At 44.2% G+C, this 57,671-nt stretch carries 53 protein-coding genes and 1 pseudogene (1 of these 54 cut by a window edge); 33 read left to right on the top strand and 21 right to left on the bottom strand.

Features of this window, described 5'->3' with window-relative positions:
* Positions 1–65: 65 nt before the first annotated feature.
* Positions 66–1,850 (bottom strand): ABC transporter ATP-binding protein, encoded by a 1,785-nt coding sequence (locus R2X38_RS05855; RefSeq protein WP_317521238.1) that lies wholly within the window; start codon positions 1,848–1,850, stop codon positions 66–68.
* Positions 1,844–3,607, bottom strand: a complete 1,764-nt coding sequence (locus tag R2X38_RS05860; protein WP_317521239.1) for an ABC transporter ATP-binding protein — start codon at positions 3,605–3,607, stop codon at positions 1,844–1,846. Before R2X38_RS05860 ends, R2X38_RS05855 begins: the two co-directional genes overlap by 7 nt.
* Before the next feature lie 442 nt (positions 3,608–4,049).
* Between R2X38_RS05860 and R2X38_RS05865 the strand changes: the two genes are divergently transcribed.
* From R2X38_RS05865 to R2X38_RS05880, 4 genes are read left to right on the top strand one after another with little or no spacing between them, the layout of a single operon-like run.
* A complete protein-coding gene (locus R2X38_RS05865; RefSeq protein ID WP_317521240.1) occupies positions 4,050–5,138 on the top strand; it encodes an ABC transporter permease in 1,089 nt (362 codons plus the stop codon).
* Positions 5,139–5,148: 10 nt separating this feature from the next.
* Positions 5,149–5,943, top strand: coding sequence for an ABC transporter ATP-binding protein (locus R2X38_RS05870; protein WP_317521241.1), 795 nt, complete (start codon positions 5,149–5,151; stop codon positions 5,941–5,943).
* Complete coding sequence (locus R2X38_RS05875; protein WP_317521242.1) at positions 5,936–6,991, top strand: MlaD family protein; 1,056 nt, start codon at positions 5,936–5,938, stop codon at positions 6,989–6,991. The genes R2X38_RS05870 and R2X38_RS05875 overlap by 8 nt, the downstream gene beginning before the upstream one ends.
* A 1-nt stretch (position 6,992) precedes the next feature.
* A complete protein-coding gene (locus R2X38_RS05880) occupies positions 6,993–7,634 on the top strand; it encodes a hypothetical protein (RefSeq protein WP_317521243.1) in 642 nt (213 codons plus the stop codon).
* A 95-nt stretch (positions 7,635–7,729) separates the two neighbouring features.
* On the opposite strand, the gene R2X38_RS05885 is transcribed toward R2X38_RS05880, so the two are convergent.
* Entirely contained in the window at positions 7,730–9,337 is a 1,608-nt protein-coding gene (locus tag R2X38_RS05885) for a bifunctional aspartate transaminase/aspartate 4-decarboxylase (RefSeq protein WP_317521244.1), read from the bottom strand.
* A 90-nt stretch (positions 9,338–9,427) separates the two neighbouring features.
* Positions 9,428–11,140: an aspartate-alanine antiporter gene (gene aspT / locus R2X38_RS05890; protein ID WP_317521245.1), complete on the bottom strand. Its 1,713-nt coding sequence runs from the start codon at positions 11,138–11,140 to the stop codon at positions 9,428–9,430.
* A gap of 390 nt (positions 11,141–11,530) precedes the next feature.
* On the opposite strand from aspT (R2X38_RS05890), the gene R2X38_RS05895 reads away from it, so the two are divergent.
* Complete coding sequence (locus tag R2X38_RS05895) at positions 11,531–11,728, top strand: hypothetical protein (protein WP_317521246.1); 198 nt, start codon at positions 11,531–11,533, stop codon at positions 11,726–11,728.
* 21 nt (positions 11,729–11,749) lie between these two features.
* Positions 11,750–11,953 (top strand): hypothetical protein, encoded by a 204-nt coding sequence (locus R2X38_RS05900; RefSeq protein ID WP_317521247.1) that lies wholly within the window; start codon positions 11,750–11,752, stop codon positions 11,951–11,953.
* Between the two features lie 78 nt (positions 11,954–12,031).
* Here the strand turns inward: R2X38_RS05900 and R2X38_RS05905 are convergent.
* From R2X38_RS05905 to aspT (R2X38_RS05915), 4 genes and pseudogenes are all read right to left on the bottom strand, one after another.
* Positions 12,032–12,274, bottom strand: a pseudogene (locus R2X38_RS05905) (DUF4437 domain-containing protein); the annotation flags it as partial.
* A gap of 2 nt (positions 12,275–12,276) precedes the next feature.
* The gene (locus R2X38_RS26775) at positions 12,277–12,375 is read right to left on the bottom strand and encodes a hypothetical protein (protein ID WP_411184826.1); all 99 of its coding nucleotides are present in this window, start codon (positions 12,373–12,375) and stop codon (positions 12,277–12,279) included.
* Positions 12,376–12,623: 248 nt separating this feature from the next.
* On the bottom strand, positions 12,624–14,231 hold the full coding sequence (locus tag R2X38_RS05910; protein ID WP_317521249.1) for a bifunctional aspartate transaminase/aspartate 4-decarboxylase: 1,608 nt from the start codon (positions 14,229–14,231) through the stop codon (positions 12,624–12,626).
* An 89-nt stretch (positions 14,232–14,320) separates the two neighbouring features.
* On the bottom strand, positions 14,321–16,033 hold the full coding sequence (gene aspT, locus R2X38_RS05915; protein ID WP_317521245.1) for an aspartate-alanine antiporter: 1,713 nt from the start codon (positions 16,031–16,033) through the stop codon (positions 14,321–14,323).
* Between the two features lie 306 nt (positions 16,034–16,339).
* Between aspT (R2X38_RS05915) and pdxY the strand changes: the two genes are divergently transcribed.
* Positions 16,340–17,197 carry a pyridoxal kinase PdxY gene (pdxY, locus tag R2X38_RS05920; RefSeq protein WP_317521250.1) on the top strand — a complete coding sequence of 286 codons (858 nt, stop codon included), beginning with the start codon at positions 16,340–16,342 and terminating at the stop codon, positions 17,195–17,197.
* A 116-nt stretch (positions 17,198–17,313) separates the two neighbouring features.
* Here the strand turns inward: pdxY and R2X38_RS05925 are convergent, their stop codons facing one another.
* Entirely contained in the window at positions 17,314–17,484 is a 171-nt protein-coding gene (locus R2X38_RS05925; RefSeq protein ID WP_317521703.1) for a hypothetical protein, read from the bottom strand.
* On the opposite strand from R2X38_RS05925, the gene R2X38_RS05930 reads away from it, so the two are divergent.
* The 15 genes from R2X38_RS05930 to R2X38_RS06000 all read left to right on the top strand — a co-directional run bounded on the left by R2X38_RS05930 (position 17,420) and on the right by R2X38_RS06000 (position 31,971).
* Positions 17,420–18,565, top strand: coding sequence for a BamA/TamA family outer membrane protein (locus tag R2X38_RS05930; RefSeq protein ID WP_317521252.1), 1,146 nt, complete (start codon positions 17,420–17,422; stop codon positions 18,563–18,565). The two genes, R2X38_RS05925 and R2X38_RS05930, sit on opposite strands and share 65 nt — an antisense overlap.
* Positions 18,566–18,728: 163 nt before the next feature.
* Complete coding sequence (locus R2X38_RS05935) at positions 18,729–20,747, top strand: carboxylesterase family protein (protein WP_317521253.1); 2,019 nt, start codon at positions 18,729–18,731, stop codon at positions 20,745–20,747.
* Between the two features lie 141 nt (positions 20,748–20,888).
* The gene (gltS, locus tag R2X38_RS05940; RefSeq protein WP_317521254.1) at positions 20,889–22,106 is read left to right on the top strand and encodes a sodium/glutamate symporter; all 1,218 of its coding nucleotides are present in this window, start codon (positions 20,889–20,891) and stop codon (positions 22,104–22,106) included.
* 260 nt (positions 22,107–22,366) lie between these two features.
* Positions 22,367–23,344 carry a porin gene (locus R2X38_RS05945; RefSeq protein ID WP_317521255.1) on the top strand — a complete coding sequence of 326 codons (978 nt, stop codon included), beginning with the start codon at positions 22,367–22,369 and terminating at the stop codon, positions 23,342–23,344.
* A gap of 461 nt (positions 23,345–23,805) precedes the next feature.
* Complete coding sequence (locus R2X38_RS05950; RefSeq protein WP_317521257.1) at positions 23,806–24,180, top strand: hypothetical protein; 375 nt, start codon at positions 23,806–23,808, stop codon at positions 24,178–24,180.
* 21 nt (positions 24,181–24,201) lie between these two features.
* Complete coding sequence (gene atpB, locus R2X38_RS05955) at positions 24,202–24,969, top strand: F0F1 ATP synthase subunit A (RefSeq protein WP_317521258.1); 768 nt, start codon at positions 24,202–24,204, stop codon at positions 24,967–24,969.
* A 40-nt stretch (positions 24,970–25,009) separates the two neighbouring features.
* Entirely contained in the window at positions 25,010–25,249 is a 240-nt protein-coding gene (atpE, locus tag R2X38_RS05960; RefSeq protein WP_237156928.1) for a F0F1 ATP synthase subunit C, read from the top strand.
* 35 nt (positions 25,250–25,284) lie between these two features.
* Positions 25,285–25,755 carry a F0F1 ATP synthase subunit B gene (locus R2X38_RS05965; RefSeq protein WP_317521259.1) on the top strand — a complete coding sequence of 157 codons (471 nt, stop codon included), beginning with the start codon at positions 25,285–25,287 and terminating at the stop codon, positions 25,753–25,755.
* 12 nt (positions 25,756–25,767) lie between these two features.
* Positions 25,768–26,301, top strand: a complete 534-nt coding sequence (locus R2X38_RS05970; protein ID WP_317521261.1) for a F0F1 ATP synthase subunit delta — start codon at positions 25,768–25,770, stop codon at positions 26,299–26,301.
* A 14-nt stretch (positions 26,302–26,315) separates the two neighbouring features.
* Complete coding sequence (gene atpA / locus R2X38_RS05975) at positions 26,316–27,857, top strand: F0F1 ATP synthase subunit alpha (protein WP_317521263.1); 1,542 nt, start codon at positions 26,316–26,318, stop codon at positions 27,855–27,857.
* A 15-nt stretch (positions 27,858–27,872) separates the two neighbouring features.
* Positions 27,873–28,745 carry a F0F1 ATP synthase subunit gamma gene (gene atpG / locus R2X38_RS05980; protein WP_317521264.1) on the top strand — a complete coding sequence of 291 codons (873 nt, stop codon included), beginning with the start codon at positions 27,873–27,875 and terminating at the stop codon, positions 28,743–28,745.
* Positions 28,746–28,765: 20 nt separating this feature from the next.
* The gene (atpD, locus tag R2X38_RS05985) at positions 28,766–30,151 is read left to right on the top strand and encodes a F0F1 ATP synthase subunit beta (protein ID WP_317521265.1); all 1,386 of its coding nucleotides are present in this window, start codon (positions 28,766–28,768) and stop codon (positions 30,149–30,151) included.
* 17 nt (positions 30,152–30,168) lie between these two features.
* A complete protein-coding gene (locus R2X38_RS05990) occupies positions 30,169–30,612 on the top strand; it encodes a F0F1 ATP synthase subunit epsilon (RefSeq protein WP_317521266.1) in 444 nt (147 codons plus the stop codon).
* 122 nt (positions 30,613–30,734) lie between these two features.
* Positions 30,735–31,187, top strand: coding sequence for a glycine zipper family protein (locus tag R2X38_RS05995; RefSeq protein WP_317521267.1), 453 nt, complete (start codon positions 30,735–30,737; stop codon positions 31,185–31,187).
* A 19-nt stretch (positions 31,188–31,206) separates the two neighbouring features.
* Positions 31,207–31,971 (top strand): hypothetical protein, encoded by a 765-nt coding sequence (locus R2X38_RS06000; protein ID WP_317521268.1) that lies wholly within the window; start codon positions 31,207–31,209, stop codon positions 31,969–31,971.
* 89 nt (positions 31,972–32,060) lie between these two features.
* Here the strand turns inward: R2X38_RS06000 and R2X38_RS06005 are convergent, their stop codons facing one another.
* Positions 32,061–32,492, bottom strand: coding sequence for a hypothetical protein (locus R2X38_RS06005; protein WP_317521270.1), 432 nt, complete (start codon positions 32,490–32,492; stop codon positions 32,061–32,063).
* A 268-nt stretch (positions 32,493–32,760) separates the two neighbouring features.
* On the opposite strand from R2X38_RS06005, the gene R2X38_RS06010 reads away from it, so the two are divergent.
* Positions 32,761–33,666 (top strand): LysR family transcriptional regulator, encoded by a 906-nt coding sequence (locus R2X38_RS06010; protein WP_317521271.1) that lies wholly within the window; start codon positions 32,761–32,763, stop codon positions 33,664–33,666.
* 48 nt (positions 33,667–33,714) lie between these two features.
* Here the strand turns inward: R2X38_RS06010 and R2X38_RS06015 are convergent, their stop codons facing one another.
* Positions 33,715–34,980: a sodium:proton antiporter gene (locus tag R2X38_RS06015; RefSeq protein WP_317521272.1), complete on the bottom strand. Its 1,266-nt coding sequence runs from the start codon at positions 34,978–34,980 to the stop codon at positions 33,715–33,717.
* A gap of 596 nt (positions 34,981–35,576) precedes the next feature.
* Here R2X38_RS06015 and R2X38_RS06020 point away from each other — a divergent pair.
* Entirely contained in the window at positions 35,577–36,107 is a 531-nt protein-coding gene (locus tag R2X38_RS06020; RefSeq protein ID WP_317521273.1) for an outer membrane beta-barrel protein, read from the top strand.
* 53 nt (positions 36,108–36,160) lie between these two features.
* On the opposite strand, the gene R2X38_RS06025 is transcribed toward R2X38_RS06020, so the two are convergent.
* Positions 36,161–36,469, bottom strand: coding sequence for a hypothetical protein (locus tag R2X38_RS06025; protein WP_317521274.1), 309 nt, complete (start codon positions 36,467–36,469; stop codon positions 36,161–36,163).
* Positions 36,470–36,744: 275 nt separating this feature from the next.
* Between R2X38_RS06025 and R2X38_RS06030 the strand changes: the two genes are divergently transcribed.
* Entirely contained in the window at positions 36,745–38,982 is a 2,238-nt protein-coding gene (locus R2X38_RS06030; protein ID WP_317521275.1) for a patatin-like phospholipase family protein, read from the top strand.
* Positions 38,983–39,070: 88 nt separating this feature from the next.
* Here R2X38_RS06030 and R2X38_RS06035 read toward each other — a convergent pair whose 3' ends face one another.
* Positions 39,071–39,958, bottom strand: a complete 888-nt coding sequence (locus R2X38_RS06035) for a LysR family transcriptional regulator (RefSeq protein ID WP_317521276.1) — start codon at positions 39,956–39,958, stop codon at positions 39,071–39,073.
* 473 nt (positions 39,959–40,431) lie between these two features.
* On the opposite strand from R2X38_RS06035, the gene R2X38_RS06040 reads away from it, so the two are divergent.
* A complete protein-coding gene (locus R2X38_RS06040) occupies positions 40,432–42,087 on the top strand; it encodes a hypothetical protein (RefSeq protein ID WP_317521277.1) in 1,656 nt (551 codons plus the stop codon).
* A gap of 500 nt (positions 42,088–42,587) precedes the next feature.
* On the opposite strand, the gene R2X38_RS26780 is transcribed toward R2X38_RS06040, so the two are convergent.
* Genes R2X38_RS26780 through R2X38_RS06055 form a run of 4 tightly spaced genes read right to left on the bottom strand, consistent with a single transcriptional unit; the run spans position 42,588 to position 45,283 of the window.
* Positions 42,588–42,782 carry a sodium/glutamate symporter gene (locus tag R2X38_RS26780; protein WP_411184705.1) on the bottom strand — a complete coding sequence of 65 codons (195 nt, stop codon included), beginning with the start codon at positions 42,780–42,782 and terminating at the stop codon, positions 42,588–42,590.
* Positions 42,766–44,172: an FUSC family protein gene (locus R2X38_RS06045; RefSeq protein ID WP_317521278.1), complete on the bottom strand. Its 1,407-nt coding sequence runs from the start codon at positions 44,170–44,172 to the stop codon at positions 42,766–42,768. The genes R2X38_RS26780 and R2X38_RS06045 overlap by 17 nt, the downstream gene beginning before the upstream one ends.
* Positions 44,173–44,174: 2 nt before the next feature.
* Positions 44,175–45,047 carry an HlyD family secretion protein gene (locus tag R2X38_RS06050; protein ID WP_317521279.1) on the bottom strand — a complete coding sequence of 291 codons (873 nt, stop codon included), beginning with the start codon at positions 45,045–45,047 and terminating at the stop codon, positions 44,175–44,177.
* A 14-nt stretch (positions 45,048–45,061) separates the two neighbouring features.
* Positions 45,062–45,283: a DUF1656 domain-containing protein gene (locus R2X38_RS06055; RefSeq protein ID WP_317521280.1), complete on the bottom strand. Its 222-nt coding sequence runs from the start codon at positions 45,281–45,283 to the stop codon at positions 45,062–45,064.
* A gap of 177 nt (positions 45,284–45,460) precedes the next feature.
* Between R2X38_RS06055 and R2X38_RS06060 the strand changes: the two genes are divergently transcribed.
* The 4 genes from R2X38_RS06060 (at position 45,461) to R2X38_RS06075 (ending at position 50,505) form a co-directional block, all read left to right on the top strand.
* Positions 45,461–46,954 carry a phospholipase D family protein gene (locus R2X38_RS06060; protein WP_317521281.1) on the top strand — a complete coding sequence of 498 codons (1,494 nt, stop codon included), beginning with the start codon at positions 45,461–45,463 and terminating at the stop codon, positions 46,952–46,954.
* A gap of 169 nt (positions 46,955–47,123) precedes the next feature.
* The gene (locus R2X38_RS06065; RefSeq protein WP_317521282.1) at positions 47,124–47,306 is read left to right on the top strand and encodes a hypothetical protein; all 183 of its coding nucleotides are present in this window, start codon (positions 47,124–47,126) and stop codon (positions 47,304–47,306) included.
* Between the two features lie 258 nt (positions 47,307–47,564).
* Positions 47,565–48,635, top strand: a complete 1,071-nt coding sequence (locus tag R2X38_RS06070; RefSeq protein WP_317521283.1) for an FUSC family protein — start codon at positions 47,565–47,567, stop codon at positions 48,633–48,635.
* Positions 48,636–49,176: 541 nt separating this feature from the next.
* Positions 49,177–50,505 (top strand): amidohydrolase family protein, encoded by a 1,329-nt coding sequence (locus R2X38_RS06075; RefSeq protein ID WP_317521284.1) that lies wholly within the window; start codon positions 49,177–49,179, stop codon positions 50,503–50,505.
* Between the two features lie 154 nt (positions 50,506–50,659).
* Here the strand turns inward: R2X38_RS06075 and R2X38_RS06080 are convergent, their stop codons facing one another.
* Positions 50,660–51,376 (bottom strand): SGNH/GDSL hydrolase family protein, encoded by a 717-nt coding sequence (locus tag R2X38_RS06080; RefSeq protein ID WP_317521285.1) that lies wholly within the window; start codon positions 51,374–51,376, stop codon positions 50,660–50,662.
* A gap of 149 nt (positions 51,377–51,525) precedes the next feature.
* Positions 51,526–52,458, bottom strand: a complete 933-nt coding sequence (locus R2X38_RS06085; protein ID WP_317521286.1) for a LysR family transcriptional regulator — start codon at positions 52,456–52,458, stop codon at positions 51,526–51,528.
* Positions 52,459–52,571: 113 nt separating this feature from the next.
* On the opposite strand from R2X38_RS06085, the gene R2X38_RS06090 reads away from it, so the two are divergent.
* Complete coding sequence (locus R2X38_RS06090) at positions 52,572–52,817, top strand: hypothetical protein (RefSeq protein WP_317521287.1); 246 nt, start codon at positions 52,572–52,574, stop codon at positions 52,815–52,817.
* A gap of 3 nt (positions 52,818–52,820) precedes the next feature.
* Positions 52,821–53,747, top strand: a complete 927-nt coding sequence (locus R2X38_RS06095) for a sodium-dependent bicarbonate transport family permease (RefSeq protein WP_317521288.1) — start codon at positions 52,821–52,823, stop codon at positions 53,745–53,747.
* Positions 53,748–53,869: 122 nt separating this feature from the next.
* Here the strand turns inward: R2X38_RS06095 and R2X38_RS06100 are convergent, their stop codons facing one another.
* Positions 53,870–54,685, bottom strand: a complete 816-nt coding sequence (locus tag R2X38_RS06100; RefSeq protein WP_317521289.1) for a RecX family transcriptional regulator — start codon at positions 54,683–54,685, stop codon at positions 53,870–53,872.
* A 217-nt stretch (positions 54,686–54,902) separates the two neighbouring features.
* On the opposite strand from R2X38_RS06100, the gene R2X38_RS06105 reads away from it, so the two are divergent.
* A complete protein-coding gene (locus R2X38_RS06105; protein WP_317521290.1) occupies positions 54,903–55,526 on the top strand; it encodes a YoaK family protein in 624 nt (207 codons plus the stop codon).
* Positions 55,527–55,693: 167 nt separating this feature from the next.
* On the opposite strand, the gene R2X38_RS06110 is transcribed toward R2X38_RS06105, so the two are convergent.
* On the bottom strand, positions 55,694–57,671 hold the 3' portion of the coding sequence (locus tag R2X38_RS06110) for an Ig-like domain-containing protein (RefSeq protein ID WP_317521291.1). It continues 572 nt past the right edge of the window; 1,978 of the gene's 2,550 nt are visible here — the last part of the coding sequence; the start codon falls outside the window, past its right edge — the gene reads right to left on this strand; the stop codon is at positions 55,694–55,696.

A 57,671-nucleotide genomic window follows, 5' to 3' on the forward strand; every position in this document is an offset into this window, starting at 1 on the left:
CGGATATCATAGATAGCTCACTTGAAGAGATATCTTAAGCAAAAGACATGGCCCTTATTCATTGATCAAGACTCCGCAAGTTCTTGGTGGGTATCCTCTAAAGCCGAGTCATTGAGCAATCCTGCGTAGATACCGTTTAGGTCGACAAGCTGCTGGTGGTCACCCCGTTCAACAATCTCACCTTTTTCCAGAACCAGTATCATATCCGAATGGCGCACTGTGCTAAGTCGGTGGGCAATGGCGATCACGGTCTTTTCCTTGAATAAGCGCTGCATGGCTTTTTGGATCAGATCTTCAGTGATAGAGTCGACCGAGCTGGTGGCCTCATCGAGCATCATTACTTGACCGCCTTGCGCCACTGCACGGGCAAAGGAGATTAACTGGGTCTGGCCAACGGAAAGGTTAGAGCCGTTTTTATCTAACCGGAAGTCATAGCCTTGTGGCAGTTGCTCGATAAAGCTATTGGCATACACATAGCGTGAAGCCTGCTCAACTTGTTCGCGAGAGATATCTTCTTTACCCAAGGCGATATTGAAATGGATCGTCTCTTCAAACAGGTGGACATCCTGCATCATCAACGAGAACAAATGGGCCGAGTCATCGATGGAGATTTCAGAGAGCTCGATGCCATTTAAAAGGATGCTGCCTTCGTAATCCTGGTAGGTTTTCGAGATTAAACGCATGATCGTTGACTTACCTGAACCGGTTGAGCCTACCAATGCGATTTGATGGCCTTTTTCCAAAACAAAGGACACGTTTTTTAGCACGTATGGGGCGTCATCTTTGTAACGGAAGCTGACATTTCGGAACTCAAGGCTGACAAACTCTTTAAGCTGTTTTTCCACTTTGTGTGCCGGCTGTAAATCACGGCCTTCTTCTTCGATAGGCTCGACGAATAGTTCTTCAATATGATCGAACGCGGCAAATGAGCTTTGGATCGAGGCGATTTGCGAGGTGAAATCGCGGATCGGCACAAACACTTTCTCCAGCGTGTTGATAAAGGCAATCAGCACACCCAGTGTCAGTGATGCCTCCAAGACTTGCCCAGAGCCATACCAAATCATCAGTGCTACTGTGATAGAGGTAATACCCGAAATGAATGAAAACAATACGGCATCGTATTTATTCACCTTCTTCTGCGCTTTTAAAAACTCATCGGTATAGCCTTTGTATTTTTGCTCGACGGCTTCTTCGGCACGGTATAGCTGAACGGTTTTGACGCCCAAAATCACTTCTTGCAAGTAGCCGATACCACGGGCCAATGAAGAACGGGTGGTCAAGTGCAGTGCTCGCAGGCGGTTGCGGACATATACCGTCAGGTACATCACCGGAGGCATGATAACCAATACAATTAGGGTTAGCTGCCAATCGATAAATAGCATCATGATCAATAGGGCGATGGTATTGAGGCTATCCCGAACCAGCCCAACCACGGACTGGATGAATGTCTCACCGATGGTTTCAAGATCACTGGTGAGGCGAGACAGCGTCACACCGTTGGGTGTGTTATCAAAATAGCTGCGAGGCAGTCTCAATACGCGGTCAACGAGCACTGAACGCATATCCGTAATGGTGTACTGGCCCGTTTTGCGCAGGTTGTAGGAGTAGGTGGTGTCAACAATGTAGTCGACGATCAGTACCACAAGCAGGGCGGCAATATACAGCCACATACCGTTGGTACTTTCCTGTGCGAGATGCCTATCAATCACCTGGATAATCAGCCAAGGGAACAACAAACTGGTCGCGACGGTAAGCGGCAACATGGAAACACCAAGGATGGCAGAGCCTTTATATTTCTTGGCAAACTTGAAAAAGTGCTTTAAGTATTTAACGTCAATGCCCTTTAGCATGCTGTTGCCTCCGTTTCGTTCTGTTGCAGTTTCCAGGTCTCAAAATAGTAAGGGCAAGTTTGCAGCAGGGTGACGTGATCACCTTTGGCGATGATTTTGCCTTCACTCAGCACAATGATTTCGTCCATATATTCCAGGGCATTAACGCGGTGGGAGACAACCAGCACGGATTGGTTCTGCAAGCGTTCAAATAGACCTTCCAAAATTTTACGCTCTGTATCGTAATCAACCGCTGACAAAACATTATCCAAGATGATCAAATCAGACGGCTCGAGAAGGGCCCGGGCAATGCTCAATCGTTGTTTCTGACCGCCGGAGAGCATGATCCCTTTTTCGCCGACCAGCGTTTGGTCACCATTTTCAAAACGCTCAACATCACTGGCTAGCTGGCTGAGTGACAACACTTCATCGACTTGTGATTTCGCAATGTCCGGGGCGAAGCTGCCGAAACGAATGTTGTCCTCTACTGTTGCCGAGAACAGATATGGGTCTTGGGTTACCGTTTTGATATACCGGCGCAAGTCAGAGCGGGAAAAAGTCGTGATATCTTTATCGCCGAGGAAAACGCTGCCTGCAGGAACATCCAAATGATGGTTGAGGCAATTGACCAAGGTGGTTTTACCGGCTCCTATGCTACCTAGTACACCGACTTTTTTTCCTGGGGGGATATCGAAGCTCACGTTATCTAAAACCAGGGTTTCATCATCAGGGTAGCTGAAGCTCAGGTTACGGACTGAAAATGTTCGTGCCTGTAAGGCATCAAGATCAATTTGCGCCAGAGGTGTTTGATCTTGCTCTGGGACTTCAGCATTAAGGATGGTTTGCACGCTTTCTATGCCCACCATGCCCCGCTGATAGATGGTGGCGATTCGGCCTAGTTGCATCAGCGGCATCGCCAGCAACACCGAATAGCTAAGAAAAGCGGTTATTTCACCAAGGGTAAGCTGCTGGTTCATTAACATGTAGCCGCCAAGCCCGAGGATCAAAATCTTCATGAGGTTGTTGGCGTAATCCAGTACCGGCATGAAAAACACCTGAATACGGGTGATTTTCATGCGGCATTGCAGCAGTTGCTGGTTCAATTTTTCAACTTCATCTTTTACCCAAGGAGACATCTGCTCGCTCTTGATGAGATCAATACCGGACAAGTAACTCATCAACTGGGCTGAAAGGTTTTGCAGCCTACGCATGTGTTCCATATGCAGTGACTTCATACGTTTGAAACCGATACGGAAAATCACGAAGGCGATAACGATAGGCACAACCGAATAGAGTGTCAGTTCGGGCGAAATGCGCCACATCCACAAAGGCGTAAGCGAAAGTGCAAGTAATACGTTGAAAAACTGTAGAAAGCCGAGACCAAACAGGAGGCGGATGCCATTCAAATCATTGTTAATGATTGAGATGAGTTTGCCTGAAGCAAACTGGCTATGAAAGCTATGTGGTAAGCGGTTCAACTTCTGCAGCAGAATATTTTTGAGGGCAGCCTCGGTAATTCGGCCTGGGTTAAGCGCATGCATGCGTGACCAAATACGAACCACAACCATGGCGATCGCCATGAATACCACCGTGCCCACATAGGTTGTCAGTTGCTGGTGACTGTTGGGTGAGTGGCTATCAATCAGGTCAATCGCCAACTGAATATAGCGCGGGATTTCGACTTGGAGCCAGTTAACAAGGAATATGAAAATAATCGCCAGTATATATGACTTGCGATTCATACGCAGAAAGTGAGAAAAAAATTGTGTTTTAGTCATGAAGCTTTTTCTTTCATGGAGTTATCGAGGATGCCTTGGAAAGTGCAAACAACAATGCAGTGCTGGCTTTATAGAGATCGTAAAAAGTCCCCAAAATGTTACAGCTATTCTATTACGGCCTGTGCTACGAGAGTAGTACGAGGTGTTTTTTGCTGTTCTTAGTGCTCTATACAGAATGATATTTCAACCTGGGTTTGTTGTCGCTGAAGGATTGCTAAGTGTACACGCATTACGTTGAAATAGCATCAGATCTGAAGTGATCAAATAATTAGAATAAAGAAAATAGGTCTATTCGCTTTGGATTTATATCTATTTTGAATATTAATTAAGTAAAGCTTATTACTGATTCGTGTATATGAGACAGGGATTTATATCGTTAAAATTTATAGTTGCTATAATTGGTTAACTATTTATTTTTTATCGGTTTGGAGTGTCAATATCCATGCGATCGGCTAAACCTCCCATCATTGAAGTCGATTTGGACGAAAGGATAACATCTAGCTCTGTTGCAGAGTTATGGCACTCTACAAATAAAATTATAAATGAGAATCCGGCATCAAAAATAAAAATAAATGCAAGTAAGTTAACTTTTATAGACAATACGGGGATTGCTTTCTTATATGATCTCCGTCATCGCCAACGCGATGAAAATGCAGCTATCACGATAGAGAACCTGAGTGCTAGCCTTCAATTACTGATACCTAACAAGGATATACAACCAAAAGAAAAGCCAGCATCTCGTTCCACATTGTCTTCATTTATAGAAGGAATTGGTAAGGCAACAAATGAACAGCTTGTCTATACAAGTATTATGTTTCACTTTCTTGCTAGATGTATTAAATCTCTTTCAAGAGCGGTTGTTGGCAAGGAGAAAATCAGATGGATAGAGTTGCTATCTATTGCCACGCAAGCGGGTGCCAATGCTATCCCAATTGTATTGCTTATCGGCTTCTTGATGGGGGTGATAATTGCTTTTGAGATTGGCCTTGTCGCACAGCAGTTCGGTGCCGTCCTATTTGTAGTGGATGGAATAGGCATATCCATGTTCAGGGAACTGGGACCTTTGATGACCGCTATCATATTTGCTGGGCGTACTGGTGCTGCTTTCGCGGCTGAGATAGGCACTAAGAAAATTAATGAAGAGATAAATGCCCTTTATACGTTTGGTATTGATCCTATAAGCTTTTTGGTCCTGCCCCGGTTACTCGCTTCCTTGATGGTTTTACCACTACTAACAGTAATGGCTGACATCATCGGGGTCATCGGTGGGGCTATCGTGCTGTTGAAATTCAATATTGGTTTTGTCCAGTTTTACCAACAGTTAATTAATTCATTGGCCGCATGGGATTTTAGCCTTGGATTAATTAAAGCGTTTACTTTTGCTTTTATCGTCGCCGCAATTGGCTGCGAGCGGGGGCTTACTACTGGAGTGGGGGCTTCCGCTGTCGGTTTGTCTGCCACCAGTGCTGTTGTGAGTAGCATAATATGGATCGTGATTGTTGATGGCTTTTTTGCTGTATTGACGAGTTGAAGGGGCTGGGATGATCGTGGGTAAATCAAATAGAAACTATGCCATCAGCGTACAAAACCTCACTATGGGATATGGAACAAAAATCTTATTGGAAAATACCAGCTTTAACGTGGAACAGGGCGAGATATTGGTTATATTGGGTGGTTCTGGTTGCGGTAAATCGAGCTTGATGAAACACCTGATTGGATTATATCCTCCTAAATCTGGTGATATTTTGATAAACAACCGTAGTATTGTCCATGCGAAAAACAACGAAAAGTCAAACATTCAGAGACAGCTGGGTGTAATGTATCAAAGTGGTGCGTTGTTTGGATCATTAAACGTGATTGAAAATGTACGTTTTCCTCTGGATGAGTTTACCGATATTGGGCTTGATGAAAAAAATTTAATTGCCAGGATATTGCTTGATTTACTGGAGATGGGACATGCAGAAGCTTTGATGCCGAATGAATTGTCTGGAGGGATGATAAAAAGGGTTGGGATTGCACGTGCTATGGCTTTGGGAGCAAACATCCTAATGCTAGATGAACCCTCAGCAGGGTTGGATCCTATTACATCTGCAAACCTTGACCAGGCTATTCTTCAATTACGAAAGAACCTTGGATGCACCTTTATTATTGTCACACATGAGCTTCAAAGCATATTTGAAGTGGCCGATAGGGCCATTATGTTAGATCCTAAAGCCAAATCCATTATTGCAGAAGGTTCACCCGCTGAACTCCGTGACAAAAGTCCGGATCCTAGGGTCAGGCAGTTCTTTAATCGCATTTCAGATCATGAACAAAAGAGTAAGCGCTATGGATGACTCTAAAAAACATTTTCGTCTAGGCTTGTTTGTAACGATTTCATTGATTTTACTGTTTGCGGTTTTCCTTACTCTAGGTGGCCGTTCATTCTTTAAGCCTAAATTGATTTTTGAAACATACTTTGATAATTCCGTCTCTGGCCTTGAAATTGGTTCAATGGTTAGTTATCGAGGGATCCCTCTGGGTGAAGTGATTTCGATAGAGTCTTCTAGTACTGTCTATGAGTATGATGTACCACATGAAAAAAGAGTGACTTATGTTGTCGTAAAAGCTGAGATATTGGGTGATAAAAAAACTGTTCGTGATTGGGAAAGGCATTTCGATACATTTATACAGAGAGGCTTAAGAGTGCAGACACAAATTGCTGGTATAACAGGGCAGCAATATTTATCTTTAGACTATATAAGTCAATCTCAGAGTGAAACACTAGATTTTGATTGGCAGCCAGAAAATATTTACGTTCCATCGGCCAAAAGCTCTACAGGCAGAATTATTGCCGGGATCCAAAATTTACTCGCTAGTCTGGATGATGCAGAGATTGCCAATCTAGGCCAGAACTTAAACTTGCTGCTGACTACGGCGAACGAAAAGTTATCTGATGTTGACACAGAGTCTATTTCTGAGGAAGTAGTGACATTATTACTGAGTGCCAATGATATAACGTCAAATATTAAAAAAGTGGTTCTTAACAGTAAGTTGGATGATACATTTGATAATTTAAATTTGGCAAGTGAAGATCTGGATAGATTACTTTCAAACCCAAACATCCAAAAAAGTATTGTGTCGCTGTATAAAATACTCAATCAGTTTGATGTAATGCTGGCGAAAAACGGTGATGTTAACAAGATTTTGGTAAACCTTGATGATCTAATTAAACGCTCAGATGCTATTTTGACTGATAATCAATATGACTTGTACCAGATGATCAAAAACCTCTCGATCACAGCAGAGAATTTGAAAGAGTTTTCAGACACGACCAAAAACAACCCATCCTCAATCATTTTCAGCAATGCACCTGAAAAAATTAATCTTGATGGAGGAAACTAATATGAACTTGGCAAAGTGCCTTTCATTAATGTTAACCGCATTTTTGCTTGTAGGGGTGTTGGCTGGGTGTAGCGTGGGTGACAGTATTCCACAGCCGACAAACTATGCGATGTCTGCTAGTCCACCCATGGTGGCATCAGCTCGAATCGGAGAAACATTACGTATTGATCACGTACGAAGTGTACCGCCATTCAATGATACTCAAATGATTTATCGATTGAACGAAGTACGTTTTGAAAAAGACTACTATAACCGTTTTATTAGCGATCCTGAATCAATCCTCTCCAACCAACTTGCTAGCTGGCTTCAGCAGTCTGGCCTATACGATATTATCGTTTTGCCCAGTGTGCATACGCCTTCCAATCAAGTGTTACAGGTGACTATTACAAAGTTGTTTGGCGATTTTCGCCCAGGACAGCAACCGACGGCAGTCATGGAGATACAGTTTTTTCTGGTTGATAATACCGATTACCGTCCGGGAGTGGTTTTCTCTAAGACCTACACAAGTCGCATTCCAATCGAGAATAAGTCACCATTGTTATTGGCGGAAGGATATGGTGTTGCGATGACGAGAATTTTTGAGCAATTAACATCTGAATTATTAAGAACTCGATATAAGGGCTCGGTCTCGGCCGAGCTTTAGGTAATACGAGAAACCCCGAAAACACTCAGGTTGTTTACGGGGCTTAGACTTACTGGTTTAAGCTGCTATGAGGGGGATCATAGCACCATCAACCATTAAGCTTGGGTTGCTGTGATGAAGTCGTGGTAGTACTCATCCAGCACCTTACGGGTTTCGCGGCCGATCAACTCATACTCGTGGTGAGTCAGGTTAGCCAGTGAGACGCGTACCGAGCCGTGTACAACGTCGAAACCTTTACCCGGTAGCAAGATAACGCCGGTTTCGTGAGCAAGGCGGAACAAGAAGTCCTTACCTTTGCTGTTGCCTTTGAACCAGTCAACGAATTCTTGGCCGTACATCTTGGCACCCAGTACATCAAGGTCCAGCAGGGTGTAGTAATCAACGCGGTTGACATCTTTTTCCATTTCAACACCCATGTTTTTGTATAGGGTGTTGTAACGCTGGCGGATAATGTTCTTACACGCATCTTTATAGGTTTCTTCCGCATCCATTAGGCAAGCGAGTGAGAACAGTGCCATCTGAACCTGTTGTGGAAGAGAAAGGCCTGCGGTGTGGTTAAGGGCAACACCACGACTTTCTGCAACCATACGGTCGATAAATTTAATCGTGCGTGGCTCTGGCGTCAGTGTTTTATAACGGTCATCCAGTAGCAGTTTTTGCTCTTCAGATTGGTTCTGTAGTGCGTCATCGAACACGTTGTTGTGTTGAATACCGATAACGCCCAGACGCCAGCCTGTTGCACCGAAGTATTTAGAGAATGAGTAAACACATAGGGTGTTGTATGGGCATTTAGCAAATAGAGATACGAAATCATCTGCAAATGTGCCGTATACATCATCAGTAATGATGAACAGATCTTTACGCTTGGTGTCGATTAGCGTTGCAATCTTGTCTAGTGTCTCATCAGACATTTTCACCGATGCCGGGTTCGCTGGGTTTACCACGCACAGTAGTTTGATATCAGTGTCTTCTAGCTTGGCAATTTCTGCATCCGGTAGCTGCCATGTTTCTTCATCTAGGCGAAGTTCAACAATGTCCAGTTCGTACTCAGCCAGCTCTGGGATTTCCAGGTAAGGGGTGAAAATTGGCGTAATAAGCGCAATTTTGTCACCTTTTTTAAGCAGGCCGTTGTTGAACATAGACTGGAAGCTGTAGGTCATTGACGCAGTACCGCCTTCGGTCGCAAACAGGTCAAAGTCATTCGACATTGGGATGTTGCCGTACATTTCCTGGCCGATGTATTGCTTAACTACTTGTTCGATGTTGGTCAGCATGCGATCAGGCACTGGGTAGTTACAGCCAAGGAAAGCGTTAACCAACTCGTTAAGGAATACCTGCTTGTCGATACCTAGGCGGTCTTTGGTGTAGCTCAATGCTTTTTGCAGGAACTTCACACCTTCGGCGTTAGCGTTTTGCTTAGCAAAAGTGTCGAAGCGCTCAACAATGCCCACACCGTCTGGGATACCACCGAAACCACCGTTCAGGTAAGAGTAAGTACGCTCTGATTCTTCCAGGGCAAAATCACCCAGGCGCAGGAAGGCGCGGCGAGGAAGCGTCGCTAGGAAGTTAGGGTTACCACGGCCTGCATCTAGCAGTGCACGGTCTGGTACGGTTTGTGCCACTTCGATCAGTTTGTCTTTAAGCTCAAATGGGCTTAGGTTCGCGAATTTTGAAAAGTCGATAGTGTTAGTTTCAGTAGTCATAATCTTTTTTCTCTTAGGGTGGGGTGTAATTGGCCGACCCAAATACACCCGCAAGTGTTGAGTTAATGTTTTTCGAATTAAGTAAGGGGATTACATACCGGCGTTTTTACTGATAATGCCGATAATAATTGGGCCCCAAAGTGTCAGTAATACGTTTGCTACCGCGTAAGTTACTGTGAAGGTAAATACCGGTGTAGAGTTGCCAGCTTTTTCAAGTAGGGCGGCAAAACCAGGGTTGGCACTGCGACCACCGGTTACACAACCTAGCGCTTCAATTGGGTTTCTAATTCTCAACACGTAGTAAGAGAAGAAGAAAGAAATAAGCTGCGGAATTAAGGTAACGCCAACACCAAGGAACAGTAGCGTCAAACCATGCTCTTGTACCGCCACGACCGCTTGCGGTCCTGCTTCAAGACCCACGATGCCGACAAAGACAGCCAAGCCAAAATCACGCAGGAAGTTACCTGCACCCAACGGCAATGAAGCCACTCGAGGGTTGCGGCTGCGCAGCCAACCAACCATCAGGCCTGAAATCAGACAGCCTGCACCAGAGCCGATAGTGACTGGGATACCCGCGATCTTGAAGCTGATCATGCCAATCAGGAAGCCCAGTACCATCCCCAGGCCGAAGAACACATAGTCGGTGACAAAGGCAGAGCCCAAGCGTTTACCGATATTGTTCTCGACACGGTTAATATCTTTTGCCGTACCGGTTAGCTGGATGACATCATTCTTTTTCACCACCACATCAGGGCTTATATCAACACTATTGCCAGCACGTTTGTAATCAGTGACATAGATACCACGCGCTACATCGGCATTGGTTTCGCGCTTAACCTGCGCAAGGGTCTTACCGATTAATTTGGAATCCGTGGCAATCAGCTGGCGATTTTCTTCGATAAGCTCGATACCTGCAGGTACCTCGACTTCCCGGCCAATGTCCTGGGCAATTTCACGGACCTGGTTGCGGCGGCCAGTGACGATAACCACATCACCGTTTTGGATTGGAGTGTACTTATCGATATCAAGGCTTCTGCCGTCACGCTCAATGACTTCAATGGCGATCTCGAGCAGGTTCTCGTTCGCTTGGGCAATGGTCTTGCCTTGCAGGCTGCTTTTTGCATCCACCAAATATGCACGGGTTACCAAATCGGTCAGCGCGTTGAATTCACCCGGCGCGAGCTCAGGTTTGCCACCAGAGACTTTCTCTGCCAGCTTGATGGCTTCGCCGCGGATATCCCATTTCATGATGGTTGGGATGATCCAGGTCACCATCAAAATAGGACCTAGCGAGCCAAAGATATAGGTGACCGCGTAGCCTACCGCCACGTTGGTTTGCATCAGTTGCTTAGCTTCGGCTGTCAGGCCAGAAAGCTTGGCAATCGCATCACCCGCTGTACCAATAATGGCAGACTGAGTGAGGCCACCTGCCGCAAGGCCAGCAGCCGTGCCTCGGTCGAGGTCGAAGATCCAGGCCGCTGCCAGTACACACAGTAAACCGGTGACGGTCATCACGACTGCAGAAAGCAGGATGTTCACAGTACGGAAGTTCAAAGCACTAAAGAACTGGGGGCCGCCCTGGAAACCAACTGCGTAAATAAAGAGAGCGAAGAAAATACTTTTTACGCCTGGATCAATATGAACGCCGAATTGCCCAATGAGAACACCGACTAACAGTGTACCTGCAACACCACCTAGAACAAATCGGCCAATAGTAATTTTACCAATTAAGTATCCGAAGGCTAATGTTAAAAATAGGGCGATAAAAGGCGAACTACTAATTAAGTTTTGAATAATAGTCATCGTTTTACCAATAAGAAATATAATGTCATATTTGATATTCAACGGAGTCTCCGTGAATAATAGTTAGAGCAGCAAAAATTAGCCTGTGCTCCGGTTCGTGAAAATAATAAGGCAGAAGAAATAAATCTAACAATCGATTTTGATGGATGGTATCCATCAATTAAATTTTTTACTCAGTAATGGTGGGTGTTGTCCGTCAAAACCGATTTATCAGTCCATCATAAATATGTCTCAGCTCAATAGTGACAGTGAGCTGCTTTTGGTTGGCCTTTATGAGTGGAAAAAATCATTGATTTAGAGGGTGAGATCATTCATTGGAGATGATGATTTAATATGCGTCTAATATAAGATAGGAAACAGTTATATATACAAGTGATGCTCAGGATATAAATGAAAATAAAACTTTATAAGTCGCTGTTTATTAAGCGTGTTCTGGATGTTGAGCCAACCGATCTTACACCATCAAAATCTAATGGTTTGAATGATTTCAATTATTGGACTCAAAACCATCCTTGGGTAATGCTGGTTTTTTCCATCATTCTAGGTTGTGTCATTACTGGTTTGATTGGTTTGGTTATTTTTGGGTGAAGCTTTTTTTGAGGTGAGCGTATGAAAGAAAAGCAGTTGATTGAAGAAAGGACACATCTTCGGTTTGATGTTGAAGAACTAAAAAGAGAAATTGAAAAACAGGCGAACAGTGAACCAGATATCAAATGGTATGGAAAACAGTATGTTGTAACAGTTGTACGAATCGTCTTATTTGCTTTTGCCGTATCCGTCATTCTTTTATTTGGGCTATTGTCTATGCAGTAATGGCTGAAAAGAGTAACTTATGACAAATGAAAAATGCCGCACCTATTTGGGCGGCATTTTACTTTTGCAAAGGTTAGTTTACTTTACGTTGTATTTTGCATCAGTGCGGATGTATAGCGTCACTTCGTTATCGCCAGTATTTACGAGTTCGTGGGTAAAGTCGCCCGTAGATTCGATATAGCTACCTGCCCCTAGGTTCATTGCTGTCTCTAGGTCTTTCGATTTATAATTAAACTGCCCTGCAATCACAACAGCACGGAATTCACTGGCCTTGGTTGAGATAGTACCGCTAAAACCAGAAGGTATTTTTACCATCGATCCACCTACCGCAGAAGTGCGGTATCTTCGGTACGGTCACCCCACAGATCGGCCGCACCGGGACTTAAGGCACCACGTAGTGGGTTAAGATAGCCCCATTCAATTTCATCACGAGTCCTGTTCTCATCGTTTTGTTTGAGGTGAGTATAGTTGCATCAAATTGCGTGTGTAATCGCCAGCGCTATGAAAATAGTCTTAACGAAAACCAGCATAATTAAACTTTCTAAGCTAGATGAAATTGGCACAATTAAAACTTATTGGAAGTAAAAAGCCCCGTAAACACTCAGGTTGTTTACGGGGCTTAGACTTACTGGTTTAAGTTGCTATGAGGGGGATCATAGCACCTCAACCATTAAGCTTGCGTCGCTGTGATGAAGTCGTGGTAGTACTCATCCAGCACCTTACGGGTTTCGCGGCCAATTAGCTCATACTCGTGGTGAGTCAGGTTAGCTAGCGAGACGCGTACCGAGCCGTGTACAACGTCGAAACCTTTACCCGGTAGCAAGATAACGCCGGTTTCGTGAGCAAGGCGGAACAAGAAGTCCTTACCTTTGTTGTTGCCTTTGAACCAGTCAACGAATTCTTGGCCGTACATCTTGGCACCCAGTACATCAAGGTCCAGCAGGGTGTAGTAATCAACGCGGTTGACATCTTTTTCCATCTCAACACCCATGTTTTTGTACAGGGTGTTGTAACGCTGGCGGATAATGTTCTTACAGGCATCTTTATAGGTTTCTTCCGCATCCATTAGGCAAGCTAGTGAGAATAGTGCCATCTGAACCTGTTGTGGAAGAGAAAGGCCTGCGGTGTGGTTAAGGGCAACACCACGGCTTTCTGCAACCATGCGGTCGATAAATTTAATCGTGCGTGGCTCTGGAGTCAGTGTTTTATAACGGTCATCCAGTAGCAGTTTTTGCTCTTCAGATTGGTTCTGTAGTGCGTCATCGAACACGTTGTTGTGTTGAATACCGATAACGCCCAGACGCCAGCCTGTTGCACCGAAGTATTTAGAGAATGAGTAAACACATAGGGTGTTGTATGGGCATTTAGCAAATAGAGATACGAAATCATCTGCAAATGTGCCGTATACATCATCAGTAATGATGAACAGATCTTTACGCTTGGTGTCGATTAGCGTTGCAATCTTGTCTAGTGTCTCATCAGACATTTTCACCGATGCAGGGTTTGCAGGGTTTACCACGCACAGTAGTTTGATATCCGTGTCTTCTAGCTTGGCAATTTCTGCATCCGGTAGCTGCCATGTTTCTTCATCTAGGCGAAGCTCAACAATGTCCAGTTCGTACTCAGTCAGCTCTGGGATTTCCAGGTAAGGGGTGAAAATTGGCGTAATAAGCGCAATTTTGTCACCTTTTTTAAGCAGGCCGTTGTTGAACATAGACTGGAAGCTGTAGGTCATTGACGCTGTTCCGCCTTCAGTCGCGAAAAGGTCAAAGTCATTCGACATTGGGATGTTGCCGTACATTTCCTGGCCGATGTATTGCTTAACCACTTGTTCGATGTTGGTCAGCATGCGATCAGGCACTGGGTAGTTACAGCCAAGGAAAGCGTTAACCAACTCGTTAAGGAATACCTGCTTGTCGATACCTAGGCGGTCTTTGGTGTAGCTCAATGCTTTTTGCAGGAACTTCACACCTTCGGCGTTAGCGTTTTGCTTAGCAAAAGTGTCGAAGCGCTCAACAATGCCCACACCGTCTGGGATACCACCGAAACCACCGTTCAGGTAAGAGTAAGTACGCTCTGATTCTTCCAGGGCAAAATCACCCAGGCGCAGGAAGGCGCGGCGAGGAAGCGTCGCTAGGAAGTTAGGGTTACCACGGCCTGCATCTAGCAGAGCACGGTCTGGTACGGTTTGTGCCACTTCAATCAATTTGTCTTTAAGCTCAAATGGGCTGAGGTTCGCGAATTTTGAAAAGTCGATAGTGTTAGTTTCAGTTGTCATAATACTTTCTCTTTAAAGGGGGCGTAATTGGCTGTCCCAAATACACCCGCAAGTGTTGAGTTAATGTTTAAATAAGATTCTGTGTGGGGTTACATACCGGCGTTTTTACTGATAATGCCGATAATAATTGGCCCCCAAAGTGTCAGTAATACGTTGGCTACCGCGTAAGTTACTGTGAAGGTAAATACCGGTGTAGAGTTGCCAGCTTTTTCAAGTAGGGCGGCAAAACCAGGGTTGGCACTGCGACCACCGGTTACACAACCTAGCGCTTCAATCGGGTTTCTAATTCTCAACACGTAGTAAGAGAAGAAGAAAGAAATAAGCTGCGGAATTAAGGTAACGCCTACACCAAGGAACAGTAGCGTCAAACCATGCTCTTGTACCGCCACGACCGCTTGCGGTCCTGCTTCAAGACCCACGATGCCGACAAAGACAGCCAAGCCAAAATCACGCAGGAAGTTACCTGCACCCAGCGGCAGTGAAGCCACTCGAGGGTTGCGGCTGCGCAGCCAACCAACCATCAGGCCTGAAATCAGACAGCCTGCACCAGAGCCGATAGTGACTGGGATACCCGCGATCTTGAAGCTAATCATGCCAATCAGGAAGCCCAGTACCATCCCCAGGCCGAAGAACACATAGTCGGTGACAAAGGCAGAGCCCAAGCGTTTACCGATATTGTTCTCGACACGGTTAATATCTTTTGCCGTACCAGTTAGCTGGATGACATCATTCTTTTTCACCACCACATCAGGGCTTATATCAACACTATTGCCAGCACGTTTGTAATCAGTGACATAGATACCACGCGCTACATCGGCATTGGTTTCGCGCTTAACCTGCGCAAGGGTCTTACCGATTAATTTGGAATCCGTGGCAATCAGCTGGCGATTTTCTTCGATAAGCTCGATACCTGCAGGTACCTCGACTTCCCGGCCAATGTCCTGGGCAATTTCACGGACCTGGTTGCGGCGACCAGTGACGATAACCACATCACCGTTTTGGATTGGGGTGTACTTATCGATATCAAGGCTTCTGCCGTCACGCTCAATGACTTCAATGGCGATCTCGAGCAGGTTCTCGTTCGCTTGGGCAATGGTCTTGCCTTGCAGGCTGCTTTTTGCATCCACCAAATATGCACGGGTTACCAAATCGGTCAGCGCGTTGAATTCACCCGGTGCGAGCTCAGGTTTGCCACCAGAGACTTTCTCAGCCAGCTTGATGGCTTCGCCGCGAATATCCCATTTCATGATGGTTGGGATGATCCAGGTCACCATCAAAATAGGACCTAGCGAGCCAAAGATATAGGTGACCGCGTAGCCTACCGCCACGTTGGTTTGCATCAATTGCTTAGCTTCCGCAGTTAGGCCTGAAAGCTTGGCAATTGCATCACCCGCTGTACCAATAATGGCAGACTGAGTCAGGCCACCCGCCGCAAGGCCAGCAGCCGTGCCTCGGTCGAGATCGAAAATCCAAGCTGCTGCCAATACGCACAATAAACCGGTGACTGTCATCACGACTGCAGAAAGCAGGATGTTCACAGTACGGAAGTTTAAAGCACTAAAGAACTGGGGGCCGCCCTGGAAACCAACTGCGTAAATAAAGAGAGCGAAGAAAATACTTTTTACGCCTGGATCAATATGAACGCCGAATTGCCCAATGAGAACACCGACTAACAGTGTACCTGCAACACCACCTAGTACAAATCGGCCAATTGTAATTTTACCAATTAAGTATCCGAAGGCTAATGTTAAAAATAGGGCGATAAAAGGCGAACTACTAATTAAGTTTTGAATAATAGTCATCGTTTTACCAATAAGAAATATAATGTCATATTTGATATTCAACGGAGTCTCCGTGAATAATAGTTTGAGCAGCAAAAATTAGCCTGTGCTCTGGTTCGTGAAAAATAATAGGGCGAGATTATTTAATCTAATAATCACTTTTGTAGGACGTTACCCATCAATAATTAAATCCATCAATAACGATGGATGCTATCCGTCAAAACCGATTATTGAAATCTCTTTAGACTACTTACTCTATGCGGCCAAATTATACGGTCAGCGATACGTGGCCTAGTTTCCTTAATCAAATAACGAAGAAGGTGAGATATGTCTGGTATTCTATCCATTCAGTCACATGTTGTGTATGGAAAGGCAGGGAATAGCTCAGCGGTATTTCCGCTGCAGAGAATGGGGTTTGATGTTTGGCCTATTCATACCGTGCAGTTCTCTAACCATACCCAGTATGAACAAGGGTGGACAGGCAGAGCCTTTGCTGCTGAAGATATCACCGAGTTGGTCAGCGGTATCGACAATATAGGGAAGCTAGACCAATGCCTAGCCGTGCTATCAGGCTACCAGGGCAGTGCGGAGCAGTGCGAAGCTGTTATCGACACGGTCAAGCGGGTCAAAGCGCGTAACCCTGAAGCTATCTATACCTGTGACCCTGTAATGGGTGACCCAGCCAAAGGGTGTATCGTGGCGCCGGGCGTAGCAGAAGTCTTGGTTAGCCAACTGATGCCAATGGCGGATATTATTGTGCCTAACCAATATGAACTTACCCAGTTTACTGGTTTGGAAATTAACAACCTACAAGATGCCATTACGGCATGCCAAGCCGCATTGAGCAAAGGCCCAAAACTGGTCGTGGTTAAACACCTTCACAGTGTCAGCAACGACACATTCACTATGATGATGGCCTCTGAAGACGGTGTGTGGCTGGCCGAACGTCCATATTTAGCTTTTTCCAAGCAGCCAGTTGGCGTAGGTGATTTGATATCGGCCTTGTTTACGGGGAAATACCTGAGTAGCCAAAACTCGCGGATTGCTTTTGAGTTCTGTAACAATGCCAGCTATTCAGTATTAGAGAAAACGTACCAATTGAATGAGTGGGAATTACAAACAATTGCAGCCCAGGACGATATATTCTTCCCGAGAAATAAATATAAGTTGAAAAGGATTGCTTAGTTTGTCTAGTAATAATCAATTAACCACTTGGTTTTCTCTTGTCTACAAGAGTTTAGTACCGACCTTGATGTTGGTATTTTCGATGATTGGTGTAGCGGCAATTAAGCCCTTTCAAATCATAACTGGCTTCCAGTTAATGAAAGTCTTTTTTTAAAATAATAATCATATTGACCTCTCATGTTAAAAAAAATCACTTCCACGGCTGCTTTTTTCAGTGCAGCCATGACTGTTATTCCAGCAGCAAACGCAATCTCATTCACCGATCCTGTGGATGGTAAGTTTGACATGGGAGATTACCTTGCAGAAAACGCTTATGGTTTTCTACCCGTACCGATCATTATCACCGAACCTGCTGTCGGTTATGGCGGTGGTGCTATGGGTATTTTCCTCCATGAGTCGGAATCAGAAAAGCAACAGCGTAAACAACTCGCACAACAATCACTGGATGGTGGAGCCCAACTTATTCCGCCTGCTGTAACAGTCGTTGGGGCTGCCGGGACTCAAAACGGCACATGGCTAGCTTTCGCTGCTCATCGCCGGACATGGAATAAAGATAAGATCCGATATTTGGGCGCTGTCGGTTACGGTAACGCCAAACTCGATATCTATGACACGCTTACATTGGGTGGCAATGATATTGAGTTGGCATTTGATACTGAATCTACCGGCCTTGTGGTGTTGCAGAAAGCAGAATTTAGGGTAGGAGAATCCCCGCTATTTCTGGGAGTTAAACAGTTTTTTTCGCACTCAACTATTGAGTCGTCCAACTCGCTAGCAGATAAGCTCCTGACGGGGTTTATGGGTAAAGAGACAAACATGTCCAGTATTGGCTTTTTGGCGAAATATGAAACCATAGACAATCTATTCTTCCCCCGAAACGGCTTTGTGGTGAATGCTGAATATGACCTCTACCGAGAGGCTATCGGGAGTGACTACGAATATGATCAGTTCAAACTGGAAGGGGAAGGCTATATTCCACTGAACGACAAATGGACTGTGGCTGTTGCTGGTGATTACCAGAACCTAAAAACCGATGAGTGGTTTTTACCGCCTTTGTCTAAACCTTACATCGATTTGAGAGGTGTTTCGGCGTTTCGTTACCAGGGTGATGAAGTAACCACCCTGCAAGGCCAATTGATGTACCACCTAGATAACCGTTGGACCCTATCTGGCTTCTATGGTGCGGGTAAGGCAACTGACAATGGGCTTTTGAAAAACCCTCTTACTAAAAGTGAAAGTAGTGTTGACGCCTATGGTGTGGGCTTCCGATATCAAATTGCACGTCGGTACGGTATCCATATGGGGGTAGATGTTGCCTTTAGCGAAGGTGACAGTACGTTGTATTTTCAGGTGGGTTCAGGGTTATAAAGGCTTTATGCGCTTTTAAATAAGGGTGGATAACGTCCTACATAATGGATTACGGCATTTGATGTCAACTCTCTACAATACGCTTCATTCACGGGCTAGTGGCATTCGTTTAGCGCGTTGGGCATGAACTTAATTCACGATCATTTTTCTGAAGAAGATTTTTATGAAACTGTTTACTCGTACTCTGGTGGCAACAACGATTGCCATGGGCTTGGCTGCCTGTGGTAGTGATGATAAAAAAGAAAGCCCGGTTGACAATAGCGCTGTAGTGTATAGTGATAACGCCACAATTACAGGCGTGGCTGAAACAGTTCAGATTACTAATATCAATGGTGAAACAGAGAATGTTCAAATAGAAGCCTATAAAGGTCTGCGTTTTGCCAAAGCCGAGCGTTTTCAGCATAGCCAGTTGATGAGTCCCAAGGGTGATATTTCAGCGAAAGCGTTTGGTGATATTTGTCCGCAAACAAGTGCAAGTATTGCCACCCAATCAGAAGATTGCCTTAACCTGAATATTTGGCGACCAGCAAATATTGAAAATGACAGAAAACTTCCGGTGTATGTCTTTATTCACGGTGGATCATTTGAAACCGGTTCCGGCTCACACAAGCTCAACCGGGGTGATGTCATCGTTGCTCAAAGTGTCTCGGACACTACATTAGGTGAGCGTACAGAACCGTTTATTGCAGTGACCTTGAACTACCGGTTAGGGATGTTGGGTAGCCTGCATAGCGAAGAGGCTACTGGCGGCAATTATGGTCTTGGCGACCAAAAACGTGCACTAGAGTGGGTGAAAAGCAATATTGATATATTTGGCGGTGATAGCACCAATGTCACGGTTTTCGGTCAAGATGCAGGGGCTATGTCTATCGGTATTATCCAGCAAGCTACTGCCAACGAAGACGACAAACAGTTTGATTATTTTGACCGCGCAATTATGCAGAGCAACCCTATTGGGTTGGCTCTGAAGGACAGCAGTGCTGCTGAATCTGTTAAGAATACGATCACAGAATTTGCCGCTCAACAATATCAAACAACACTCGACAAACTGTCAGTTGAAGAGATTGTTGAAGTACAGCAAATTGCAAACCGTGCGGATAAGAAACTGATCGGGTGGTTTACTTCGGCGCCTAACACTTCATCAGTGATGCCGTTCGCACCATATATTGAGGTGGAAGAGGGCGATGAAAACCGTACTGGGCAGGTACAGGTTGTCGAGCAACCTTACCAGACACAATTTCAAGTACCGACAGTGCTTAGCTATAACAAATACGACTCGTCAAAATTTGCGTCGATATTGGATCTCACTTTTTTATATAACTTATCAGACGATGATGGGAATCCATTACTCATTCCAGAACTTGGATTTGATGAGTCAATCACTACCGAGGATGTTTTGGGTTTGATGGATAAGTTACTTGAAAGAGATGATTTATCCTTATCACAAAGGTTAGCAATTATTGCTGCAAAGGCTGTTGTAGAGGGGATGGATATTGATGTGACTATTCGTCAAAATTTATATAACGTCATTCCTCGCTTATTCTTTGGCCTCCTGAACAACACTGCTTCAGGCGCACTGAAGTTAGCGGACTACGCACCGAATGATGATAAACAGCTATTAGATGATGGCGCACTGAGCAATATTACCAAGTACCACAAGCTGATGAATGATGTGATCTACGCGTGTGCCGGATACAGTGTTGCGCAAAATCAAGAGAGGGTACCAGTAAGCTTGTATCAGTATGATTTCAAAGCTGGCTTTTCTGTTAATCCCCTGGATTTGGATTTTCCTGAAGACGTGAAACAAGATCCGATGGGTATCATCGACCCGCTTAACGGGACGCTGAAGTCTGTAGGCTGCATTGCGGGTAAGGCGTGTAACAGTGCTGAACTGCCGTTTGTGTTTAACAAGAACTACAACGTCAATGAGCAAAAAATGCTGTCTCTTAGCAACAGCGATAAAGCCTTGCAACAGGAAATGTCACGACGTTGGTTTAGTGATGATCTTTTTAGTCATGTGAGTGATCCTCGTGATGTGATGGTAGTGACCAATGAGGGTCGGTTTGACTATCAATCGAGCTGGGATGAACAGTACAACCAAAGTATAGATCCAAGTGTTTCGACTGGGTTATGCACAGCATTAGGACAGCAAGATATTCTATTTGACTATATGAGTATGTAGTCGATCTTTAACAAAATACAGCAGGAAGGTTCTTGGACCTTCCTGTTTACTTTCGCCCTTAATGATTTTCATACGAAATGAATACCACTTAGTTTTAAAGCCCAGGAATATTTTGCTGGGTATTCTGTACGTCGAGGCTCTATGGATACTTTAATTTCAATTGGCACATTGGAATCTTTTCTAATCGCAATTTGTGTGCTTATTCTTGGTTTGGTTATCAATAAGCATGTTGCCGTTTTCCGCAAGTTTAGTATTCCCGAGCCAATTGTCGGCGGTTTGGTAATTGCCTGCATCATTACAACCCTGCACCTTAGCGATATACAAATAGAATTTGATTTACCCCTACAAAATACTTTAATGCTGATGTTTTTCAGTACCGTGGGTTTGGCGGCAAGCTTTAAGCAGCTAGCCAAAGGCGGGGCTAAGGTATTTGTTTTTCTGCTGGTTGCTTCCATTTATATCATTATCCAGAACGGTGTAGGGGTCGGAATGGCGACCATGTTGGGTCTTGAGCCCTTGATGGGGCTGATAGCTGGGTCCATCACTTTATCTGGTGGGCATGGTACCGGTGCGGCTTGGGCGCAAACATTTTCCGACAGTTTTGGCCTGGAGCATACCATGGAGATTGCAATGGCTGCCGCAACCTTTGGGCTAGTGATGGGGGGAATTATAGGTAGCCCTGTCGGTAAAAGGTTGATCAATAAGAATGCACTTACACAGGCCTGTAGCGAGGAAAGTCTAGGGCAATCTGATGTCGTCACGTTTATAGAAACAAAGATTGAGCGGGTAACAGCACAGAAAGTCATCGGTAACCTGTTCTTGATCATGCTGTGTGTAACAGGAGCTAAATACCTCCATCAACTCGTGAATGGTTTGGAGGTAGATTGGTTGATGATCCCGGACTTTGTCTATGCATTGTTTATCGGTGTGATCATCACCAACATTTGTGATGTGTTGAAAGTTAAGCCAGTAGATACCGAAACCACAGATATTTTAGGCACGGTTTCACTGTATTTATTTTTGGCGATGGCTTTGATGAGTTTAAAACTTTGGAATATCTTCGATTTGGCTTTGCCGTTTTTACTTATCCTAATCACACAGACGGTAATCCTGGCTCTGTTTTCGTATTTTGTCACGTTCAGGTTAATGGGTAAAAACTACGACGCAGCTGTCATATCAGCAGGGCACTGTGGCTTTGGGTTAGGGGCAACGCCGACAGCTGTTATGAATATGGGAACGCTGGTTAATGAGTATGGGCCATCGCCGCAAGCCTTTGTTGTCATTCCTATCGTCGGAGCCTTTTTTATCGATATGGTTAATCTGGTAATTTTACAAGGATTTATCAGCGTAATTGCTTAAACCTTCTATTAGCCAACGATTTAAGTCAAAAAAGCCTGCAATATACTGCAGGCTTTTTTTATAAATAGTTAACGATGGGTTTGGTCCATCATAAGGGATTATTGGGTTATATGTTTTTACCTTATATTCTCCCTCGCTAACTGATGTGACGGCTACATAAATTAAAATCCAAACCTCAAATCAGTTCAGATTAAAAAATAAAACCAAGCAAAATTATTTTATTGCTTTTCTCTATTGATTTACTTATTAGGAAATAAAAAATGAAGAAAACACTTATCACTCTGGCATTGGCAAGTATGGCGACGACAGCAACAGCAGCAAATGTTTATAGCCAGAATGGTAGTGAACTAAACATCGGCGGTCGTGCAGAGTTCCGTGGTGACTTCAATGGCAAGGAAAATGGCGACAAAGTTGATGGTACGATGCAGAACAAGAGCCGTTTCCGTTTAAATGTCGGTGGCTCAACGGAAATCAATGATAACCTCACTGGCTATGGTTTTTTCGAAGGCGAACAAACTGTCAATTCATCAAGTGATAACGAACAAGAGACTAACTTTAAGCAGCGTTATATGTATGCAGGCCTTAAAGGCAACTGGGGTGCACTGTCTTTTGGTCGCCAGAATACAGCCGGTGTACAAATCTCTGATATGTCGGATATCGCGACATTTACAGGCGCACAGAAATCATTCATTGCATCAGGAGACGAGCAGATCAACAACACTATCGCTTATGGTGTTCAAGTAGGTGGTGCCAATGTGCAGGCAAGTTACATTCTAGGCGAGGACGACAATTCAGACGGTTACGGTGTCTCTGTACTTTACAGTTTCCCAATGGGAGTTGGTATTGCTCTGGGTTATTCTGCTAATGAAGTGAATGACGGCGATGACCAGGACCAAATCATTGCAGGTGTGAATTATACTCGTGGTGGGCTAAATACAGCTTTAACCTACACTAACGGTAGCTACAACGACGAAGATGACTTCAACGGTACTGAGTTTGCGGTGAAGTACAAATTCCAAAATGATTTTATGTTGATTGGTGCTTATCAAAACCAAGAAATAGGTGGGGATACTACTGCTGATTTCTTCGAAGTGACAGCTGGTTATGATTTTTCCGATAACATCTATGGCTACCTTGCCTACATGAATAACCGCCTAGATGCTGGTGATGGTTACCAAGACATCCTAAAGGTTGATGCTGAAGATACTGTTCGTCTAGGTCTGCGTTACACTTTTTAATTAACATCTAATTGTTTCTTTAAATAGAACCCCAGCAATATTTATATTGCTGGGGTTCTTCTCGTTCAATATTTTTCCAATAGCCGCTAGCCACTAAAAAAAAGCCCTAACTATATGCCAATGTAAAATACAATCAGCATAGAATTAGGGCAAAAAGCCTATTACATTAAAACAATGTCAGGCCTCCTCTTCCGATGAGGAACATGAAACAAGTTAAATAAACATAGCAGTTACAACATATGGTCAGCAAGAGTGGGCTGCTTTTTGTTGAACAGTTAATATAAATGCAACCTCCCTTTTTTGCAATATATTAATTTAAAGTTTTCGTATTTTTTATGAAGGGTTTTATCCATCAAATGAGATGTGCAGCTAGTACTTTCAATAAATATAATAACTATATTCTCAAGACATAGATAAAAAGGAGTTTTTAAAGTCGTTATAGAGTTATTGGGAGGGTAACATTGAATGGTTTAGCGAGTGATAATATACAGCAAGCTGCCAATAGCATGTTGATTAGTCAGAGTATTGTTGGTTCAAGCTTGGTTTTCATTTGTTTTGCAATGAATGGTCATGTTGACATTAAGTCTGTGTTGTTTGGAGTGATTTTGTCTATCCTTCCAACGCAACTAGGAATGCAAATGGCAAATTTCAAAGTTAAGGTTCTTGGGGTGTTTAACCCTAAGTCGTTAGCGGTAACAAATATTACAACCAAGTGGGCATATACAGCATTGCTATTTATTTCTGTAATTCACTTTTCATCAGTGAGTTATACGGAGATGCTTCTGGCCTATGTGGTTACTACGTTAGCACATTTAATCTCGCCTGCTTTTAGTTAACCAGTTGTAGGATTAAATGAGGTGGAAATACTCACAACGGCTCATGATTATATTGAGCACCATCTTACCTTTCTAACACTAGGAGAAGGGTTCTGGAGTATCAACCTTGACTCCATGTTGATGGTTTGGATTTTTGGTCTTGTTTTTATTGGTGTTTTTAGGTTTGTAGCAACGAAAGGAACCAGTGGAGTTCCCAGCCGGTTTCAATGCTTCATAGAGATCACCTTTGAATTTGTAAATGATTTGGTTAAGGAGATATTCAAAACCCAAGATAAGTTAATTGGCCCATTGGCATTAACTATTTTTGTGTGGGTTTTCCTAATGAATGCGATTGACTTGCTGCCAATTGACTATTTCCCGATGTTTACCAGAATATTAGGCTTTGAGCATTTTAGGGACTTACCATCGGCAGATGTGAATATTACCATGTCAATGGCATTGGGTGTGTTCATTCTAATTATTGGCTATACATTCAAGCATAAAGGTATTAAGGGGTTTATCAAAGAGTTGACAACGCAACCGTTCGATCACCCTTTGCTATATCCAGTAAACTTTGTTTTAGAAATGATTACATTGATTTCTAAGCCAATTTCATTAGGTTTACGTTTATTCGGCAATATGTATGCAGGGGAAATGATTTTTATCCTGATCGCATTAATGCCTTGGTGGATGCAATGGGCACTAAGTGTACCTTGGGCGCTATTCCACATTTTAATCGTCTTTTTACAAGCGTTTATATTCATGGTTCTTACCGTCGTGTATTTAGCGATGGCGGTTGAAGAAGACTAATTTCAAATTAACACACTGAATTAAATTTTATCTAGGAATTATTATGGATCTTGCAAGTGCAATTCTTTATGTCGCTGGTGCTTTGTTGATTGGCTTGGGTGCTGCTGGTGCAGCAAGCGGTATTGGTAACCTGGCGGGTAAATACCTAGAGGGCGTAGCGCGACAGCCTGATATGACTCCTATGCTTCGTACTCAGTTTTTCATCATGATGGGGCTTGTAGATGCGGTGCCAATGATCGGCGTTGGTATTGGTCTCTACATTATCTTTGCCGTGGCCTAATCCTAATTAATAACGAAGCTTAATCTGGGGATGTTATGAATTTAAACGCAACCCTGCTTGGCCAGGCAATTTCCTTTGTGATTTTTGTATGGCTATGCATGAAGTACGTGTGGCCACCTTTATTGGCGTTATTGGATGAAAGACGGGATGAAATTGCTAAATCTTTGTCTTTATCGGTCAATGCGGAAAAAGAACTGCAAATCGCAAAGGCCAATGGCCAGCAATTGATTGATGAAGCCAAGCAAAACGCCTCCCAACTGGTTGAGCAAGGTAATCAGCGTAAGGCTCAGATTATCGCAGAAGCCCAAGCGGTTGCTGGACAAGAAAAGGAACGCATTGTGGCGCAAGGCCTGGGTGATATCGAAATGGAGCGGAGCCGAATGAAAAACGAGCTCAAGGAAGAGATGGCTTCATTGGTGATTGAATGTGCCCAAAAGCTGATTGATAAAAACTTGGATACATCAACTAACCGTGAGTTTGTCGATAAGTTAATCCGTGAAATCTAAAAGGGAAGAATGATGTCAGACGAAAATAGCATTGCTCGTCCCTATGCAAAGGCTGCATTTGAGTATGCCAAAGATCACGACGCACTAGCGTCTTGGAGTGACATGCTGGCTTTAGTAGGCCAGGTGATTCATGAACTTCAAGCAAGCGAAACGATGGCGTCTGTAAGTGATAAAGCGGTGTGGTTACAGGTTGTTGTTGATGTATGTGGCGAGAATATTGACACGTATTTTACTAACTTCCTCAAAGTCATTGCAGAAAATGACCGTCTATTGTTGCTCCCGGACATTACAGCATGTTTCGAGCAGATCTTGGCGAGCTTTCAACGAACCAAGGTAGTCAGTGTCACTGTCGCTGAGCCTCTGCAATTATCTCAGGCAGAAAAACTGACCAGCGCTCTGGAGTCGAAATATCAATGCACTGTCGAGTTAGACATTGACGTTGATGAAGCATTAATAGGCGGCATGGTGCTCAAAGATGGTGAAACCGTATTGGATGGCAGTATCAAGCATGCTGTGGACTCGCTATCGAGCCGCTTACATAGTTAATAGGTAAAAAAGATATGCAATTAAACTCGAATGAAATCAGCGAGCTAATTAGACAGCGCATTGAACAATTTGATCTGCCGGCACAGGCTCATAATGAAGGAACCATTATATCTGTTAGCGACGGCATTATTAAGATCAACGGCCTTGCAGATGTGATGCAGGGCGAGATGATAGCCTTGCCGGACAATCGTTTTGCCCTTGCCCTTAACTTAGAGCGTGATTCTGTCGGCGCAGTAGTCATGGGCCCTTATGCAGATTTGTGTGAAGGTATGAAAGTGCAGGGAACCGGTCGTATTCTTGAAGTACCCGTTGGTAAGGGGCTACTAGGTCGGGTGGTTAATACACTTGGTCAACCTATTGATGGCAAGGGGCCGATTGAGCATGACGGCTTTGCTCCGGTGGAAATTATTGCACCGGGTGTGATTGACCGTAAGTCGGTCGACCAGCCAATCCAAACGGGCTACAAGGCGGTTGATGCCATGGTTCCCATTGGCCGAGGCCAGCGTGAGCTGATCATTGGTGACCGCCAGACGGGTAAAACGGCAATGGCCATTGATGCCATTATCAACCAAAAAGACTCGGGTATATTTTCTGTCTATGTCGCTATTGGCCAGAAGGCTTCCACCATTGCCAATGTCGTTCGCAAACTGGAAGAACATGGCGCGCTGGAAAATACCATTGTTGTGGTGGCATCGGCTTCAGAAGCGGCTGCGTTGCAATACTTGGCACCTTATGCCGGTTGTACCATGGGTGAGTATTTCCGTGACCGTGGTGAAGACGCCCTTATTGTTTACGATGACTTGTCAAAGCAAGCGGTAGCATACCGTCAGATTTCACTGTTGCTGAAGCGACCACCGGGTCGTGAAGCGTTTCCGGGCGATGTGTTCTATTTGCATTCGCGCCTTCTGGAAAGGGCTGCACGGGTTAATGCCGAATATGTCGAGCGTTTTACCCAAGGTGAAGTAAAAGGGAAGACTGGCTCGTTAACCGCGTTGCCAATCATTGAAACCCAAGCCGGGGATGTGTCTGCATTCGTTCCAACTAATGTGATTTCGATTACTGATGGCCAGATCTTCTTGCAAACCCATCTGTTCAACGCGGGTCTGCGCCCAGCGGTTGACCCGGGGATCTCTGTATCCCGGGTAGGTGGCGCCGCGCAGAGTAAGATCATGAAGAAACTGTCCGGTGGTATTCGTACTGCACTCGCGCAGTACCGTGAATTGGCCGCATTCGCCCAATTCTCCTCTGATTTGGATGATGCTACCCGTAAGCAGCTTGATCATGGCGAGAAGGTGACGGAGCTGATGAAGCAGAAACAATACTCGCCAATGCCGGTTGCCGAACAATCGCTGAGTATTTTTGCTGCTGAAAAGGGTTACCTCACTGAAGTGCCGCTGGCACGCGTCGTCGAGTTTGAAACGGCTTTGATTGATTTCGCCAATAGCCAATATAGCGATCTGCTAACCAAGATAAATGTTAGTGGCCATTATGACGACCAAGTCGAAGCTCAATTGCATCAAGTGCTGCGGGAATTTTTCGCAACACAGGCATTTTGATAGCTGGAGGGCGATATGGCGAACGCTAAAGAAATCCGCACCAAAATAGCCAGTGTGCAAAGCACACAGAAGATCACCAGTGCGATGGAAATGGTTGCTGCCAGCAAAATCAAAAAAGCACAGGACAATATGGGCGCGACGCGCCCCTATGCCGAAACGATCCGCCGGGTGATCAACCATGTTGCTTCCGGCCAGCTCGAATATCACCATCCATATTTGGAGCAGCGTGACATCAAGCGGGTAGGTTACATAGTGATTTCGTCCGATAGGGGGTTGTGTGGTGGCCTAAATAGTAATTTGTTCCGTCAGGTCTTGCAGGATCTGCAACAGTGGCAAACAAAGGGTGTTGAGGTTGAACTCGCGGTGGTTGGTTCGAAAGCAATTGGCTTTTTCCACCATACCGGCAGCGTGGTCGCACAAGCATCGGGTCTCGGGGATAAACCACAGCTTGAAGCTTTGATGGGGCCAGTCAATGTCATGCTCGAACAATACGAGAGTGGGAAGATAGACAGGTTGTATTTGGCGAACAATGTATTTGTGAATTCGATGGTGCAAAAGCCGACGGTTTCACAACTGCTTCCACATCCCGACATGATGTCGGGTACTGAGCCAGAGAATACCAAGCCATCCCGCTGGGATTATATCTATGAGACTCCGCCGAAGGAGATGTTGAATGAACTCATGGTTCGCTATTTAGAATCCCAGGTTTATCAAGGTGCGGTAGAAAGTACCGCCTGTGAAATGGCAGCAAGGCAGATGGCCATGAAAGCGGCGACCGATAATGCCGATGACCTAATTAATGATCTACAGCTGGTGCACAACAAGGCACGACAAGCGGCAATTACTCAGGAGCTGAGTGAAATTGTGGCAGGCGCGCAAGCGGTATAAAGAGAATGACTGAGGTAGAAATGAGTACAGGTAAAATTGTTAAAGTCATTGGCGCGGTTGTCGATGTCGAGTTTGATCATGATGCAGTGCCCCGTGTATATGATGCATTGAAAGTAGCGGGTGAAAGTAATCTTTCACTGGTACTGGAAGTCCAACAGCAAATTGGCAGTGGCATTGTACGTTGTATTGCAATGGGCTCTTCTGATGGGTTGCGTCGTGGCTTGGTGGTTGAAAATACCCATAACCCAATTACCGTGCCGGTGGGAGAGAAAACACTCGGCCGTATCATGAATGTATTGGGTGAGCCGATTGATGAATGCGGTGAAATTGGTGAAGAGCAATCATATCCTATCCACCGTGAAGCCCCATCCTATGAAGAGCAGGCGAATAGTACCGAGTTGTTGGAAACCGGGGTAAAAGTAATCGACTTGATCTGCCCTTTTGCCAAAGGGGGTAAGATCGGCTTATTTGGCGGCGCGGGTGTAGGTAAAACCGTCAATATGATGGAGCTAATCAATAACATCGCCAAAGCGCACTCAGGGCTTTCTGTTTTCACCGGTGTCGGTGAGCGAACCCGTGAAGGTAATGACTTCTACTATGAAATGCAGGAGTCAGGGGTATTGGACAAAGTAGCCATGGTGTACGGCCAGATGAACGAGCCACCGGGTAACCGCCTGCGTGTAGCCTTGACCGGGCTGACCATTGCTGAGCGCTTCCGTGACGAAGGCCGTGATGTGCTGCTGTTTATCGATAATATTTATCGTTACACCCTGGCGGGAACCGAGGTTTCTGCCCTATTGGGACGCATGCCTTCAGCGGTAGGCTATCAGCCAACCCTGGCAGAAGAGATGGGTGTGCTGCAGGAGCGAATTACATCGACCAAGCAAGGCTCTATCACCTCCATCCAGGCTGTGTATGTGCCAGCGGATGACTTGACGGATCCTTCTCCGGCGACCACTTTCGCCCACTTGGATGCTACCGTTGTACTGTCGCGTAATATTGCAGCACTAGGCTTGTACCCGGCGATTGACCCGCTTGATTCGACCTCCCGCCAATTGGATCCACAAGTGGTCGGCCAAGAGCATTATGAAGTTGCCCGTGGGGTGCAGACAGTGCTGCAGCGCTACAAAGAGCTCAAAGATATCATCGCGATTTTGGGCATGGATGAGTTGTCTGAAGAAGATAAGCAAACCGTTGCCCGAGCTCGTAAGATAGAACGATTCTTGACCCAGCCATACCATGTGGCAGAAGTTTTCACTGGCCAGCCAGGTAAATTCGTTTCCTTGCAAGAGACTATTGCAGGCTTCAAGGGGCTGCTAAACGGCGATTATGACGATATTCCGGAACAAGCCTTCTTGTACTGCGGTGCTATCGACGAAGTAATTGAGAAAGCGAAACAACTTTAATTTAAGGAGGGATCATCATGGCTATGGGGGTCACTCAGAAAACCTTTCAGCTTGATATTGTCAGTGCTGAAAAAAAACTATATTCCGGACCTGCCCATGCACTTGCGGTATCAGGGCAAGACGGTGAACTAGGTATAAGGCCGGGTCACTCGCCTTTACTGAGTAAATTGAAACCAGGCGTTGCGAGTTTTGTGTCAAATATAAAGGATCCTGAAGAAATCCTTTATATTTCTGGTGGAATTGTTGAGGTGCAACCTTCTGTAGTAACCGTGCTGGCCGATACGGCGATGCATGGGAAGGACATCGATCAAGCCCGCGCAAATGAAGCTCGTCGAGCTGCTGAAGCAAATATCCAAGCCCAAGCAGAAGGCCAAGGTTTCCAAGTGGCACAGATGGAATTGGCAAAAGCCGTTGCTCAACTTAGAGCAATTGAGCTAACCCAAAAGTCTATGCGCCGCTAAGCATTATCTCCAATAATACCGATAAAGCTCTGGGCAGTACCGAGCCCAGAGTTTATTTTGGCAGCAACAGAATACATGAAAGCTAAGTATTAATATCAAAGTTAATTATCATAGTGTAAATCATGAAATTAACTTTGCTATTAAAAATAAGATTTCAGGTTGCGTGTATGGTTAATAAAATAATGTGCCGAGTATCAATATTGGCATTGCTATTTTCATCAAATTGCTTTGCCAATATTATTATTGACACTAAAAATGTCGATCAGGAAAAGTATCATGCTGATATGTTTGAATGTCAGCAGTATTCCCAGCAAGTTCAGCATCAACAAGTCGAAAGCACAGGTCAATCCGCTTTAGGTTCGACCGTAAGAGGAGCAGCACTGGGTGCTGTAGGTGGTGCGATAGCAGGAGGCCATGGTTCGGATGGAGCCAAAGTAGGGGCAGGAATCGGGTTGGTCAGCGGACTAACATCCCACCATCGGGCAAAAGAGCAGAGCGAAATTGCTTACAGTGCTGAAGTGGAACAGGTTATTAAGCACTGCATGGCCAGTCGTGGCTATACCGTATTGAATTAAAGGTGTACAGAGAGGACATATGAATTCTATTTACCCTTTTGAATATAAGCTAACTGCTGTTGACTATAAAAAACTCACTTCAGTGTTTTATGAGTTAGTGCAAGGTGGTGGTTTTGAATATGACAAAGCATACACGGATGATTTGTTAAGTTACTTTATTTCTGATTTGAGCCTTAGTGAACTCAAGAGGCGATTTGATGGCGATGAGTTAACTTATACAAATGATTTTGAAATGCTCAATGATCCTATCTTTAATCATCAATATTCTATGATCAAAGATTACAACGTTAACTTCCATGGTATTAAGAATACATCGACCTACTGTGATCTTCATAGTTTGTTCGAAGAGGCGCTGTTGGAGCTGCGTGTCACAGGCTCAGTGATTAAGGTTGACTATATTGATACACCCTTTGAGTCTGCTGATATTCTCAATGAATTGGAATCTCGGCTATCAGAACTACTGATACGCCATGTGAGTGCTGATATCGCCATCCAAACAGAACATAACAGCAATGTGAAATTAGTGGATCAATCAGTCATCATTGACAAGCACGCCATAGTGAGCGTGATCTACCACAAAGATATTATTGAGATTGCCAGTGAAATTAATGAGGTAGTCGAGAAAGTCAGCCAGGAATACCAGTTCAACTATCAATTACTCCATGAGCATGAAATGGAATTAGATAACCTGAAATATTTCAATATTAACAGCGCTTACCAAAGCTATAATATGCCGCTGCTCAAGGCTTATATCAACACAGTTGAAGAAGAAGTAACGGGGTAAGGGATATCGCCCCAAAGGCAAAACAACAAAAAGCCCTGAACGGCTATCCGTTCAGGGCTTTTGCGTTAACAATGACTTATATTCAACGGCTATTTATATTCAGTCACGCGTGCAGAGTATTCAGTAATATCGGCATCGCCAACAATGTGTTGGTAGTACTGGACAGAAAAGTAATCAGGGTTGTCTTTACCCACGCGCTTCATAATTTCACCTTCAAGCGCTTCAAAGCTATGTGTGGAGGTTAGGAAATAACGGCGGGTTTTATCCAGCCCCATGTACTTAGCCTGTTTTTTGGTGACATACACATCTTTGTATTCTTCGCTGACTATCATCTTAACGTCAGCTTCTTCAAAACCGCCGTGTTCATCGGGGGTCACGATAGCCATTACTTGTCCTTCGACATGCACTAATTGAGAAAGCGATGTATCCAGCTTATCGTGGTTGGACTGTTGCGTTTCAATCGGTTGGGCCACAGCGTTAAAAGAGAGCGCAATTAGAGAGGCAATCATTAATTTTTTCATTTTATTTTCCTAGTGTGTTGTGTATAAAGGCTTGTTTTAAGTTAGTAATATTGGGCTAACCGGTTGAATTATATTTATAATTATCCAACGGGCTAACTCGCTTATGATGGATTCCACCCTCGTAAACTTTGCAGGTATATAAGTAATCAATAGATGGTGTGGAGCACATTTCTGCTAGGTTGTTGTCACACTATTGCTCGAGGCCAATAGAGCGGAATAGCAAAAGGGTGCTAATGTTAATGAATGATTCTAAAAGAGATTAGCGGTAGTGACCTTTAGTATTGAACAACTTACCACCTTTGTCGCAGTATACGAGACCAAGTCCTTCAGTAAAGCGGCCACTCAGCTTGGCAAGCACCGAACAACGACCAGTCAGGTGATCAGTAACCTCGAAGATGACTTGGCTATCTCTTTGTTTGAGCGAGTGGGTCGCAGTGTCGAAGCCACCAATGCCGGCAGGATGTTATATCACTATGCAAAAATGGTGGTTGAGCAAGCTAGGGCACTCAACAAGGTAGCGATGAGTTTGTCGGCAGGTATGGTTGAAGAAATTAACATCGCCTACTCAAGCTTTATACCCAATAATGTGTTGGTTGCGATAAGGGACAGGTTGTCTGAGCAGTTTCCATTGCTAAAAGTGAATTACTTCATCCGCTCGAAACCAGAGATAGAAGCTGGAATCGAAAATGGAGATTTCCAGTTTGCTTTTGTTAATGTCGATGCGCGCCGAGCGATGCATAGCAAAGATGCAACACTTTTTAGAAACTTACCTTTTAGCATATATGCTTCGAAATATAGCGAGCTAGCTAGAACCCCCCGTGACTTAGTTTTATCCAAACTCAAAACGACCAGGCAACTGGTATTGAAATCTATGGTTGATGATGAAATGGCTGAAAAGATCATCATGTCCGCAAACTATGAGGTGGTGGATAGCATGGCTTTAATGGTTAAATTGATTAAGGAAGACATAGGGTGGGGAGTGTTACCAGCTGTTACTTTTCACGAAAATAGTGTCGACGGCGTGCAAGAACTTGAGTTTGATGAGTTGGAAGATGCCCTTATGGTTCCTGTTGGTTTTTGGTGCGCTTATTCTGAAAATCTATCCGAAATAAAACAAGCGATTAGAGATGCGGTTTCAGACTTTTTAGAAACATCTCCCCGGTATAAGCGTTAAATACATAATACCCTGTTATACTCAACAGGGTATTGAATTAACTAGCATCTATACTCGGTTTGCTTTTCTGACAAGCCCCGAAATGGTAGAGCCCTGAATTAAAATAGAAAATATAACGACGGCATAGGTCATGGCCAGGATGACTTGTTTGAGGTTGAGGATATTATTGCTATCTAGCCAAATATCAGCCGGTATTGAAAGCGCCATAGCGATCGCCAACCCCCCGCGTAAGCCACCCCATGCAATAATGCCCACAGAGTAGGGATTATAAGTCTTGAACTTGGCGAAGAACTGATAGCATAGTGAAACACTAAAATATCGCGCAACCAGCACAATAGGGACGGCTATTGTAGCGACTAACCAATCTTGGCGATTAAAGCTAACAACTAAAAGCGTGAACCCCACCATGGCAAATAAGACACTATTTAAGCATTCATCAATGATTTGCCAGAAATTGTCTAGTTCTGCTGCCTCTTGAGGGCTCAATGCGTTGAATCGACTCCAGTTACCTATAATGATACCTGAAACAACCATTGCCAAAGGCGCAGAGACGTCAATGCTTTCTGCAAGACTGTATCCACCAGTCGCGAGGAATAACGTCAGAATAATTTTGAAGTAAAGGCTGCTCATCGCTTTGATGGAATAATGGCAGCACAGCCCAAATAACCCACCAACCAGTATGCCCCCCAGTGCTTCTTGCATGAACAATTGGCCTACAGTGTTTAATGTTATTGGCTCATTGCTAAATGACACCGTAAAAATAGAGGTAAAGATCACCAAGCCAATACCATCATTAAACAATGACTCACCTTCAATTTGAGTGGTGATACTTTCAGGCGCGCCTAGTTTCTTGATGATTGCCAATACAGCAATGGGATCTGTGGGAGAAATCAGTGCTCCGAAAAGTAAACAGTGGATGAAGTTGAGGGGGAAGTTGACTAGCTGGCAAAAAGTATATAGAAGTACACCGACTAAGCCGGTAGAAATTAAGGTCGCAGCTACAGCGAGAGTGAGCACTTCCCATTTTTGTTTTTTCAGGCGATCAAAATTGATTCCAAGGCCACCTGCAAACAGAAGTAAACCCAAGATGCCATGTAATAGAAAATGCTCGAAATTAATTTTTTGAATAGTATAGGAAAAATGGACGGCAATAAGTGCCCACTGGGTGTCAGCAACTGCTTTTAATAATATGGATATAAAAAGGGTAACAGCAGTTATTGCGATAGTTGTTTGGATACGGGTAAATCGGCTGTTTAGCACTGTTATTATTATTGCAATAAAGAATAATAAACAGAAAGTATGGTATTCATTCATGATAGTCGAATTTCAGTGGTAAGTTGAAGCATATTAAGAGTTAAATAAATAGCAACCTAATCACTTTTGCAGGGCTCAATCCATCAAGCCATTTCATAGATTTCTTAGAAAAGCAAATCACAAACCGATGTGTAGACGATAACAAATAGGGTTAACATTATTCGCGAACTTACCCATAACAGGTAGCAATCATATTGAAGTTGCTGGTTGTATTACCTGTTGCTATTGGGTGACTTCGCTAGTTACTGTTCATTGTGTAATAACCTATGATTGCCCCTTTCTTTGGTATTCATCATCTCAAAGAAAGGGGATTTTTTTGGTGATTTATGTTGAAAATATTCTTACCTATTATTTTATTGGCTCTTGTAGCATTGCAACCATCATGGGCAAACCATAACCAGCATCAGAAAGAACATTGTCATTTTGATAGGGAAACAGGCATGTTTCATTGCAAGAAGGAGCCGGAGGGGCAGTGAAAATCTTGCTGAAATTACAAAATGACGATGAACTTCATCCGCTCATGGTTGCAGCTCTTAACGGGGAGAAAATGACTTCCTCCTAAATGTTCAACAAATGCCTTCCAGAACTTCAATACTATGATCAAGTATGCTGCATTAACCTTACTCCCTATCATGTCCTTTTCAGTCTCAAGTGCCGAAAGCTGGGCTAGCCAAACCGTTTCAGATGTTGATGTAAGGTTGGGTGTTGGAATCTACCACCCAACCGATCTAGACAGTGGTTACGCAATTGAATTTGGTGCTGATTTCAATGATTACGTAGGCTTTAAACTTCAATACCAAACCGATGAGGCATCAACGGATAATATAGAGGATTTGAGCATGCTACGCTTTGGTATTGAAGTGGGGTATAACTACCATGCCAATGAATATTTTGCGATAAAGCCATTTGTTGAGTTTGGTTCCGCATACTACAACTACAAGGGTTTGGTATGTATAGAAGAACAATGTCACAAGGAAAAACAACGAGAAGTTGGTCAATATTATGGAGTCGGTGTCCGGGCTAATTTCAAATATGCTTATCTGGAAGTAAACTATAAGTTTGATAATATGGAAATAAAGAATGAAAGTAATACAGGCGTTATGATTGGGCTAAGTTATCATTTCTAGAAAAGAAAAAGGTGCCATTGTTATAGGCACCTTTTATTTTTTATCTTTATGATTTACTTTTCGTTTTTAATGAATTGTTTCTTGGAAACTGTCTGGCCTGCATCATCGGTTGCAGTAAAGTTTACAGCACTTGAATGGATTTCAGGAATAAAGATATAGGTACGACCTTGCTCATCGGTGATAAAGGATTCATTGCCTGTGTGATCAGTTGTTACTGTCGCACCGGCAACAGGTTGATCATTATCCGTTACTTTTACCCACGCGGCGTTGTTTTGAGTGGTAAAGTGTAATTCAAGCCCCGCAAAAGCAGAAGTACTAGCAAGGAGAAGGGCTGGGATCATAACTTTAGAAATGGTTTTCATTTTGAAGCTCTCTTGATATTTATTTTAAAGTGATGTCTATTTACTAAGGGGTTACCTCAGAGTGGTTAAAATAATAGCAGCGAGATTATTTCTTAAATAATCGTTTATGTAGGACTGAACCATTCAAGTGAATTGTTATATTAAGTTCCCAGTCAGGATGATTAGTTATTATCCAAACGATTTATTTTATCTCTTTATTGCTCCGATACAGACAGTCATATCTATATCCATTTGGTGGTGGGGCAAGTTAATTCATCGTTCTTTTGAGGACTACAATGAAATTTCGAACGCGTGGTTTAGTAGCGTCAATGCTATTACTTTGTTCACTACCAGCCCTTGCTGAAGACAGACCCAAAATAGCTTTAGTACTCGGTGGGGGAGGTGCTAAGGGAGCGGCACATATTGGTGTACTTAAAGTGCTCGAGGAAAATCGCATACCCGTAGATTTTGTGTCGGGTACATCGATCGGTGCTTATGTCGGCGGGCTTTATGCGCTGGGTTATGATGCGGATCAGATCGAGACGATTATGATGTCCCTTGATTTTAATACCGGTTTTTCTGATGATATTCCAAGGGAGCAACTGAGTTACCGAGACAAACAATTCAGAGATGAATATCCGATAGATCCCAAAATGGGCTGGGGGGATGGTAAGTTTAAGATGGCAAAAGGTGCGCTGCAAGGCCAGACCATGTCATCGTTGATCCGCCGCTCTATAGGCTTGGTACCCACTATCGACGATTTTGATTCACTGCCTATTCCTTTCCGTGCTGTAGCAACCAACATGCCCGATAGAAGTGAAGTCGTACTTCATGACGGCGATTTTGCCGAAGCGTTGCAGGCAAGCATGACGGTTCCTGGTTTTCTTGCCCCGGTAAAGCGAGACGGAAAATTGTTGGCAGATGGCGGTATCGTGAACAATTTGCCGATTTCCATCGCCAAAGAGCAGGGTGCCGATATTGTTATTGCCGTTGATATAGGGGCGCCTCTTCGCAGTGAAGACGACATCGATTCAGTCTTCGCGGTTGTCGGCCAGTTGAGTGCTTTTCTAACTAATGAAAACCGTAACCAACAAGTCTCAATGCTGGATAATGATGACATATTGATTATGCCTAAGGTTGAAGGCGTGAAGATGACTGACTTCAGTAGTATGAAAAACATCATTCCGAAGGGAGAGATTGCGGCTAAACGTCAGTTGGCAAACTTGAGTGAATTGTCATTGAATAAAGCTGACTATGCCGCTTATCAGCAGGACAAACAACGGCAGCGCCAGCAACTGGTTAGAAGTGTTAAGCCCATCAGTAGGATGGAGCTACAGAATGACAGCGTAGTCTCTGACAGCTTAGTGCTAGATAAGCTGAAGGGGTTGCCTGAACCCAATATGGACGCTGAATCCGTAGAAGATGCTGTAGAGAAAGTATATGCCTTGGATCAGTTTGAACGGGTTGGTGCTTCAATTGAGAAAAACGCACATAATGATGAATCGACGCTGGTGGTAAAAACCGAAGAAAAGAGTTGGGGACCAAGTGTCTTCAATGCCGGGGTGCATTTTGAAGATAGTTTCAATGAAGATTTACACCTAGCCTTGGATGTTGCACTTACCGTCAATAACCTGTTTGGCACCGGTGGCCAATGGCGTACAGGAGCAACCTTAGGTACTGATTATCATTTGACAACCGAATGGTATCAGCCTTTTGATACTCAGCAACGGGTATATACGCGGCTGGGGGGAAGCTTAGGCAAGCAGCGTTGGAATGGTTTGATGAACGTCGAAGATGCGCCTTTTACCCGCTTCATTAAAAAATCCAATGAATTTTACGGTGGAGTGGGAATAAATTTATCGAATAATGCCCAGATCGAATTGGCCTATCGCTATGAAGATGGGGTTTTTGATGCGATGAATACCAATTTACTTGGAAGTATGGGAGAGTACTGGGCGCATGGCGCTGAGTTGAGCATTGGTTATGACACCCTGGATGGGTCTATATTTCCAACGTCAGGTCAGCAGCTGACTGCAAAGGTAGGTTACAAAACCAGTGGCTCGACGTCTTACTTTGATTCTTACTCTGGCCATGATGATTATTGGCAGTATCAATTGGATTGGAAAGGTGCGACTCACATTGGCTCGCACAATTTTATTGGTCGCGTATCGGTTGAGTCGGTAGAGCAGGGTAAAGAAAATCTGTCGAATGTGGTCTCGTTGGGGGGCTTCTTAAATCTATCTGGCTATGCCCGCAACAGTTTGGTGGGTAACCATAAAGCCTTGGCGACGGCGGTATACACGTACCAGCTAGATAAAAAACTAGTTGGCACTGAATGGCCTGTATTTGTAGGGGCATCAGCCGAAATGGGCGATGTGTGGAATGAGAAACCCACCAATGATTTAGATGATTGGATCAAGGCTGGAAGCGTTTTTGTCAGTGCTGAAACATCAATGGGAGCTGCAGCCATTTCATTTGGTCACGCAGATACTGGTGAAAGCAGTGTGTATTTGTTTTTTGGTAAGCCTTTTTAGGTTACCTGTAACTAAAAAAGGCGTCAGAGATTTGTTCTCTGGCGCCTTTTTTGTGTTCGCGCTTAATGCTTTAGAATTAAATAAGGGATCAGTCGAGATATGACTCAAGACTCTCAATGATGGATTTCTTTATATTTCCAATCTGCTTGGAGTGTGGGCATAACAAAACGACTGGAATCTGAGGTGCTAATCTGAACTCTTTCATTTTAAGTTCAACAAAGTTTTCTGTCGCGTAAGCCGATCTCATGATTGATTGTGGCAAAAAAGCCCACCCTAAACCTTCTCGGATAAATTTAATGATCAACGACAATTGTTCAATAACCTCATAATCCGGGGAAAAAATTGAGCTTTCTCCATATCCCTCATCTAACAGTGAACGCAACACAAATTGCCTATTAGACTTGAGCCCAGTTAGTACCTCATCCTGAGATAACCGTGTCAAAGGACTATCTTTGTGGACAAAGGCCTTAAACCGCGCATAACTTAAGAATGTTCGATCCAAACTATCAATCGCTTTTGAATCTTTGCCGACAGTAAGGCCTATATGAACAGTCCCATCATGGAGGGCTTTGACCACTTCATCTTTGTTCATCACCTTAAAGTTGACTTTCATGGTAGGAAAGTCTTCAAGCAGCTTGGAACGAAGTTGAGCCAAGGCTGGGTGGGGAATGAAGCTGGTATAGCCGATGGTGATGCTCTCAAGTCCACCGTATGACAAGCTCAACGCCACTTTATCAAATGTTTTCGCTTGCTCAACGGCTTGCTTCGCATAAAGGTATAGCAGCTTTCCATCCTCAGTTGGGATAACGGAGCGTCCAGCCCGCTCAAACAACTCTATGGCTAACTGATCTTCAAGGTTGGTAATAACCTGGCCGATGGTTGTTCTGTGTTTGTTTAAACTAATAGCTGCTTTGCTAAATGACTGACGCTCACAGACGGAGACGAATGCAAGGAGCTGTTCAAAACTAAAATTCATTAAGCGATTACCTGAGAAGTCAATGTGTGTATGCTTTGATATGAAATGCATCTTCACTATGAAATGAAAATGTTATAGCCCTCATCTAAAGAGGGGGCTAATTATTTGAATTGTGTTGAATTACAGTGCAATAAAATATAACACTTTGAATGATATTGAAAGGTTGGGTTTTATTTATGTAGGAATGAATCCTACATAAGCGAGAATTTGTATTTTTGATAGAAATAAAGATGATGCCATCCTTCATAAAGAAGGATTGGGCAATGCAAATAATATTGTTATTTAATACCTGCTATATGTAGGGGCAGATCCTACAAAAGCGATTATCATAAAATGACATATCATAATAAAATATACAACAAATTCATCATAGTATATGTGCAATCGTCCACAATATCCTATTCATTCTTTCACTTTAGGTTTCACTGAGTTTTGGCTTGGTGTCCTGATTATTTGTGTCTAGCAGTTTTATTATGATTCAAACAGATAAATTGTTTTCTAAACCGTGTAACAGGGCATTGAGCATAAGTGCGCTTGCATTGCTTGCCGCCTTTCCAGAAATGGCGCTAGCTGAGGAGCGCAAAAGCAATAACCCTCAGCAACAAGTGCAGCAGATAGATGTGTTCGAACAATATAAGATATCGAAAGACATTCCAAAGTATGCGTTGAGTTCATTGGTCCAGGCCAGTGACTTGGTAGAGCATGTTAAGAAGACGGTCACATATAATGGTGAGTCTGAAACATCGGAAGCTTATTTGGTTCAAAGTATTGACCATAAGGGCAATATAGACCTTAGGGTTAAATATGATGAGAAGAAGCTGAGTAAAAATGAGGATGTGCTGGATCAGATTGCGAAATTGACCCGCAATGAGTACCGCCTAAGGGATTATGCGGAGAGCTATGACAAGAAATCGGTAACCCACTTTAAAACTGGGCCTGACTCCGCGGTGATCAATTTCAACTATTCGAAGTTTGGTCTTCCGCAAGATGTTGCTTACTTCCGTTTTATGCGGGTAAAGCTGTATCTGGAGTATGGTAAAGTAACCAAAATGGAAGTGCGCAACTCCCAGCCATTTACCTTTTCTGATTATAAAATTGATGATTACTTGCAGGTAATCACCTTCGATACCCTTGATGACATGAACGATGTGGTCATGAAACAAAAGGTGATCACGGCAACCGGTAAAAGAAAGAACAAACCAGTGACACTAGAGTATGTCACCACACCTGTCGCGCACTACGACGACAGCGGTATGGGTGTTGTGGTGCTTGATCAGGCTTTGATGAGTGAAGTGTCTGATCCTCGTTACCGTGAAGAGCGGGTTGATTTAAACCGAACTTTTCCTTTAATGGGCGATATGATCCGCAGAAAAGGGATTGATTTACCCATGCCCTATGGCGTATCACTGGCTTATCGCGATCAGGACCTGAATATGGATCTGACCAGCTTTAGTGTGTTTGGCTTGGATCCTGACTTTATAGCTAAGTTTTTTGACCCTGATAAAACCAAAGCGAAGATTAATGCCAAAAGTGTCACGCTTCGTGGTGATGTGAACATTTTACCGTTCTGGAATGTGTTTGGTTATATTGGCCAGATAGACATTAACGCCAAGGTAAAAACCCAGTTCAGGGGTAATGATGAACCCATCTGCGTGGTTGACTGTAATCTCTTGGAGATCCCAGAAATGAACGCTGTTGATCTCAACATTCCTATCCACCTTCGTTATAGCAGTGTTGGGGTCGGTACGACATTGGCGGTGGGCTATAAGAATTTGTTTGCCTCCGCCACTGCAACCTTTACCAAGACTAAGCTCGACGGAGCTGATGATTGGGGTGATGGCATCATGACCTACCAACCGCTCATAGGTTACCAGTTACCGGATTACCGCGCGCAAATTTTTGTCGGTGCGGAATATCAGGACTATGACGATTATTTAGATGGTAACGTGAATTTTAAGGTGGGGGGTATCCCTGTCACTATGCCTTATCACGTTGGTGTCGATGTTGACCGTTGGACATATACAGTTGGTTTCAACAAAGAGTTGGGTAGAAGTTACAATATTACGGGTTTATACAGCACCGGTGAAGATCGCACTTCAGTAACGTTGAACCTAGGTTATCGTTTTTAATCTTTTGCGATTGAAAAGAATATATGAATCCGGCAACGATCATCGTTGCCGGATTTTTTTATCCAAGCAAATTCATTTATCTCGGTAGTTTAGGCGGATAACTATACAATGACGGTTGGGCAATTCCTTTAGGGAGTATGCTATGAGCAGCGGTTGCATTGCAAAGATGGTTAAGTTGATAGTGATTAAGTCGATATGCTTGACGCCGAGCAAGTAACCAGGCATCGAGTTGTTGCAAACATAAAAAAGAGGCCATTAGCTGTAAAGCTAATGGCCTCTTTTTTGGGGTAGGGTGATGGGGTGAGGTAGTGATAAGGGTTATAAGCCGATAAAGAAACCGCACACTAACTGGACGACAATAAATGCTTGCGGGCTAGAGCCCTACTTGCTGGTGACTGCTGTCTTACCGACGACGTTTTTCAAGAAGATAAACTCTTTGCAAACAGAAGCAGGAAAAGGAGTGGCTTGCCGCCTATGAGTAAGGTTTGGACTTTGGCTTGTCAACGAATACCTGCAAAGAAATACAGTAGCAAAAAGTCTCTTATTTCTAATGAAAAAGAGACTTCTACATTGGCAAAAGAGTAGAGTAGGGAAACGGTCGCTGCACAAACAAAACCGCCAGTGATGGGCTCAGGAAATAGTATTTCTGTAGGATGTCGAAGCGCTCGATTGAAGCCTCTAGCCTCTAGCCTCAAGCCCTATTCCCGTTGCTACTTCTTCTGTCAGCATCGTATAGAAACGCGAAACCAGCAGAATAATGAATATGAATAGCAACATGTTAAGTGATGTAGTGATTGAAAATACCGGTGTCAGATACATCGCTGACATGGTTAACACCACCAACATATTACCACCCAATACCCTCAATACTGCAAATTGGGGCGTGGAGAAAAGCCGCCAAATAAAGAAGATATTGATAAAATAAAAGGCCGTTAACTCATACCCTTCGGTAAATGAAGGCATCAAATATATATACTCACTCAAAATAATGACACTGAACGTACAGATGCCAATTACGGTGTATTTATAGTAAACCGAAGGGACTTCACATAGCGCATTGATAAAGCTCGATGCAATTATCGGGAACAATATTCCACCTGGCATAGGAAAATAAATCCACATTGCGTAGCAGGTCATCAGTGCAGCTTGAGCGCGAAGTACGTAGATCAATCGGTTCTGGTAATTGTTAAACAAAGAGTGCTTAAGGTCCTCCCAGAAGTGGTTATTGATGGTTACTGGCACCATCTGAGACACTGCCGGCAACATAAGGATGTTATCCTCGTTATCGGTATTTAAGTGGTTAAGTACCGCCTTGAGGGTTTGATACCTATTGCGCAGCGCCCTAAGGTGCTTATTATTCGCTTCAACAGATGGATTTACCTCAGTTTGTTCAAGATAAGCAACCAATTTTCTCCACATCAAACGCTCTGAATAGACTCTTGGGCTGTCTTTTATTGCCTCTTTAAGCAAAGTCATTAAGCTGTCGCCGGTGCTTTGCTTTTCGTCATCAACGGTTAAGCGCCCTAAGTAGTGGTTCGCCAGTTGTTGCTTCACTGTTTGAATTTGTTGCTCGACGTCAAGCGTGGCCCGGCGTTTGAAAAGGGTATGGGTATTTCTTGGCCATAAAAATTGAAAAACGAGAGAGTAAACCAAAATACCCAAGGCGGTTTCTTGTACCCTTATAACCGCAAAGTCAAAGGTGGAATAGCTGTCAAACTGGCCCATAGCGGCAATGATCACGCCGACGGTAAAGGCCATTTTGAAGGCATACCCGTAGCGCTCACAGCTCGACATGTACACGCACACAGCTGAGAAAGCCAATATGCTGAGGATAAATAATTCCCTGTCCTGGGCGAAAAAGTGTACGACGGCAAAAGCGAATCCCACGCCTGCAAAGGTGCCTAGCAGGCGGTTCTGACCATGCTTGATGGCTGTTTCGTAGTTATCATTGGCGGCAACGACAATGACCGCAATTGCAGCCCAGTAAGGTTTCTGCCACCCAAATGCAATTGCAATGATGATAGAGAGCGAGAAGGCGATCGCTACCTTCAGCGCTTCTTTGCTAGCTGGACTGAGTGTCAACATAGTTAGTTGCTCTCTTGCTTGATAATCTTAACCGATGCCGTCGTGCCGACTCGAAGCTGTATGCCATTCTCTGGTAACTCAAAATGGAATTTCACCGGAATGCGTTGGGCTAAACGAATCCATTCAAAATTTGGGTTTACATTTGGCAGTAGTGAATTGCCCGTGCTACCGTCTTGCTGAGAAATGCCGTATCCGATGCTGGAGATGGTGCCTTCAAAGGGCTTTTCAGGATGCATCATCAAAGTAATCATCCCTTTATCCCCTTGGTTAACCTCTTTTAGGTCGGTTTCCTTGAAAAAGCCTTCAACCCAGAAGCTGTGTTTGTCAATCAGAGCCACCGTTGGTTGGTTAGCCACAACCTGCGTACCTTCGCGTAGGTTCAAGTTGGTAATGTAGCCATCTGCAGGCGCGGTGACTTTGGTAAAGGCAAGGTTGAGTTTCGCCTCGTTGGCCACTGCTTTGGCCGCGGCAAGGTTAGCCTGTGCCGTTGTCACTGCGATGTGCAGGTTATTAAGGTTCAATACCGGTACTGAGCCGGGTTGACGGCGTGACAATGCCAGTGAGCGGCTTTCCTCGTTCTTGGCTTTTTTCAGTTGCTCATTGGCTTGTTGCTGCTGGGCAATGGCCTTTTCAAGATCGGCTTGATAGATACTAGGGTCGATTTCAAACAGGAGATCGCCTTTCTTGACCTCGCTGTCATCATTGATAGCAAGGTTGATGATAGGACCTGTTACCCGTGGGGTGATTTGAATAACATGAGCACGTACCTGGGCATCACGTGTCCAAGGATATTGTTCTACTTGATCAATTTTATTGATTAGAATGTATCCCGCAAACGCAACTAGTGGGATCGTAAAAAATAGTTTTTTGAACATGTTGAGACCTTACTTTATACGATTGCGATAAAATTGCTGAATAACTCTACAAAAATAACCATTAGTGAAAATTCAGCAATGGCAGGTGAGTAGATATATTTATGCCAGCCTAGCTTGCCACACATTTGCGAAACGCCGATAGCCAACAAGTATGCTATGGTCATGACAACAAGTAGTGGCGGTAAATATATTTCACCAAAAGATATTTCATGAGGTATTGAAAGCATGGTATTCATTATTCTACTAAATTGAATGTATGGCTAAGTAATTGTTTATAAAGTAACATGCCTTCTGATATTTACTATATCTGGTTTGTAGGATCCGACCCTTCAATGAAAGATTATTATTCAGCATCAGTTAAACTATATGTTGTTTAATAATATTCATACTCGTTTTATTTATATCTATATTAGATGGCATTGATTTCCCGATATCGCGATTTTACGGCTAATTGGCAGCCAGATTTATCACGTAGAGTCCTGCTGGTTTTTATTACTGGACTAATAGCAGGCTGTACTAGCAAGCCCGAGCAATGGTTAGACAAAACCTCGCTGATACTTCCCGATACCTATCTCGGTCAGGTGTACCTGATCCCTGATGCGCCTTCAGCATTGGCTCACCGCATTGAGGCGGTAAGGGAATCGCAAGCTTATATTGAAGCGGAGTATTTTAGCTGGGCTGGTGATGTCTCGGGTATGACGCTGTGGCAGGAATTAAGGGCAGCTGCAGACCGCGGTGTTAAGGTCAGGATCATCGTTGATGATCTCTTGTTCTTTGATGACAAGTGGCTGGTGGATATCGACACTCACCCTAATCTCTCGATCAAGATATTCAATCCATTCAATGCACGTAAGCTAGGTTGGTTAACCCGGGCTGCGGATTTTGAAATGCATCGTGACAAGTTAAACCACAGGCTGCATGAGAAGTATTTCAATGTGGATGGTGAGGTCATGATCCTTGGCGGGCGGAATATTGGTGATGATTATTTCGGTTATAGCCCAAAGGCCAACTTCTTTGATCTTGATGTAATGGTGAAGGGGGAGGTGATCACCGAATATGAGCATAATTTCGATAATTTATGGGCAAGTCAGTTAACAGTACCGGTTAGTGAGGTCATTGGCTTCAACCCTAAGAAGCACAGTGGTTCATTTGATAAAGCACACGACAAAGTGATGTCTGAAAATCGGCCACTACAGGAATCCATATCACGCAAAGTCAGTGCATTGCCGACACCTGAGTATATAGGGGCATCACTAACCCCTATATTTGACTCGGCACACAAAGGCACTGATAGCCAGTCTTACCTAAGAAAGCGAATTGAACACTTGGCGAACGTCAACCAATGGCCTGTCGAAGAGTTATTTCTTTCAACGCCGTATATGATTGAGTCCGATGAGCATCAAGCGCTGTTTTCAGGTTTAGCTGAGCGGGAAGTTGAGGTGACAGTTCTGACAAACTCAGTGGCTTCCAATGACTCGCCATTTGCGTCTGCATATTATCAAGCTTATCGCCCAGCACTCATGGCGAAGGGGATCCATATCTACGAGTATGACAGCCATGCTCTGCACTACAGTAATTTTTATAACGCTAATGCCTATTACCATAACAAGGCATTTATTGCAGACAATACGATGTCATTTATCGGTTCGTCGAACTTCGACCCGCGCTCGGATATGACAAACCTAGAGCTTGGGTTGTTGATTGAAAGCCAGGTATTTGCAACAGAGCTCAAAACCTACTTGCTTGGTAGCCACAAAGATAAGTTTTGGTTGGTGAGCCAAGGTGAAGGGGAAAATTATGTCTGGTCTAAACAAGGAGAGAGAACGGGCAAAGAGCCAAGAATGAAGTCGGATAATCGGTTTATCAATAGCTTTTACCGTATGCTCAAGATTCAGAACGAGCTTTAGCTGATGTCCATGAAAGTCAAGGTCATTTTGCGACAATAAAATATAAGCTCATGATTTTAAATTGTTTAATTTTGTTTTTGAAAAAAGTTTTGTGAGCTGAAGCAATTGAACAATGCAGGCTGAAAATTAAGATGTAGGTGACTGGGAATCATATTAAAGGAATAAAACTATGTGTAAAAAGCATGAGGCTAAAAACAGTATCGCAACTTACATGGAAAATTCGGACTGCGGTGAGGGTGTAGAAGACCTTGAAGTGCTATTAACCGAATTGGTTAGGGAAGTTGAAATTAGGCAAGGGACCGAGTTTGCCCAGGTAATGTGCGAAAGGGCAAGCCTAGAGCTGCTTCGCTAGCAAGGTAAAGACACAATATAATACGCCCGATGAAATTCAACGGGCGTTATATTAGAAAGTATTGACAGTTAATCGATATCAGGGGGATATAAATTATAAATCGATGACTTTCCGTAGTTGGATCTCACTGCTACACCTTTCCATTAATATTGTCATTATCACCTGAAAACGGGGTTATTAAAATAACGTGGGTTCCTCATTGTCTACGAAAAAATGCAGAGGCTCGTTGGTCATCAAGGTTATATAAAAGAGTGAATAATGAACAAGAACTTAGAAATGAATTTACATAAGCCAATTTCCAAGTTGGAAAGCATGATTTTTAATCATTATCGTGTAGTTCATGGTATAAGGGTCTCCCTTGCTTTTATTGTAACTATGTTAGGCATTAATTACTTCCAGTTGCCTGAAGGATCATGGATATTGACGACGATCGTTGTCATTATGGGTAGCATTTCATATCTTGGTAACGTACAAGTCAAAGCTATAAACCGTTTAATTGGGACAGCCTTAGGTGCTTTCTTTGGTGTAATTGCATTGTTAATCAGCCATTGGTCGTTATCTCTCATGTACATTTGGTGTGCGGTTGCGATGTTTATTTGTGGCTATTTTGCACTGGGGAAACGTGCTTATGCGGGGCTTGTGATTGGAATTACCTTGTCAGTGGTGATAGGCGTTGCTGAGCAAAATTTATCGTTAGCATTGTTACGTGTTCAAGATGTTGCCGCAGGGTGCATATTAGCGGTATTTTATTGCTTTATTTATCCTCAAAGGGCTTATATTCACTGGAGATTACGGATCACTAATATTTTACGAAACTTTGCTAAAGTCCACTGCATATCTCATTCACGTAATATCATTGAACAGCCTAACATAGTAAGTTATCAACATAATGTAATGAAAGATGTCATGGCACTAAGCAACTTAATTGCACCTTCCGTACGGGAGTCAAAACTAAGCAATCAACTGCTAGATTCGATACAGGTGAAGTTGCGTAATATTGTTTACTCTTTAGAACTTCTGAACAGTACATTTTGGAGCGACCATGATTCTCACCTAAATATGCTTTGGTCAGATTCATTGTTAGAATGTCATCAAGCCATTGAGCAGGAATTTCGGTGCTTAGCTAACATGATGGAAACGGGGAATGTTGATGGTTCCCGCTTAAAAATTGAGAAAGCGATAAATACTTTCAAAAATCACAATTCTGAATTTAGTGTGGAAAAAAGCAGTGTTAATGGTTACTTTTGGTTGAATATCAACCTTCTTGAGGATTTATCAACTTTGAGAAAATTATTAATGCTCTCTCTTCATCTTTCTCAGGATAACTAATTACTTCAATTAAAGGTTATAAGTTCGACATTTCCACATGGGTATATAAGAGGAAATAATTTACTGAAAAAGAACATACTTCTCATCAAAGAAAAACTATAGCACCAAACCCACAATCGGTAGTTGGCGCACTATGCGCTACAGGTATCTTGATCTCTGGTAGTTACGGCCAATATTTAGTTAGAGTTGGATTAAGTGTCTGAAATGTAGGAGTAAAACTCTTTCGAAGTGACATGCGCGACAAAAAAGGTGAAAACTCTGGCGGTCATGATGCTTGTGATCTTTCATTCCTGCTTTGTGAAATAATGGATTCAGAATGAGTAATGATGATTACGCAAGTTTCAACTTAAGGTGTCATACTTTTAGACAGAACCCATTATAACAAAAAATGAAAATCGTATGAATTGACACATATAATTGAAATTAAAATGTAACATTATATTGAAAGTGGGTATGAGAAGGTTTTTTAGTCTATAACAATAAACGGTATACTATTTTTTGTTTTGACTAACGCCAATGGTGCTTAATTTGAGGTAGTTTAATGAAAAGCTTAGTAAATTTACTGCTGTTATCACTGCTTCTAACAACAGCTTCTTTCAGTTTTGCTGAAAACAAGATAATACTGATCAAAAACGCTAACGTCTTTGATGGGGAGAAAAAAGATCTACACATGGGTGTCGATGTTTTGGTTGAAAATAACTTAATTAAGACAATAGGCACAGGGTTGGTTCATGAAAAAGCAGATGTAATAGATGCTCAAGGCAAATTTTTAATGCCTGGTCTTATTGATGCGCATTGGCATACTACCTATGCTTACACGCCAGCTAGAGTTCTAATGATGAATGCGGGAGATATGTCTGAAGTTGCAATTCGTAGCATGAAGGGGGCCGAGGAAACGCTTATGCGAGGTTTCACTACTGTACGTGATCCGGGCGGAAACCCTTTTTCAATCAAAAAGCTGATTGATTCAGGGGAGTATCCGGGTCATCGAATATTACCTTCGGGTCCCTTCATGAGTCAAACTTCAGGTCATGCGGATTTTCACAATGTCTATGTTGAAAACCCTCGAAACAATGATTCAGAGTTAAGCTATTGGGAAAAAAACATGATGGCAATGGTTGCGGATGGTGTCCCTGAGGTTCGCAAACGTACCCGTGAAATTTTAAAATATGGCGCTAGTCAAATTAAAATCACAACTGGTGGGGGAGTGTCATCCCAATATGACCCGTTGGATGTGAGTGAATATTCTGTCGACGAAATTAAAGCCGTGGTAGAAGAGGCAAAAAATTACAACACTTACGTTATCGCCCATGTCATGACGGATAAAGGTATTCGAACTTCTGTAGAAGCAGGAGTTATGTCAATTGAGCATGGTTTTTTTGCTTCTGATGACACCCTTAAGTTGATGAAGGAAAAAGGCGCATGGTTGAGTCCTCAAGCTATGTTCGAAGAAGACATGCAATGGGCTAGCCCTATAAGTGCAAAAAAATACAAACAAGTGACAGACGCGGTGAATACTTTATACAAGCGTGCAAAGGAGATTGGAGTTAATGTCGCGTTTGGTACAGATCAACTATTAGACGCTACAAAAGCAAAACAACAAAGCACACTTTTGGTAAGGATGGGTACTTGGTTTACAAACTATGAAGTGCTTAAGATGGCCACTTCCGATAATGCTCGTTTGTTAGAGCTAAGTGGAGAGCGGCACCCTTACCAAGAAGGCCCTCTAGGTAGAATTGTAGAGGGTGCCTATGCTGATTTACTCATTATCGATGGCAACCCAATGGAAAATTTAGAATTAATGGGCGACCCTGAAGTTAACTTTAAATTGATTATGAAAGACGGTGTTGTCTATAAGAACACGCTTTAGTTCCGGCCCCAATCTTTAACTTGCACGTGCTGGACTATAAAATCAAGCAAGGTTGTTCAGGGGGGGGACTAACATGTTGTAATGGTTTTCCCCTGCCCATGTCCTACTCGAACTTAATGTTGTTGTGGGGATCGTGTGGCACAACGAATGATTTTTATCGGTGTGAGGACCACCGTGCCTCAATGAGTTTTGCTACCGCTCGCCCCCATTGCTGGTAAATTTGTGGGCCGGGGTGGAAACCATCAACTGCCATATGGACAACATCAAGTGGTCCCCCTATGTTGACCAGTTCACAATCTGGTTGAGTGTCTACCCATTTTGCCAGTTTCCGGTTGAAAGCCTTGGCTTTGCTGCCTAGATACCAACGTAATGGATGGGGGAGGGACGGAAAGACCTCCATCGGTGGTATCTCATTGAGGATGATGTGTTGGCAAGAAAAATGACTTCTTAGTGTATTAGTAAGAGTCTGTTGGTGCTGAATCCACTTCGTTGCACTGGTCGGTTTGGTTACGTCATTGACCCCTGCAGAGATCACCACGACATCATACATCTGCTTGGGATGTAACAACGCAGACTGAAGGACCTGCTTGGTAGTATTACCCGTTTTAGCTATTAACTGCCATTCGACTCTAAATTGCTTTCCCAACGTAGAAGTAAGCTGGCCAGATAGAGCTTGGGACTGGCATTTGGCACCAACACCGGCAGCGGCTGAGTCACCAATTAGTAAGACTCTTAGCGGCTTTTTACCCTGCCCACATCGGCCATGTCGAGGCCCTTCCGCTTCCTCGAGGTAAGGAATAGATTTGCGGACATACTTACCTTGCACCCAAAAAATTGGGCCCATCAATATCAGGATAAGCTGATGCAGCATGGGGAACTCTCTGTTGCTTCTTCCTACCATTTTAGGGTTAAGCGTAGCTCCAATTGGCTAAGGCTGCAGGCTCAGAAGTAAGAGAAAGGTCTTCCAATCTCGTTGGGCGTTTTATGCCGGTTGAGATACGACGTGGCTGCCTAGTTATATTAAAACTGAACCGCTTTTTTCATTACCTCCCGGCCTTCGGTTTCCACATAGCTCAGAAATACCTGGGCGATAGGGGATAAGCTCTCTGCTTTTGTCCATGAGAATGACCACTTGGACTGGATAGGTAACCCCTCGACATTGAGTGTTTTCACACCATAAACCTCACCAAAGGCAAGGGTATGGGCCGACAGAATTGAAACGCCAAGCCGTGACAGGACCGAGTGAATGATAGCCTCGTTGCTGGCGATAGTCATTTTGATGTTGGGGGTGCATTGCTGTTCATTGAAAAATCCTTCGATAGCATAACGTGTGCCCGAGCCGTGCTCCCTGATAAGGAAATCTTGTTGGCAGAGTTCTTCTAGAGATACCGATGGCTGACTGGCAAGAGGGTGGTCGGCTTCGGCAATGGCAACCAGGTCATTGGACATAAACTCAATCACATCGAGATCCAGCCCTTCAGGCAGATGGCTGAATACGTAAAAGTCATCCAAGCCCTGTTCCAGACGGTCGATGATTTGTTGCCGGTTGGCAATGGTAAATTGGATATCAATTCCAGGGTAATGTTCGCAGAAGGGGCCAAGCAAATGAGGAATAAAGTACTTTGCTGTTGTGACACAGGCGAGTCTTAAGGTGCCCGATTTAAGCCCCCTTAGGCTGGAAAGCTGCATGTCTAACTCTTCACAGTTTTGCAGAATTTTCTTTGCCGTTGCCACTGTTGCCAAGCCAGCATCTGTGAACTTGAGCTTCCTCCCCACTTGTTGGTACAGCGGCAAACCAATGGCTTCGGATAGCTTTTTCAACTGCATTGACACCGTAGGTTGGGTAAGGAACAAGGCTTCAGACGCTGATTTGATGCTCCCTTGTTCAAAGACAGCCAATAGAATTTCCAATTGGCGGAAGGTCCCGATATGGGCATGGAGCCTTGACGACATGAGATTCTCCAATAATGATGATTAGATTTTTGTCTAATCATAATATAGTTATTATCTATTTTTATCTATTTTAAGCTGGCGTTAAGATTTCATCAATTTCGATGGAGGTCACAATGAAGATAAGAAATTACGCTTTGCCACTACTAACCAGCGCGCTGTTGGTCTTGTTTTACAGCTTGAGTTCAACGTTTGGTCAAGGATTGTTGGGGTTTGTTATCTTGGCTGCGGGTTTGGCTGGTTTTACTTTGTTGACCGCCTTCAAATCTGCCGAAAACAGGGATGGAAAACAAATTTCTGGAATGCCTGGACATGTGCTCCGAGGTCAAGCACTACCAGCTCAAGGTTCAGGGAAGCAGTAAGTTATGGATGCAGTCGTCGCTTTTTTTGTCCTGGGAATTGTGTGCCAACTTCTGGGCGCAAAGGTTTCTTTTCCCGAGGGGCTCTATAAGACCTTGAGTATGTTTCTAATGGTGGCGATTGGCCTCAAAGGGGGCATCGCGCTACAGAAACATATCGACCCAAGCCTGATTACTATGTCTATTGCGGTCATTGCTTTTGGCTTGTTGTTGCCGCTAATAGCCTATCCATTACTGCGTTACTTTGGCCAGTTGGACCGAATCAATGCCGGTGCTGTTGCTGCCCATTACGGCTCAGTCAGTGTCGCGACCTATGCTGTTGCTGTGGCCTTGCTCGAGGCTAACAACATCAACTATGAAGCCTATTTCCCGCTGTTTGTGGTCTTGTTGGAAATGCCAGCAATTTTGGTTGGTTTGATACTTGCCAAGGGGAGCTTGAAGCTCATCAATGCCGAATTTATCAAAAAAGAGCTGGTGGCCAACCAGAGTATTCTGCTGATGGTCGGCAGCTTACTGATCGGCTATTTCGGCGGGCCAAGTGTGCAAAAACTGTCGCCGTTTTTCATTGAGCTGTTCTCGGGCGTGTTGGCATTGTTCCTGCTGAAAATGGGCCTGGTGGCGGGTGAGCAGTTATCTGCGCTCAAGAAGAACAGCCTGTTCTTGGTTAGCTTTGCCATATTGATGCCGATGATAGGCGGTATCGCTGGGACGGGCCTTGGGTATACGCTCGGGTTCAGTGCTGGCGGGATTGCGTTAATGGCTATTTTGGGGGCGAGTGCTTCTTATATCGCAGTTCCAGCAGCTATGAAAGAAAGCTTGCCGGAAGCCAATGCGGGGATGTCGATAACCGCAGCCCTAGGCATAACTTTCCCATTTAATGTTTTGCTGGGAGTGCCGTTCTTTATCGCGTTAGGGCAGTACATACAGGCGTAAATAAACACTCTAACTCGTAAAGTTCACCTTTGGTGTTACGGTTGAAATATAATGAACTTCAGGGAGCGAACGAGCGTTTTGCTCCCTTTTTTACGTTTGGTGGTGAGTCTTCTGAGCGATGCTTATTCCAAGTGATGTTCAAGGGCGTAGTTGGCATCTGCAAAGCTAAAGCCTTTTCGGACCAAGAAAGCGGTAGCCTTCTTCTTCTCGGCAAAATCGACGATAGGGGATTTATACTTCTTGTTGAGATTGGCAAGCGCCTTTTGCTGATCTTCATTTTCTTGTTGTTCGCTTTCATCGCCTGATAGTGTCTGTTCAATCGCTTCCTGACTGATCCCTTCGCTGCGTAACTTTTGAATCAGTCCCGCTCGACCCATTTTTTTGCTGTGTTTGTTTACCAATCTTTCTGCCAACTTCAGCTCGTGTTCTAAGTCCAATGATTGCGCCATGATGGCTTGAGTTTTGGCTGTGCTGATCCCTTCTTGTTGCAAGCGTAAGCTGATGTCCCTTGCACTCTTTTTGCCAGCGTATTTGTTGATGGTCCGGGTGATCAATACTTCTAGTTCGGATTCTTCGATAGTCTGTAGAGCATTATTGATATCGTCTTGGCTCACACCTTGTAGCCTGAGCTTTTGTGCCAGTTTAACAGGACCATAAGAGCGGCAGCGCGAGTTGACGTAGGTTTCAGCATAGCGTTGGTCATTGAGATAACCGAGTTCTAGCAAGCGGCTGATGACTTGATTGACCCACTCGGAGTTGGTGGTTTTCTTGGTCAGCTTTTCTTTTAGTTTCATTACGGAATAGCCACGTTGGTTCAACCACCAGATGGCATATTCGTAGACATCCTCGACCTTTTGCGCGGGTTTAGGGCCAGCTGGCTGTGGGGAAGAGTGCTTTCTGTTATCGATGTATCTTTTCGGAGGCTGCTCGGAGGTCATAAATTCCTGATATTCAATATCTGCTGTCTGTTTTATGCCAAAACAGTTTGGGAAGGGTTATAACAAAGGAGCCGTATGCAAATCAAGGCGTTTAAATTCATATACGCAGAGCAATAACGTCTGTTTCGTGCTAGAATCCCGAGCTTTTATTTTTCTACTTCGCTTGGTTTAACTTATGGTCACTCGTATTCCGACTTGGATATTACTAGGAGCGATTATGCTGGCATTTAGTGCTGGTGCAATTAACGCGATGGCTTTGCTTACGTTTACCAATAATGCTGTCTCGCATGTTACCGGTACAATTACCCAAGCAATGAGCGCGCTGACTGTTGTGAATCATCATGCATCTTTTTATTTGTTGAGTATTGTCGGCTGTTTCTTTCTAGGTGCCGTTACATCTGGGATGATTATCCACAACGAGGCGCTCAGGCTCGGTCGTAGTTATGGTACTGCGTTGTTTATCGAGGCGGTGGTGCTGTATGCTGCTACGTATTATTTTTACCATCATAAAATGACGGGTGAATTGCTCGCGTCATTTGCGTGTGGTCTCCAGAATGCAATGATTGCAACCTACAGTGGGTCGGTTATCCGTACTACCCACCTTACCGGAATCGTCTCTGATTTGGGGGCGGCTTTGGGGCATATGATTAGCCGGCGAGCCTTGAATTTACCTCAGCTCGTCATGCAGGGAAGCATTTTGCTCGCTTTTAGCGCCGGCGCATTTGTTGGTGCTAAGGTGCTCAATATTGTGGGTATGGTCGCATTATTATTACCGGCAACCATTGTCCTGTGTGCCAGTATTGGCTACATGTTGATGTTACGCAGGCAAAAAACGACCTAGATTCCGCATTGATAGCGAAAAGTAACGCCTTGGTAGATCAGCGGTATGCCGTATCAAATTGTCACTTCTTGGAGAAATAATCAAGAAAAAGAAAGCTACCACAAGGTAGCTTTCGACTGGCTTCAATATTACGAGACGAATAGTCGTGGGGGCGTTCTAGTTGGTCATTAGTGCTGGTTCAGCTCGCTTAATTTAGCACCTACGCCTTTCGAGTAGGCTCGATTATAGTATTCGTCCCAGTTGATTGACCAGAACATCACACCACCGAAGTTATCGTACCGCTCAGAGGGAACAACGGAGCCGCAATTTGTCCCCAGCACCAAACAGTCAAGGGCCTTGTTGGTATCTTCGATAGTTGCTTGGCCGCTACCTGCCGCTTTTGCACCCGAAGGCAAGCCGATGGACACTTGATCATCACGAAGTGGTTCGAAGTTCGGGCCAGTACCATGGGCGGTCTGGAAGCCTTCCACGAGCATCTTTTGGGCGGCAACTATCATATCGACTGAGCCAGCAGGGGCCGTGCCACCGTATGGGTGCTCCAAACCACCGTTGTTATAGAGTTGGACATGCAATAAGTCCAGCATATCACGGGTTGCGTCGATGACCGGCAAGTACGCTCCCCACACGGTGCCATCAGCAATACTGACGTAGCCGCCCTGAACATAAGGATGTTCTGGTGCCATGGTGAGGTAAAGATCCCTGCCTAGCTTGTCTTGGATACTTCGCAATGCTCGCGGTAGACGCTTCTGGATCTCCGAGCCGTTTACCAGGCCAGAGCCACTTTCGTAGTCAACGTCTAGACCATCAAAGCCCCATTCTTGGATAATGGCAGTCAAGCTGTCTACGAACGCCTGCTCTGAGGCATCGTCGTTCAGGATAATGGTCCCTTCGGCACCACCAAGCGACAAGACCACTTTACGTCCATCTGCTTGCAAGGCTTGGATATCTTGCTTGAAGCGATCAGCCTCAATTGCGGCACAGCCACCATCACCAGAGAATAGGTTGAAGTAGTTGGTACCCGGCGCGGCATGGTTGGTGTCGGCGAATGCGATATCAATGACATCCCATTCGGTTGGAATGTCGCTCAGGTTCATAGGGCAAACCGAACCATTGACGAAGTTGTGCCAATAACCGACGAGCTTATGGTTGTTTTCAGTTGAAAGCGTGACACTAAATGGTACAGCGCTTGAGAACTCTTCACCCCCGCTATTATCGACGGCTTTTGCCTGAACTTGATAATCGCCTGCCGCTTCTGATACCCAGTTTACGATGTATGGTGCATGCTCTGCAGTAGCAACGACTTTACCATTGACCAGAAACTCAACGCGGTTGATATCTGATTGGAAGGATTTTGCATCCGCGACCATTTCAACGGGTGTACCGAGACTAAAGCGTGAGCCAGCCGTTGGCTTAGTCAGATCCACAACCAGCGCTTGGTCGGTAACTGTTACCTGTTGAGTCGTTTCACCCTCGCCGTTGTCAGTATCTGTGGCTACTGCCTTGAGTGTAATACTGCCAGTGTTTACAGGTGTCCACTCCAGCTGGTAGTGCGTACCATCGACAATACCATCACCAATCAGTTGGTTATCAGCAAAGAACTGAACCTTGGCAATAGCGAATTCACCTGCCTTTGTGCTAACACTGAGTTCTGTCGGTATGCCGGCAAGCAGGGTTTCACCTGCACCGGGAGATGAGAAGCTTAGCTCGGGTGCAGAACCACATTCCCCTTCGTGCTTCCAGGCATCCTGCCAGTGCGAACCTTCGCCCGGCGCATAAGCCCAGGCGGCGCCGCTACACCAGCCTGGAATTTGGCAGCTGTATTGGTTATCAATGTTGGTGACAAGCTGACCTTGAGTATAGCTTGCACCTTCGGTATAGGCCGGGAGATCCTTACAACTGCCGCCAGGTTGCTTACCGTTGACGGTAATGCTGATAGATTCCGTTTTGGTGCTCTGCTGGTTGCTATCAATGGCCTGCGCATAAACGGCATGGCTGCCTGCTGTTGATGCCCAGCGGTACTCGTAAGGGGCGCTGGTGTCGCTGCCTATAGGAGTATCGTTCAAGTAAAATTCAACCCGATCGATACTGGCGTGCTCGCTACTGGCATCGGCCGATAAAGTGACAATGTCACCTTCTTCGAATTCA

The sequence above is a fragment of the Photobacterium rosenbergii genome, from assembly GCF_033022775.1.
Classification (GTDB): Bacteria; Pseudomonadota; Gammaproteobacteria; order Enterobacterales; family Vibrionaceae; genus Photobacterium; species Photobacterium rosenbergii_A.

Excerpts from the sequence above, each read along its gene's own strand:
- R2X38_RS05855 (WP_317521238.1), bottom strand. The coding sequence starts at position 1,850 with ATGCTAAAGGGCATTGACGTTAAATACTTAAAGCACTTTTTCAAGTTT.
- R2X38_RS05860 (WP_317521239.1), bottom strand. The coding sequence starts at position 3,607 with ATGACTAAAACACAATTTTTTTCTCACTTTCTGCGTATGAATCGCAAG.
- R2X38_RS05865 (WP_317521240.1), top strand. The coding sequence starts at position 4,050 with ATGCGATCGGCTAAACCTCCCATCATTGAAGTCGATTTGGACGAAAGG.
- R2X38_RS05870 (WP_317521241.1), top strand. The coding sequence starts at position 5,149 with ATGATCGTGGGTAAATCAAATAGAAACTATGCCATCAGCGTACAAAAC.
- R2X38_RS05875 (WP_317521242.1), top strand. The coding sequence starts at position 5,936 with ATGGATGACTCTAAAAAACATTTTCGTCTAGGCTTGTTTGTAACGATT.
- R2X38_RS05880 (WP_317521243.1), top strand. The coding sequence starts at position 6,993 with ATGAACTTGGCAAAGTGCCTTTCATTAATGTTAACCGCATTTTTGCTT.
- R2X38_RS05885 (WP_317521244.1), bottom strand. The coding sequence starts at position 9,337 with ATGACTACTGAAACTAACACTATCGACTTTTCAAAATTCGCGAACCTA.
- aspT (WP_317521245.1), bottom strand. The coding sequence starts at position 11,140 with ATGACTATTATTCAAAACTTAATTAGTAGTTCGCCTTTTATCGCCCTA.
- R2X38_RS05895 (WP_317521246.1), top strand. The coding sequence starts at position 11,531 with ATGAAAATAAAACTTTATAAGTCGCTGTTTATTAAGCGTGTTCTGGAT.
- R2X38_RS05900 (WP_317521247.1), top strand. The coding sequence starts at position 11,750 with ATGAAAGAAAAGCAGTTGATTGAAGAAAGGACACATCTTCGGTTTGAT.
- R2X38_RS05910 (WP_317521249.1), bottom strand. The coding sequence starts at position 14,231 with ATGACAACTGAAACTAACACTATCGACTTTTCAAAATTCGCGAACCTC.
- aspT (WP_317521245.1), bottom strand. The coding sequence starts at position 16,033 with ATGACTATTATTCAAAACTTAATTAGTAGTTCGCCTTTTATCGCCCTA.
- pdxY (WP_317521250.1), top strand. The coding sequence starts at position 16,340 with ATGTCTGGTATTCTATCCATTCAGTCACATGTTGTGTATGGAAAGGCA.
- R2X38_RS05930 (WP_317521252.1), top strand. The coding sequence starts at position 17,420 with ATGACTGTTATTCCAGCAGCAAACGCAATCTCATTCACCGATCCTGTG.
- R2X38_RS05925 (WP_317521703.1), bottom strand. The coding sequence starts at position 17,484 with ATGTCAAACTTACCATCCACAGGATCGGTGAATGAGATTGCGTTTGCT.
- R2X38_RS05935 (WP_317521253.1), top strand. The coding sequence starts at position 18,729 with ATGAAACTGTTTACTCGTACTCTGGTGGCAACAACGATTGCCATGGGC.
- gltS (WP_317521254.1), top strand. The coding sequence starts at position 20,889 with ATGGATACTTTAATTTCAATTGGCACATTGGAATCTTTTCTAATCGCA.
- R2X38_RS05945 (WP_317521255.1), top strand. The coding sequence starts at position 22,367 with ATGAAGAAAACACTTATCACTCTGGCATTGGCAAGTATGGCGACGACA.
- R2X38_RS05965 (WP_317521259.1), top strand. The coding sequence starts at position 25,285 with ATGAATTTAAACGCAACCCTGCTTGGCCAGGCAATTTCCTTTGTGATT.
- R2X38_RS05970 (WP_317521261.1), top strand. The coding sequence starts at position 25,768 with ATGTCAGACGAAAATAGCATTGCTCGTCCCTATGCAAAGGCTGCATTT.
- atpA (WP_317521263.1), top strand. The coding sequence starts at position 26,316 with ATGCAATTAAACTCGAATGAAATCAGCGAGCTAATTAGACAGCGCATT.
- atpG (WP_317521264.1), top strand. The coding sequence starts at position 27,873 with ATGGCGAACGCTAAAGAAATCCGCACCAAAATAGCCAGTGTGCAAAGC.
- atpD (WP_317521265.1), top strand. The coding sequence starts at position 28,766 with ATGAGTACAGGTAAAATTGTTAAAGTCATTGGCGCGGTTGTCGATGTC.
- R2X38_RS05990 (WP_317521266.1), top strand. The coding sequence starts at position 30,169 with ATGGCTATGGGGGTCACTCAGAAAACCTTTCAGCTTGATATTGTCAGT.
- R2X38_RS05995 (WP_317521267.1), top strand. The coding sequence starts at position 30,735 with ATGAAATTAACTTTGCTATTAAAAATAAGATTTCAGGTTGCGTGTATG.
- R2X38_RS06000 (WP_317521268.1), top strand. The coding sequence starts at position 31,207 with ATGAATTCTATTTACCCTTTTGAATATAAGCTAACTGCTGTTGACTAT.
- R2X38_RS06005 (WP_317521270.1), bottom strand. The coding sequence starts at position 32,492 with ATGAAAAAATTAATGATTGCCTCTCTAATTGCGCTCTCTTTTAACGCT.
- R2X38_RS06015 (WP_317521272.1), bottom strand. The coding sequence starts at position 34,980 with ATGAATGAATACCATACTTTCTGTTTATTATTCTTTATTGCAATAATA.
- R2X38_RS06020 (WP_317521273.1), top strand. The coding sequence starts at position 35,577 with ATGATCAAGTATGCTGCATTAACCTTACTCCCTATCATGTCCTTTTCA.
- R2X38_RS06025 (WP_317521274.1), bottom strand. The coding sequence starts at position 36,469 with ATGAAAACCATTTCTAAAGTTATGATCCCAGCCCTTCTCCTTGCTAGT.
- R2X38_RS06030 (WP_317521275.1), top strand. The coding sequence starts at position 36,745 with ATGAAATTTCGAACGCGTGGTTTAGTAGCGTCAATGCTATTACTTTGT.
- R2X38_RS06035 (WP_317521276.1), bottom strand. The coding sequence starts at position 39,958 with ATGAATTTTAGTTTTGAACAGCTCCTTGCATTCGTCTCCGTCTGTGAG.
- R2X38_RS06040 (WP_317521277.1), top strand. The coding sequence starts at position 40,432 with ATGATTCAAACAGATAAATTGTTTTCTAAACCGTGTAACAGGGCATTG.
- R2X38_RS06045 (WP_317521278.1), bottom strand. The coding sequence starts at position 44,172 with ATGTTGACACTCAGTCCAGCTAGCAAAGAAGCGCTGAAGGTAGCGATC.
- R2X38_RS06050 (WP_317521279.1), bottom strand. The coding sequence starts at position 45,047 with ATGTTCAAAAAACTATTTTTTACGATCCCACTAGTTGCGTTTGCGGGA.
- R2X38_RS06055 (WP_317521280.1), bottom strand. The coding sequence starts at position 45,283 with ATGAATACCATGCTTTCAATACCTCATGAAATATCTTTTGGTGAAATA.
- R2X38_RS06060 (WP_317521281.1), top strand. The coding sequence starts at position 45,461 with ATGGCATTGATTTCCCGATATCGCGATTTTACGGCTAATTGGCAGCCA.
- R2X38_RS06065 (WP_317521282.1), top strand. The coding sequence starts at position 47,124 with ATGTGTAAAAAGCATGAGGCTAAAAACAGTATCGCAACTTACATGGAA.
- R2X38_RS06070 (WP_317521283.1), top strand. The coding sequence starts at position 47,565 with ATGAACAAGAACTTAGAAATGAATTTACATAAGCCAATTTCCAAGTTG.
- R2X38_RS06075 (WP_317521284.1), top strand. The coding sequence starts at position 49,177 with ATGAAAAGCTTAGTAAATTTACTGCTGTTATCACTGCTTCTAACAACA.
- R2X38_RS06080 (WP_317521285.1), bottom strand. The coding sequence starts at position 51,376 with ATGCTGCATCAGCTTATCCTGATATTGATGGGCCCAATTTTTTGGGTG.
- R2X38_RS06085 (WP_317521286.1), bottom strand. The coding sequence starts at position 52,458 with ATGTCGTCAAGGCTCCATGCCCATATCGGGACCTTCCGCCAATTGGAA.
- R2X38_RS06090 (WP_317521287.1), top strand. The coding sequence starts at position 52,572 with ATGAAGATAAGAAATTACGCTTTGCCACTACTAACCAGCGCGCTGTTG.
- R2X38_RS06095 (WP_317521288.1), top strand. The coding sequence starts at position 52,821 with ATGGATGCAGTCGTCGCTTTTTTTGTCCTGGGAATTGTGTGCCAACTT.
- R2X38_RS06100 (WP_317521289.1), bottom strand. The coding sequence starts at position 54,685 with ATGACCTCCGAGCAGCCTCCGAAAAGATACATCGATAACAGAAAGCAC.
- R2X38_RS06105 (WP_317521290.1), top strand. The coding sequence starts at position 54,903 with ATGCTGGCATTTAGTGCTGGTGCAATTAACGCGATGGCTTTGCTTACG.